We start from the raw sequence: 57,671 nt of genomic DNA on the forward strand, positions 1-57,671 counted from the left end.
GATCCGGCCTCTTTGCCGCACTTTGCCGATCATTACGATATCATCGATCAGCTGACAGACGCACAGCCGTTCAAGCTCGTCACCAGCCCCGCTCGCGGTTTTCTCAATTCCACCTTCAACGAGACGCCGGGCAGCCTGCGCCGTGAGGGGGAGCCATCCGTGTTCATGCATCCCGATGACATGGTGGAGCTTGGCATAGAACAGGAAGACCATGTCGAAATCGGCAATGGCCGGGGGGTGGTCACGCTGCTCGTCCGTCCCATGCGTGGAATGCAGCGCAAGGTTCTGGTCGCGGAGGGGCTACAGCCAAACCGCGCCCATCGCGGCGGGCAGGGCATCAATGTCCTGACCAGCGCCGAACCGGCCCCACCTTTCGGCGGCGTGCCGTTCCACGACACGGCAGTGTGGGTGCGTCCGATCGCGAAGCGTCAGGCTGCCGAATAGGCGGCAATGAAGAAGTAGAAGGTCATGCCGGCGCCGTAGACGATCACGGCGCCCCGGATCAGCTTGGTCGGAATGTGGTGCGCCAGGCGCGCCGCGAGGTAGCCGCCGGCCACGACGCCGATCAGGGCGATCGAGCCGAAATACCAGTCGATCGCTCCACTGATTGCGAACCGAACCACCGCGACCAGCGCCACCAGCGATGAGATTGTCAGCTTCATCCCGTTCATCGCGTGGATGTCCGACATACCGGCGCTCGCCAGATAGGCGAGCAGCAGGATTCCGAGCCCGGCGTTGAAGAACCCGCCATAAACACAAACCAGGGCCAGCATCGCAAACAGCACCACGGCACCCGTCGTGCGTGACGCGCGGCTCGGTTTTATTGTGCGGGCCAGCCAGCGGTTGACGTTCGCCCCGAAGGCGAACAGCACCACTGCAAACAGCATCAGCCAAGGCACGACCATGGCGAATACGGCGTCCGGCACCACCAGCAGCAACTCCGCGCCGAGATAGCCGCCAATGAGGGCGATCGCCCCGAATACCAGCAGGCGATGGCGATGCTCGGCCATGGCTTTCCAATACCCGATGGCCCCGCTTACATAGCCGGGCAGGGCCGCATAGGTATTTGAGGCATTAGCCAGGACCGGCGGCACGCCGGCAAACAGTAGTGCAGGAAACACGATGAACGAGCCGCCACCGGCCAGCGAATTCAAGGCGCCGCCGGCGAAGCCCGCCAGCAGCAGAAGTATTTCGGTCATGATTCGCCTCCCGCCTGGAGACTAGCCTTAAGCGCCGGCAGCGCCAGCAACAATGCAGAGGAGCTCTGCAGACAGCACGGATCTTGCCGGCTTGACACTTCGTGGCCCCGCGCTCATATCTCGCCAAGGCTGCTGGTGCCTGCCGCTCGCCGGGATGTCCCGATGGTGAAACCAGCCGCGCCACGAGCGCGCACAGCATGATCCGTCCTGTTCATAGGCGTTCATGGCAATGCGGGCCCCATGAGTTCAAGCGCCTTGCGAACCATGAGAGGATGGTGTCATGGCCTATGCGCTCGACACACCAAGCATTCATTCCCTGAAATCCGAAGCACGCGCGATGCGTGAAGCCGCGTCCGGCAAGGGGCAGCAGATAAGCCACGCTGCCGCGCTCGAGAGTGTAGCGCGTTCCCACGGCTATCGTGACTGGAACACCGCGCGGGCTCGTCTGCCGGAGCGTGTCGGTGTCCCGTTCGACGTTGGCGGAAGGGTGCGCGGCACCTATCTCGGCCAGAAGTTCGAGGGCCTCGTGATCGGCGTGCAGATGCTGGCCGACATGCAGCACTATCAGGTGACCGTGAAGTTCGACCAGCCGGTGGACGTTGTGACCTCGAAGCTGTTCTCTGCCTTTCGGCATCGGGTGACAGCGACCGTCGACACTAGCGGCGTCTCGCCCGCCCGCACCAGCGACGGGCAACCGCATATGCGCGTCACGCGGGCATGATGATCGGGCCGGCGACAGTCAGAACTGTCGCCGGCTTGCCTTTCATCGGTAAATGCCGATAGGGTCCGGGACATTGCGAGACCAACAACTGGATCGATCATGACCTCCCAGACCCTTCCCATCGAGCTTTATTTCTTCCCGACGCCTAACGGGCACAAGATCTCGATCATGCTCGAGGAGCTCGGGCTGCCGTACAACGTCCACATCATTCACATCGGCAAGGGCGACCAGTTCCAGCCGGAATTCTTGAAGATCTCGCCCAACAACAAGATCCCCGCGATCGTCGATCCGGAAGGCCCGGGCGGCGAGCCGATCTCGGTCTTCGAGTCCGCCGCCATCCTCAAATATCTCGCCCAGAAGTTCGGCAAGTTCTATCCCACCGATACCCGCAAGCAGGTCGAGGTCGATGAGTGGCTGTCGTGGCAGATGGCCAGCTTCGGCCCTATGCTCGGCCAGAACCATCACTTCGCCATCTATGCGCCGGAAAAGATCGAGTACGCCATCAACCGCTATCGCGATGAGACGCATCGGCTCTATGGCGTTCTCAACAAGAAGCTCGAAGGGCGCGATTACATCACCGGCGAATTCAGCATCGCCGATATCGCCTGCATCGGCTGGGCCCGTGGTTGGGAACGTCAGGGCATGGACCTCAACGAATTCCCCAATGTCGGCGCCTGGATCGAGCGGATGAGCAACCGCCCCGGCACCAAGAAGGGCCTTGAGGTTGACCTCGAAAGCGGCAGCCGCATGGACCTCAGCCAGGACAAGGACGCGCAGTCGGTTTTGTTCAATCAGCGCGCGCGCTGATTGAGGGCAGGGGCAACACGATTATTGTTGCCCCTCTGCCTCTTCCACGCGCTCCCACGCCTCACCGCGGCAGATGACATTGAACATCACGCAGCCATTGAGCCGGAGCGCGTCGGGGCCGAGCACTTCTAGGTATCCCGAGTAGGTCTTGCCGTCCTCGGGATTATAAATCTCGCCATCGTAGATATGCGCCTCATCGGTCGGCGCGACAGTGAGGATCTGCAGCCCGAGGATTGGCCGGTTGCGCAGGCCGGGGTCCTCGTTGTTCATATCCGTCATCGCATCGAGCGGAATGTCCTGCGCCGCCTGTCCCTCGGGCGTTGCGAGAATGTGGTCCGGGATCACGATCTTGCTGATTTCGCCGCAATAGCCCTCCGGGCAGGCGGAAATGGTGATGTGTGCATCAAGCTGTGTGCGCCACGTGCCCTCGACCGGCGCTTGCGCTGCCGCCTCGGCGGCAAAGCTCCCCATGGTCAGGGCGGCGACTGTAGAAAAATGGCGGACAGGACTCAAACGCATGCGACAACTCCCGGTGCGTTGATGAAACCCAAATCGGCGACGCGTCCGACTTTGCAAAACTATCCGCAAATCATGACATCGCAAGCAAACTTGAGGAACTTCGAATAAACCGCGCACAAAGCGGCAGAAAAGCCACGACCACTTAGTCGATTTCGATCCACGCTGGCACGTGGTCACTCGCGCCTGGCTCGCCGCGCACCGATCGATCGATACCGCCGCGCCGCAACCGGCCCGCGACAGACTCGCTTAGCAGTAAATGGTCGAGCCTTAGCCCGGCATTGCGCGGCCAGCGGTCGCGCTTGTAGTCCCAGAACGTAAAGATCGTCTCGTCCGGAAACAGCGTCCGCAGCGCGTCGGTCCAGCCCTGCTGCAGCAAGCGCTGGTAGAGCGCGCGGCTTTCGGGCTGCACCAGCGCGTTGTCCTTGAAGGATTTGGTCTCGTAGATGTCGCGCGGTTCCGGCACGATGTTGTAGTCGCCCGCGAGAATGATCGGCAGGTCCTCCTGCCATAGCGCCTCGGCGTGCGCGAGCAGCCGCTCGGTCCAATCCAGCTTGTAGGAAAATTTCGGACCGGGGCAGGGGTTTCCGTTCGGCGCATAAAGGCACCCGATCAACACCCCCTCGACCGCCGCCTCTATGTAGCGCGCCTGCGTGTCGCTCGGGTCTCCCGGCAGGCTCTGGCGTGTCAGTACTGGCTTTGATCCGCGCGAGAGGATCGCAACTCCACTCCACTGTGGTTGCCCCGCCCACACCGCCTCGTAGCCGGCATCGCGCAGAGCTGTTGCCGGAAACTGCCGGTCTGTAGCCTTCAACTCTTGCAGGCACACCACGTCTGGCGCCGCATCTGCCAGCCACGCCATCAGATTGGACAGCCTGCGGTTGATGCCGTTGATGTTGAACGTTGCGATCTTCACGCGCCGAGACGGCGGCTCCAGTCCGCAACAGTCTCGCCGAGGCGGCGCATGTGATCGGCCGCGGTGAAGCCGGAAACCGACTTGCGCGGCTTCAGATCATGATCGCCATCCTCAAACCAAGAGATCTCGATCGAGGAGGACAGCGTGTACCCCACGACTTCCTCGTGCGAGCCGAAGATGTCGCGCGTGCCCTGACAGATCAGCGCCGGCGTCTGCATCTCTTCGAGATGTGCCGTCCGCAACTGCTCCGGCTTGCCCGGCGGATGGAACGGGTAGCCAAGGCATACCAGGCCCGCAATCCGCCCTGCCGACAGCGCTTCGTCGGCGATCATGCTGGCGACGCGCCCACCCATCGACTTGCCGCCAATCAGCAACGGGCCGTTCGTCGGGCCCAGGTTTTCGATTGCCAGCACATACTCAGATTGCAGCTTTTCGGCTTTTGGCGGTGGCTTGCGCTGCCCGTCGGTTCTGCGCGCCGCCATGTAGCCGAACTCGAACCGCGCCACACGAATATCGTGTCCGGCAATCGATTGCGCCGCCGCCGCCATCGATGCCGAGTCCATTCCGGCGCCCGCTCCATGCGCCAGCAGCAGGGTGATGCGCGCGGCCTCCGGCCCGTCGAAGAGAAAGTCGGTGCTCATCCGGTGCGGCTTCGGTTCTGTGCTGCAATGGCAATTCCGGCGCGTGCCTTGCGGGCCCAGTCCGAGCGCGGATCGAGCTCGAGATAGCGCCGCCATCCAGCAGCCGCCTCGTCCATCCGCCCCATCTCGTAGTTCAACGCTGCAATATTATAAACCGCATCTGCATAACCGGCATCTATCTCGACGGCGCGAAGAAGGTGATCATGCGCGGCTGAAAGCCGGCCGAGTTCGCGAAGCACATTGCCGCAGTTGAACCAGGCCTCGACCATCAGGGGATCACGCTTGATCGCGGTGATATAGGCGGTCACGGCGTCCTCATACTGTCCGAGTTCGCGCCGGCAATTGCCTTCATTGAATGGTGCCGTGGCATCTGCGGGGTCGGTTGCCGAACAATGCGCGTAAAGCGTTGCCGCCTCCGCAAACATGCCCTCCGCTTCCGCCGTTTCGGCATGGGCAAAATAGTCTTCGGCGGCATCGTCCTGCTGGGGCAGGGGCAGCAATCGTTGCCCATCGAGTTCTGCGAGTGAATGCGCATCCTGCGCCAGGATGCGCTCCCCATGCGTCTCCAGCGTCAACGCTGTTAAGGAGCCGACCGGACCGATGGAATGCACAGCGCGCGCGATGCTGTACCAGTCGGCGCCATTATGAATCAGCCCGGCATACTTGCGCGCCAGGATGGCGTCACGGAACGAGAACGGCTCTGCGTGATGCTCGAAAGCGTCGAACAGCGCCAACATGTCGAGCGTGCGCTCTGGAAGGCCGGATTGCTCAACAAGCGCGTCGCGCCCGATCGCACCAGGGGCCGAGACATCAAGCGCACCGAGCAGCCGCATCAATCCGCTTTCGCTGATCCGCGTTGCAACAGTGTCGTTCGCGGCATCAACTCGATGCTCTATCTCGTCAGCGGAATGGCGCAGCAATAGGCTGCGGCAAAACACTGCGATGGTCGTGCCGCGCGGCAAGCCGCGGTGAAGCCTGCCTCCGCGATCAGCCGCTCGCCTCGCAGCGGCCCGCAACGGAAAGGCCTTGAGCGCTCCGATCACGCCAATGCTGCTGCCCGCCAGCGCTGCGGTCATCTACGCCTTCTTTCTCGGCGCCGCCCGAGGTTTCTTTGTCTTGCTCGCGTCGAGCGCGGCCTTCAGCGATGTCTTCGCCTCGGACTCCGGCTTTTCTGCAGCAGGCTTTCTTGTAGAGGATTTGCCGCCTGCCGTCTTCGCCTTGCTGCGCGCTGCCGGCTTGGCGTCGCCGAGGCTGGCTTTAAGGGCGTCCATCAGGTTCACCACATTGCCGCGCTCCGGCGCGGCAGCCACGATCGGCTTGTGACCCTTCAGTTTTTCCTTGATCATCTCCATCAGCGCGACCTCATAGCGGTCTTCATACGCCTTCGGGTCAAAGCGCGTGCTCTTCTGCTCGATCAGCTTCTCAGCCAGTTCCAGCATTTCGGGCTCCGGTTTGCCGTCCGGAATGTCGCCGAAGTATTCTGCTGTCCCGCGCACCTCGCTCGGATTGCGCAGCGTGGTGATGAACATGCCATTGTCTTTGGCGCCGATCGTCACCACCCGCTCGCGGCTCGAAAGCACCAGCCGCGCAATCGCCACCTTGCCGCTCTGGCGCATCGCCTCGCGCAGCACGATGAAGGTTTCTTCTGCCATGGCGCCATCTGGCGCGAGGTAATAGGGCGCATCCTGATAGAGTGCGTCGATCTCCTCACCATCGACAAACGCTTCAATGTTCAGCGTGTGATTGGATTCGATCCGCACAGCCTCGAGGTCTTCCTCCTCGATGATCACGTATTGCTTGGGCTCATACTCATAGCCCTTCACCAGATCACTGCGCTCGACAAGCCCCAGCTCGGGATCGACGGGCTTCATGTTGATGCGGTTATGCGTGTCCTTGTGAAGTTGGTTGAATCGGATGCGATCAGTCGAACTGGTCGCCGGATACATCTTCACCGCACACGATACGAGACTCAGACGCAGGTGACCCTTCCAGCTGGCTCTTGCCGCCATGGCCGCCTCCTACTCACAAACGCTACACAAACGAAGTCGATCATGCCGGCAGGTCTCGTTCCGACTGGTTAATGTCGGCCCACGGGTCGCCTGCACTGGTTAATAAACTCGGAAGACTAGAGTAATTGAGGTCCTCGGGAGAGTCGATAGACTCCAGAACCTGCCAATCTACTGGTGTCGATGCCGGCAGGTGAGGACGTGCTCGTAGCGAATACGCAGCCACCGCCGTCGCGCTGCGGGCGTTGCGATGGTAGTCGATGAAAATGCGGCGCTTGCGGTTGCTGGCGCCCATCGTTGTCACGAACGTATCGGGCCCCGTCGCTGCCAGCGCTTCGGCCAGACGCGCGCTTGCGGCATGGGCCTGCTTCCAGCCTATCGTTGTCCTGATCGGCACGACGATGTGAACACCCTTTCCCCCGGATGTCTTGACGAATGGCACGAGCCCGATCGCTTGCAACTCGGCGCGCAGATGCACCGCAGCATCAACGATTTCGCGCCAGGCAATCCCTTCACCCGGATCGAGATCGAATATGATCCGGTCGGGCGTATCGATGTGCTCGAGCCGCGTGCCCCAGCTGTGAAACTCAATGGTGCCGAACTGCGCCAATGCCAAGTAGGCATTGGTGTCGGTCACAGCGATATAGGTCTGCTTTTCGTTGTCAGAGTTCGCCGTCTCGATACTGGTCAGACTGGTCGGCATGCCGGTGAACGGGTGGCGCTGGAAAAAGCAGTCTGCAGTCTTGCCCGTCGGGCATCGGAACAGCGAAACCGGTCGCCCCAGCAGGTGCGGCAGCATGAATTCCCCGACCGCTGCGTAGTAAACGGCGATATCGAGCTTGGTCGGCCCATTCCGCCCGAACAGCCGGCGTGTAGGATTGGTCACCCATATGCCGGCCAGGTCCGCATCGCTGATCAGGCGCTGGCGCGGAGCCGTGTCCGTCACCGGCATGCTGGCCTCCCGGAGCCCCTTGAAAACCGCGTGCCGCAGCAGGCCTTCAGAGGTTATGGCGGTGTACTGCACGCGTGCCGTCAGCGTCGGTCGCACGCCAATGGTGTCTTTCGGTGACCCCTCGATGCGGTCCTCGATCTCGAGTGCTTCAAGCCGGTCCAGCAGATCCTTCATCGTGGAGCTATCGAACCCGGTACCGACTTTCCCGCGATAAATCAGTTCATCCTCATGCCATTCGGCCACCACCAGGGCGCCGATGCCGCCTGCAGCAGCGGAGACGGTGTAGCCCGCAATCACGAAGTCGCCGGTCTGTGGCGCCTTGATTTTCAGCCACGAGGCGCTTCGTCGGGCGGAATATTTGCTGTCTGCCCGCTTCGACACGATACCCTCGAGCCCGAGCGCCGCTGCCCGGTCAAAGAGCTCCTCGCCGTCGCCCTCGACATGATCGCTGTACTGCAGCGGCGAAGTGCTGCTGTTCTTCGTCGCCAGAAGGCGCGAGAGCAGGTCTTTGCGCTTTATCAGCGGCACTGCGCGCAAATCCCACCCGTCGAGGTGAAGAAGGTCGAAGCCGTAGAACACCAGATTTCGCGGGCGGGGCGTCGAGAGCGCCTCCTGCAACAGGCCAAACCGGCTGATCCCCTTACTGTCGAGCACAACGATCTCGCCATCGATCAGTGCGTCGCGGCAATTGAGAGCGGCGAACGCGTCCGGCAGATCGCCATAACGCCGTGTCCAGTCGAGCCCGCCCCGGGTAATCAGTTTGACCGTGTCACTCTCGATCCGGGCCAGCGTCCGATATCCGTCGAGCTTGATTTCGTGCAGCCATGGGGTGGTGGCGCTCGATTGCGGTGGCTCTGCTGCAGCGACCGCCAGTTGCGGCGAGAGCTTGTCGGGTAGCGGCGCCTTCACCGCACCAGCCAGTTTGCCGGGCTGCAGCCTGCGTGGTTTGCGCACTGTCTGTGCTGGCTGCGCCAACAGGTCTTCTATCCGCTTGCCGGATTTGACGCTTTCCGGACGCTCGCTGAGAATATCGCTGCCGGGCCGCATTGCCTGGTCGTGTTCCTTGAACAGCAGCCAGTTATCCTGCCGCTCGTCCTTGGCGCGCTTTTTCAGTCGCGTCAGCATCCAGCCGCCGGACAGCTTGTCTCCCGCCAGCCTGAACTTGAAGGCGCCTTTGTCGATATCCGTCTGCGCGTCACCCATCGGCGCCCACGTGCCGGTATCCCACACGATCATCGGCCCGCCGCCATATTCACCTTCGGGAATAACCCCTTCGAAGTCGATATAGTCTATCGGGTGGTCTTCCGTAGCCACCGCCAGCCGCTTGTCCGCAGGGTCGAGCGATGGCCCTTTGGGGACGGCCCAGCTCTTGAGAACACCGTCCAGCTCAAGCCGCAGATCGTAATGGTCGGCCGTCGCATGGTGCTTGTGAACGACATACCGCGATCCTCCCGACGCGCGCGTGCCGAATGGCTCGCTCGTCCGCGAGAAATCTCTCTTGCCGCGATAGTCCTTCAGCCGCTCCGCTGCCATGACACAACAATAGGCTGAAGGTCATGAAAGCTTGATTGAATTTTCTCGTGATGCGCGGTCGCCGGCTCTAGTTGCGATAAACGGCGCGGGCGGTCGCCGGATCTACAGTATAAAGATGCGCGTGCCGTGCGCTTTCCTCAGGCAAGGTCTTTACCGCCTCGAGGATCTGCGCCACGTCAGCATCGGACATAGTCCAGCTCAGATTGATCCGGGTCCAGCCGGGCTTGTCGATCTCCCTGCCATCGAGGATCGCAGTCAGCATCTGCTCGGATTGCGGCTGATCGATATCGAGCAGACGGTGCCCGTATGGCCCGGCGCAGGAGCAGCCGCCACGCGCCTGGATGCCATATAGATCGCTCAACAGACGCGTCACCAGCTGCGGATGCACCGTCTCGCCCTCGGGCGTCGTTACCGTAAAGGAGAAGATTGGCAATCTGTCGGCGTCCGGGTGCCCGAGAAGCCCCAGCCCCTTGGTGTTCTGCCACGCATCGAACGCCATCTTTGTCAGCTCGGCGTTACGCTCGGCAATCCGTTCGGCGCCCGCATGCGCCTTGACCGCGAAGGCGAGGGCAGCACGAATGTCACCGATGACGTTCGGCGTGCCGCTTTCCTCGCGCGCCACGGGGTCTTCATTATAAAGCTCCCCCCAGGGCGACACGAACCGCACGGTGCCGCCGCCCGGCGTCGTCGGCGTATCGCGGACAATGCAGTCGCGCCGGATTGCCAGCAGCCCGGAAGCACCGGGTCCGCCGACGAACTTGTGCGGAGACACGACGATCGCGTCCTTGGCATCGTCGCCTGCGCCCATATCGATCGGCACATAGGGGCCGGCGCAGGCATAGTCCCACACCGCAAGCGCACCGTGCGCCTTCAACAGGCGTGTGACCGCGACCGTGTCTGTGAGGATTCCGGTAGTATTGGATGCCGCAGAAAATGCGCCGATCACGCGTCTACCGTGAAGCGTTGCCAAGGTTTGTTCGAGGCAATCAAGGTCAGGGCCGCCTTCGGCAGCCTCGGGCACCTCAACGACATGTGCACCCGACTCGCGCCAGGGAAGGATATTGGAGTGGTGCTCGTAGGGGCCGATTAGCACCGTCGTGTCGGCGCCTGCATCGAGCAGCGCGACGATCTTGTTGAGGCCCGCCGTTGCGCCGCTGCCGGCAAAGATAACGGCGTGTTCTGGACCCGCTCCGATCTCATCGGCGATCAATGCCCGGGCCTGCCGGCGCAAATTGCTCATCACCGCGCCGCAATGCGAGCCTTCGGTATGGGTATTGGAATACCAGGGCAGGACACTTTCCGTAACGAACTGCTCGACCTGCTGCAGAGCCCGGCCTGATGCCACGAAATCAGCATAGATCATCGTGTGCGGCCCGAACGGCCCTGGCACAGTTATGCCCTTGCCGATCAATCCGTTCGCAATACTGGAAAAAACATCGCCCTCAAGATCGAAATCCAGAGCATCCCGCAGCTTCGCCATGACACCAGCTCCAAAAAATATGTACTGATCTAGATATCTTTGGCGCAAAGGTATTGCGCATTAATGGCAGCGATGTAAAATCAAAAACCAATAACAAAGAAAAAAATGGAAATCAGGAGAGGTTGAAACGGGCAGGCCGTGGGGTGTCGACTATCGGAACAGACGTTCCAATCACCCGGCACCACAGGAGAAAATTGCTTCACCGCCGGGGCTTCCCCGGGATGACGCCCCGGTGTAGGTGACGGGCACTCTAAAGATGGGCCGTTCGGGCTCAGGGCTGGTAGGCCCGGTGAACTGCAAATTGATCGGCGCGTTCTGCGTCGCTGGAAAAAACCCACTACCCAATCTGCAAGAGGAGAGGAGAAACCAATGCGTTTCCATAAGACTTTCGGGCTGGCACTGCTTGCCACCGCCGCCGTAATCACACCGACACTGGCGCAGGAGGACTTCCCCTCCGGTGACGTAACGGTGATTGTGCCATTCGCGCCAGGCGGTGCCGTCGACACCACGAACCGCATCATCGTCGAGCACGCCAACCGTCTCGGCCTTCTCGGCGACTATCAGTTCGAAGTCGAGAACATCGCCAACTCCATCGTCGGCCAGGCCACGCCGGCCCGCGCCGAGCCGGATGGCCACACCATTCTCGCGATGACCAGCTCGGTCGTGACCAATCCCAAGCTGCGCGACACGCCCTATGAGCTGTCGGATTACACCCCGGTCGCCCTTTACGGCCTCGATCCGGAAGTGATCGCCGTGCCGGCCGATTCCGACATCGAAACCGTCGAGGATTTCATTGCCGCAGCAACCGATGGCACCGTTTCGGTCGTGACCTCGGGCGTCGGCACCTCGCACCACATGAGCGCCATCGCGCTGCAGAATCGTGCTGACCTCGACCTCAACGTCATCAACGTCGATGCGTTTGGCGAGCAGGTTCAGCAGGTTGCCGGTGGGCACGTGCAGGCCGCGCTGTGGCCGTGGGGCGAAGCCTCACAGCAGGTCGAAGCCGGCACGGTGCGTCTGCTTGCTGTCGCATCGCGTGAGCGTCTCGACGAGTTCCCGGATATCCCGACCTGGGAAGAAGCCGGTCTCAACGTTGAAGAGTTCGCGACCTTCCGCGGCTGGGGCGTTGCGGCTGCAACTCCCGAGGATGTTGTCGCCGACCTCGCTGGCGTTCTCGAAACCCTCAGCGAGGACGAAGATTTCGTCAGCGCCATGAACGACGCAGGCTACGTTGTCGATTTCGCCGGTAGCGAGCAGTTCATGCAGACCATCGAGAACTATGACGAGCTGACGACCGAGATCATCGATACGGCCGGGCTCCGTCAGGAGTAACATTGGCGTCCGGGGCCGCTTGCCGGCCCCGGACTCTGTTCCTCGGGGGCTGGCGCCATGTTCATGAGAGATGCTGTCTTCGCGATCTGCGCAATCCTTGCGGGAGCCGCAGGATTGTGGACGACCTTCGATTATCTGCCGAAGGCACGGCATTTCCCGTTCGCCATGTGCCTCATCATCCTCGTCTCAGGCATCATCCTGCTCATTCAGGCGTTTCGGAACCGGCCGCAGCCACAGCCGGCCACAGGCGTGGCTGAAGGTGCTGGCGGTACTGGGCCAAGCACCCCGCTGCCAAATCCCAATCTTTCGCAAGCCGGTTTCTGGCGCGGTTCGCTGCCGTTCGGCGCGGTGCTCATCGTCTGGGCGCTGGCTGTCAGCTACGGCGCGGGCTACCTGGTGCCTGGCTTCATCGCCGGCGCGGTGCTGATGGTGATCGCCGGAGCCCGTGGTCCCTTGAAGATCGTTCTCGGCTCCGCCGCCGTGGTGCTGTTCTGCTTCGTGATGTTCTACATCGTCTTCCACACCCGCATCCCGGAGATGCCGGCGGTCCGCCAGCTGGTCGCTCCACTGCGCAATCTGTTCTAGCCCAGCCGACGGGAAGCCAAAATGGACGCCATTCTTCAAGGGTTCTACGTGCTGAGCGACCCGTTCGTTTTGGGGTTTCTCACCACAGGTGTGGTCCTTGGCCTTCTGATCGGCGCCATTCCGGGCCTCAATGACAACATCACTTTCGCGGTCTTCATTCCGTTCGTTTTCGGCATGGAGGCTTCACACGCCCTGGCGCTGATGGTCGGTGTCTATTGCTCCACATCGGTGGGCGGGGCCATCCCGGCCATCATGCTGAAAGTGCCGGGCACCGCCTCGTCGCTGCTGACCTCGATCGATGGCAACGCCATGACGCGGCAAGGCAAAGCCCCGCAGGCGCTCAGCGTTGCCATAACCTCGTCGGTTGTCGGCGGGCTGACCAGCAGCGTCGTCCTCATCTTCTTCGCCCCCTTGCTTGCCGCGTTCGCGCTGCGCTTCGGCCCCGCAGAAAACGTGGCGCTCGGCATTCTTGGCCTCGCCAGCGTCGTCGGTATGATGAGCGGCAGCATTTTCAAGGGCCTGATCGCCGCCGCTTTTGGTCTGCTGATTTCGAGCGTGGGCTACCATTACGGGCAGGACCGGCTGACCTTCGACAATTTCTATTTCTATGATGGCGTGCCGCTGGTGCCGCTGCTCGTTGGCCTGTTCGGCATTACCGCCGTGCTTGAACTTGTTGAGGAAGATGTCGCCGAGCGTCTTCGCGGCAACGAGCCCGGTCAGCGCCAAAAGGACGTGCGGGCGGTCATCCTCGATTCAAAGATGGTCAAGCGCCTGTGGCCGACATGGCTTCGCAGCTCTGCCATCGGCAACATTATCGGCGTCATCCCTGGCGCCGGCGCGCTGATGGCGATTTATATCTCCTACGATCAGGCGCGCCGTCACCACGAAACCAAGTACCAGAACGACCCGGACGAGCCGAAGTTTGGGGAGGGCGCCGTCGAGGGCGTTGCCGCACCGGAAGCCGCCAACAATGCGGTCGTCGCCAGTTCGATGGTGCCGTTGCTGTCACTTGGCATTCCTGGCAACTCCGTTTCGGCGCTGTTCATCGCGGCAATGCAGATCAAGGGCCTCGCCGCGGGCCCGCTATTGTTCCAGCGCAATATCGATATCGTCTGGATGATCATCCTGGCGTTCTTCGCTGCCAATCTGATGATGGGGCCGATCGCCTATATCACCGTGCGCTGGCTCATCTCGCTGATCTACGCTCTGCCGCGCAGCGTCCTCGCTACCGCCGTTGCGCTACTTTGCCTTACCGGCGCATACGCGGTCGAAAGCACCATGTTCGGTGTTTGGGTGGCGCTGGTCTTCGGCATTGTCGGCTATGGCTTCCGCAAAGCTGGCGTGCCGATTGCGCCAGTCATCCTCGCTGTCATTCTCGGCGAGCGCATCGAGTCCTCGCTCTACAACGCCTTGCAGCTGTCCGGCGGCAATTGGTTCACCTTCATAGACCCTCTCGGTCACCCGATCAGCCTGCTGCTGCTGGTGGTTTCTGCCGGCTTCCTCGCAAGCCCGCTGATCAAGCGCTGGCGCACCAGCCGCGCGCGCTGACTCTGAACACAAGAAAAAGGATCATTCGGTCTCATGGCTCATATCATTGACCACCGCTTCTATAAGAACAGCTGGGGTACGCCCGAGATGCGGGAGGTTTTTGATGAGCGCCAGCGGTTCCAGCGTTGGCTCGATATATGGGCCGGTCTTGCAACTGTTCAGGCTGAACTCGGCATCGTCCCCCAGGAAGCAGCCGATGAGATCGTCGCCAAGGCGAAGGTCGAAAACCTCGACGAAGACTTCATTTTCGAAGACCTCGGCCGCGCCGGCCACACACTGGTGCCGGTCCTGCGCGCCTTCGAGAAAGCCTGCGGCAACGGCGCCGGTGAGTGGATCCACTATGGCGCGACCACGCAGGATATTCAGGATACTGCGCTGTCGATGGAGATGCGTGACGCATGGGCTATCCTGCTTCGCAATCTGCTGACCCTCGAAAAGATCTGCCTCGATAAGGCCAAGGCCTATCGCGACACCACGATGGTTGGCCGCACGCACAATCAGCACGGCCTGCCGATGACCTTGGGCATGAAGATCGCCTCATGGGCCGCAGAAATCCGCCGCGATATCGAACGGCTGAAGGCAATGCCAGAGCGCAGTTTCCTTTTGATGATGCACGGCGGCGTCGGCACCATGGCGGCGCTCGGCCCGCAGGCAAACGAAATCGTCAAGCGCCTCGGCGAACGCTTTGAGCTGACCGTGCCGCCGGTCAGCTGGGCCAGCGCTCGCGATGGCGTTGCAGAGTTCGTGTCGACCCTCGGCATCGTTGCCGGCACCATGGGCCGCATCGCAAACGAAGTGTACCAGCTCTCGCGTACCGAAATCGGCGAGATGCATGAGCCGATGGCCGATACAGTGGTCGGCTCGACCACCATGCCGCATAAGCGCAACGCCGTGCGCTCGGAATTCTCCGGCACCATGGTGCGCGTTGTCATGAACAACGTGGCGCTGGCCCTGCAATCGATGATCGTGACCCATGAGCGCGATGCCAGCGTCTGGCGGCTCGATTGGCACACCATCCCCGAGAGCTCCGTCATGCTTGATCGGGTGATCGGCCACATGAACACCGTCATCGGCGGCCTCGCTGTCAATGAGGCGCGTATTGCTGAAAACCTTGAAATGACACAGGGCGCCATCATGTCTGAAGCGCTGATGTTCCGGCTTAGCGACGCGCTCGGCAAGCAAAGTGCCCACCATGTGCTGCATGGCGTGCTCATGCGCGCTGCGGAAACCGGCACGCCGTATCGCCAGGCCCTTCAGGACGCACCCGAACTTGCCGGCAAGTTTGATGATAGCGAGATCGCAGCGCTGCTGGATTACGCCAGCTATGTCGGAACCGCCGGCGATCAGGTCGATGCGACCATTGCCGAGTCCGAGCGTCTCTCTGCGAGCGACCCGGCACTTTGAAGCGACAGGACGAACGAAAGAGCTGAAACGATGACACATCCGTCAATGGCCTATTTCGAAGCGATGCAGGACGAAATGGTCGCCTGGCGCCAGGAACTGCACCGTCACCCAGAACTCGCTTATGAAGAGAACTGGACCAGCGATTTCGTCGCTGAGAAGCTCGAAAGCTTCGGCTATACACCGCATCGCGGTCTCGGCAAGACTGGTGTCGTCGCGACGCTGTCGCGCGGCGAGGGGCCGGTGATCGGGCTACGGGCCGATATGGACGCGCTGCCGATCAATGAGCGCACCAATCTGCCTTATGCCTCCCAGCAGGAAGGCAAGATGCACGCCTGCGGGCATGACGGTCACATGACCATGCTGCTTGCGGCGGCGAAATACCTTGCTGAGAACGGCGGGTTTGCCGGCACCATCCATTTCATCTTCCAGCCGGCCGAAGAGGGCTTCGCCGGCGCCGAGGCAATGATGAAAGACGGCCTGTTCGACAAGTTCCCGGTCGATGAAGTCTACAGCCTTCACAACTGGCCGGGCCTTGAAGAAGGCACGTTTGCCGCGCGCACCGGTCCGCAAATGGCCGCGTTCGATGTCTTCGAGATCAAGCTTTCGGGGCAGGGTGCACACGCTGCTATGCCGCATCTCGGTCAGGATATCCTCACTGCCGCCTCGACCATCCAGACCCAGATGCAAGCGATCGCTGCGCGCATGATCGATCCGCTGGAAACTGCGGTGGTGTCGATCACCGAGTTTCATGGCGGCGACGCTTGGAACGTCCTGCCGGCGGAGGCGCGTCTTGCCGGTTGTACCCGCCATATGACGGCGGCGGTTCAGGACACGATCGAAGCGCGCATGAGCGATATCTGCGCCGGTGTCGCGCGTGGCTTTGGCATTGAGGTCGAACTCGACTACCAGCGCCGCTACCCGGCAACCGTCAACACCGAACGCGAGACGGGCCTCGCGCTTGAAGCCGCCCGCCGCGTCGTGGGCGATGAGGTCAGCGATACCATCAATCCGTCGATGGCGTCCGAAGACTTCGCCTTCATGCTCAAGGAGCGCCCCGGCTGCTACATCTGGCTCGGCGCCGGCTCGACCGAAGGCGGCTGCACGCTGCACAGCCCGACCTATCGCTTCAATGACTCGATTCTCGCCAAGGGCGCTGCCTGGTGGGTATCCATTGCGACAGGCGCCATAGAGGCCCGCAGCATGGACAAGGCCGCCTGAGCCATGCCGCAGTCTGAGCCGCTACTGCAGCCACTTGCGCGCTGGAGCGTCTCTGAAGATCTGACCGACATCGCCACCGAGCTTTCGGGTGAGGTGGCGATGGCGGCACTCGACTGGTTTGGTGCACTTGCTGCCGGTGATGATGAACCGGCGTCGGACAACTACCGATCCTATCATCGCCTCGCCGATAGCGGCGGGCGTTCGCTCGCAGAGCATGCGTTCACACTTGGCGCACTCTCGCACCTCGCAGAAGTCGATGATGGTCACCGCGATTCGATGATCCATGCCGGTATCGTCACCTTCGCACCGCTTCTTGCGATAGCGCGCCAGCGCTCATTGACCCTAGATACGGTGCGACGGGCAGTTGTTGCCGGCTACGAAGCGGCAGTGCGCGTCGGCACCGCTTTCGGCCCCGAGCATTATCGGCACTTCCACATTACTGCTACCGCCGGCAGTTTCGGCGCCGCTGCTGCGTCGGCGGTTGCACTTGGTCTCGACGCACGCGGGTGCGTTGCAGCATTCGGCCACGCCGGAAGCCAGGCCATGGGGCTTTGGCAATTCATGGACGATGGCGCCGAGGCTGCAAAGGCCGCGAACCCGGGCTTCGCTGCACGCAACGGTATCGCTGGCGCATTGCTGGCACTGGCCGGTGTGCCCGCCGCCACCCGCATCATCGAAGGGCCGCGCGGTCTGGCCTTCGCCCTCAAATCCGAGTTCGATCCCGCTCCGCTGGCCGCCCCGTTCTCAGCCGATGGAACAGCCCTTGCCGGACGCACCGTCAAGGCATGGCCGGTTTGCGGGCAGATGCATCATGTCCTCGATGCCGTGCGCGACCGCCACGCCATTGCGCCCATCGACGTTTCGGCCATTCGCTCGATCACGGTTGAAAGCTTCGAAGCACTCAAGCGCATCGCTGATCTGCGTCACCCCGCGACACCGGCTCAGGCTCGGTTTTCGACGTCATGGTGCCTTGCGCATCAACTGCTCTACGGCGGTCCTGACTTCGGTACGCTGCGCGATCCAAAAGTTCTCGATGATCCTGCAATCGCGGCACTCGCCGAACGCATCGGACTGACGGTCAGTGACGACTTCACCAAGCCCTATCCGCGCACACGCAGTTGCCGGATCCGCATCGATATGGCCGACGGCTCGCGCAGCGAATGGGTGCACACCGGACGCCGTGGCGACCCCGAGCGCCCGTTCACCCCTGACGAGATGCAGGCGCGATTTGCCGATCTTGCGGCGAACAAGCCCGCCCCCTGGCGAGAGACGGCACTCGCCGTTTGCCACCTGATCTCGAACGGTCCCGCCGACACGATCCTGCCTAGCGAATATCTGGAGCGCCTTCTTGATGTCTGACCGATCCACCATGCCCGAAGCTTCCACGATTGATCGCTGGGGGCTCAATGCCATGCCGGCCTTCGTCGAGGTGGACAATGGCAATACGGTGTTCCGTGCAGCGGGCGGATTCAACTACCGCAATTCAAGCGTCACGGTCTTCGACGCCACGAAAGAAGACGCCTCATTGCTGGTTAACGAGGTGTTAGCATTCTCGAGCCAGCACGCTATTGAGCCGGTGCTGCGAGTGCTTGGTTCACCGAGCACTTTCGAAGCCGATCTTGAAGCTCTTGGATGGCGTCCGTTTCGCCGCTGCCTGGTCATGACACGGCCCGGCACACCCACCGGAAACGCTGATGACGTGGCGGATTTGCCGCTCGAAGACTGGCTCGACCTGCAGGTGCGCCACAAGCAGATTTCGGGCAAGGACGAAGAGCTGTTTCGGCAGATTTTCGGCAATCTGTCCTCCGCCGCCCGTCCCATCGTTTTCGCACGTGACAATCGCCCCGCGTCAGCCTTGCTGCACCAGGAAGATGGCTGGCTCGGGCTTATGAACATGCTGGTCGATCCCGAAAAACGCGGCATGGGCCTCGGCAAGAGCTTTCTCAACGCCATCCTCTCGCTGCCATCCAAAGGCTTCTGGCTGCAGGTCTTCATCGAAAATACCCCAGCCATAAAACTCTACGAATCCAACGGCTTCACCACCGCCTATCCCTACTGCTACTGGCGTCAGGCGCGCTGATCCAATGGCCAAGGTCATTCTCCTCAATGGCGTCGGCAGCGCCGGCAAGTCGTCCGTCGCCAAGGCCCTGCAAACGATTGCCGCCGGCCCTGTCCTGCATATCCAGATGGATACATTTCTGGAGATGCTACCGGACCGTTATGCCAATCATCCAGACACTTTTGCCTACGAGCAAATCGAGCGCGACGGACTTTCCGAAGTCGTCATTTCTAGCGGGCCGCGTGGGGCACAGATACTTCGCGGCATGCGTCGGTCCGTGAAAGCGATGGCGGCAGAAGGGTTTGATGTTGTTGTAGATGATGTTCTGTTCGGTCGCGATGATCCTGCATTTGCCGACTATGAAATGCTGCTGGTGGGGCACGATCTTCACTGGGTCGGCGTTCTCGCAGACCTCGAGACTTTGGAAATGCGCGAACGGCTGCGTGGTGACCGGCTTATTGGCCTTGCCCGGTGGCAGTTCGAGCGCGTTCATCATGGTATGAACTATGATCTGGAGCTACGGTCTGATGAGGCTTCGCCCCTCGAGTTGGCTGAACAGATCCGATACCGCTTCAGCCTCTAGAGGCCGCGTTGATTAACCCGCTTTGATACCGCTTCCGCTGTTTCGACGCGCTCTGAGTAACGGTCGACAAGGTACGGCGATCGTTCGCGCACCAGCCAGGTGAACTTTACCAGCTCCTCCATCACATCAACGATGCGGTTGTAGTACGGCGAGGGCTTCATGCGTCCGGCCTCGTCGAACTCATTGAACGCCTTGGGGACTGACGACTGGTTGGGGATCGTAACCATGCGCATCCAGCGTCCGAGAATACGCATCTGGTTGACGGCATTGAAGCTTTGCGAGCCGCCAGATACTTCCATCACCGCAAGCGTCTTGCCCTGTGTCGGGCGAACGCCGCCGAGCGACAGCGGCAGCCAGTCGATTTGCGCCTTCATGATGCTTGTCATCGCGCCGTGCCGCTCGGGCGAAACCCAGACCATGCCTTCGGACCATGTTGCAAGATCCCGCAACTCGCGCACTTTCGGATGATCTGCCGGCGCGCCATCCGGTAGCGGCAGATCGCGCGGTGAGAACATGCGGGTTTCGGCACCGAAAAACCGCAGCAAACGCCCGGCTTCTTCAGCCGCGAGCCGCGAATAGGAGCGCTCCCTCAGAGAGCCGTAGAGCAGCAGAATGCGCGGCGGATGACCGGGATCAGCGTCTCCGGCGAGGGCCCCGTAGTCGATCGGCGCTATCTGAGCGCGGTCGAGGTTCGGCAAATCCTCAGCGTCAAAAGAAGAACTCACGTGCTCGGCCCTTCCGGCGCTTCAATAACTTCTCCATCCTCTTTAACAAATTGCCCAATGTTCGGGTTCTCTAGAATTTCGAGAACAACTTCTGACGGACGGCAGAGGCGCACACCCAGCGGCGTCGTTACGAACGGGCGATTGATCAGGATAGGATGCTCCATCATCGCATCGAGCAACTGCTCCGCACTCAAGGCCGGGTCATCAAGGCCGAGATCGTCATACGGAGTGCCTTTGCGTCGCAAAGCCTCACGGGCGCTTAGTCCCGCATCGGCGATCAACTGCTTTAGCCGGTCGCGGCTCGGCGGATGCTTCACATACTCGATGATTTCCGGCTCAACGCCACTCTGCCGGATCATCGCCAGCGTGTTGCGAGAGGTGCCGCAATCGGGGTTGTGATAGATGGTAACACTCATGATTGGCTTTCCGGATTTATGGGGATGTCACCTGTGTCCGGCTTCCGCAATAGCCAGGACATCAGCGCCAACGCCAGCAGCGCGCCGGCGATTTGCGCGGTGATGAAGCCTGGCACATCAATCGGGCGAATGCCGGAGAATGTATCTGTCAGGGCGCGAGAGATGGCGACAGCGGGATTGGCGAAGGAGGTTGAGGCCGTGAACCAGTAGGCTGCGGTGATGTACAATCCAACAAGCCAGGGCACAGCAGTCCGCTCGAACCGGATACCCGCAAGAATGACCGCAACGAGCCCGAAGGCTGCGACCACCTCCGAAAACCATTGCGCGCCGCCGCTCCGCACATGCGTCGAAGCCTGAATGAGGGGCAGGGCGAACATCAAATGCGCCGCAAGCGTCCCGAGGATGCCGCCGCCGACCTGACACAGGACATAGGCAGCGCCGTCCCTAGCTGAGAGCTCCTTGCGAAGCGCAAAGACCAGCGTCACAGCCGGATTGAAATGCCCGCCCGAGATCGGACCTAGTATTGAGATCAGAACCGCAAGGATCGCTCCGGTGGCAATGGTGTTGGCAAGCAGCGCGAGAGCGACGTCCCCCGTTAACTGCTCCGCCATGATGCCGGAGCCGACCACGCCGGCAACAAGCATGCCGGTGCCGAGGGCCTCGGCGCATAAGCGGCGTCGAAGGTCTGGTTCCGCCATCAGGCCGCCGAGCCCGGACGGCTCGTGGACCCATCCATATTGCCAATGCTCTTCAGCTTCGAATTCAGTGACAGCCTGTCGAGGCTGGAGATCGGTAGATTGATGAAGCTCTCGATCCTGTTGCGCATGAAGCGCAATGCGTCTTCAAATGCGGCCTTCTGGCGGAAGTCCGGCCCTGAAACGGCGGCTGGATCCTCGATGCCCCAATGTGCGGTCATCGGGTGGCCAGGCCATATCGGGCATTCTTCGCCCGCCGCATTGTCGCAGACGGTGAACACAAAATCCAATTTCGGCGCATCATCGGCTGCAAACTCGTCCCACGGCTTGGAGCGCAGCCCTTCAACCGCAATACCCGCCTCTGCCAACACTTCAAGTGCAAGCGGATGCACACGTCCCTTCGGATGACTGCCGGCGGAGTATGCCTGAAAACGCCCCTCGCCGAGGTGATTGAGCAGCGCCTCCCCAAGAATGGACCGCGCCGAGTTTCCAGTGCACAGGAATAGAACGCTATAGGTCTGATGCGTCATGAGATGGCCTCCTTTTCAGCCACACAACACGGGGAGAGATCAGCAATGACAGAGCTGCAAAGCTCCGAGCGGCCGCCACAGCAATCCTTCAGCAGAAACAGTGACAGCGCGCGTATTGCATCGAGCTTTGCGTGGTAGATGATCGAGCGGCTGTGCCGCTCACCGCGGATCAAGCCGGCGCGGCTCAGGATCGCGAGGTGCGTGGACATCGTGTTCTGTGGCACGTCCATAAGCCGTGCCAATTCTCCCGCAGCCACGCCATCCGGTTCACGAACGACTAGCATGCGGAACACGTCGAGCCTTGTTGGCTGCGACAGCGCTGAGAAGACTTCGAGGGCGCGATCTGTTTCCATATATCCAGAATAATGGATATATCATCGCCTGGCAACCGCAATCCCTCTCGCTGGAACTGGTCGCGTTACATCCAAAGAGCGCGACGCGACCCAAATTCAGCGGCGCGGCGGCGCCGGAAGAGCATTGAACAGGGTGGGCATAGGTCGGCCATTCTGCGGAGCGGTCAGCTTTGCCGCTCGTCCTCGATGCTGAATGCTTTTAGCTTGGCCCGTAAAGCGGACAGGACACGCTGCGCGGTCTGAATGTCCTTGGCCGGCACGCCTTCAGCCAATGCCTCGACAAGCGGATTGTAAAGCCCAAGGGCTGCTTCATAGGTCTGCCGGCCCTTCGGAGTCAGCACGACAAGCTGCGCCCGCTTATGGTGCGGGTTCGGCTCGAATGCGACCAATCCCTCGCCCATCAGGTCGTTGACGATCCGCTGCACGTTCTGGCGGCTCGCGCCGAGATCACGCGCCAGCCACGCCACAGGCTGCGACCGGTCAGCCAGGGCGATTGCTCCTAATATCTGCCAACGGGCGCTTGTAAGGCCGAGCGGCGACACAATGCGGTCGCCCCATGCGAGCGTCAGATTGTTCGCCCGAAACATGGTCAGCAGCAGATCGGTTAAGGCCTGAGCTTCCGGTGTCGAAACGGGTGTTGTCATTTGTCACCTCATACCTATATTGACAACATGATGTCAATTGTGATGTTACATGACATTACCGCAACCAGGGACGCTAGACCATGATAAAGCTCATCCATCCCATCGCCGGCATGGTGGCGATTTTGACGATTGCCACCTTCTGGCTGTCCACCATCATCAGTGAAGTGTCCGGCTCCAATGCGTCTATTGTCGCGGTGAAAAGCGCGATCCCCTGGGGCTTTCTGCTGCTTGTGCCCGCGCTTGCCGCTGTTGGCGGATCGGGCTTCGTCTGGTCTAGGGGGCAACAAAAGGGGCTTGTCGGCGCAAAGCTTCGCCGCATGCCAATTATCGCCGCAAATGGCATTCTGGTGTTGATCCCCTCAGCGCTGTTCCTGTCGTCGAAGGCACAGGCGGGTGAGTTCGACGCAGCCTTCTATGGCGTCCAGGCGCTTGAACTGGTTTCGGGCGCGATCAACCTGACGCTGCTCGGCCTCAGTATGCGGGATGGTCTGCGGCTGTCACAATGGCGGCGCAAAAGCTTCCTTAAGCCCTCAACGACCTTTGCCTCAACGCTTGCCGCTCGTGAGGCTGCGGCCAAGGGAACAAGCATGTTCTACATTCGGAAGCCAGCCGGCTTTCAGTTCAAGGCAGGGCAAGCGATCTACCTGACGTTGCCGTCATCCATAGGAGCCGACCACCAAGGCCGGATGCGCACTTTTTCACTGTCGAGCACACCGCACGATGCTGACCTGACGATCACAACGCGCTTGGGTAACAGCGCCTTCAAGAAGGCCCTGGAGATGTTGCCCCTGGGAACCGAAGTCGAGATCGATGGCCCCTATGGTGACATGACGCTTGATGAGGACACCGCGCGGCCGGCCGTGTTCATTGCCGGCGGCGTCGGCGTGACTCCGTTCCGCAGCATGATCCACGACGCGCTTGATACAGGTCTGCCGCAAAAGCTGGTGCTGTTCTACAGCATGCGCTCCATCGAAGAGGCGGCTTTTCTGAATGAACTGGCCGCGCTCGCGGATCGTCATACCCAGTTCAAGCTGGTGACGACTGTAACCGGCAGCGGGCAAGCATCTGGTTCAGTCGAGAGGGGACACATCACGGCCGATATGGTCACGCGTCATACGGCGGACCTGGTTGCCCCGGTATACTACGTCGCTGGCCCTCCGGGCATGGTCGAGTCCATGCAAACCATGCTGACCAAGGCCGGAATTTCAGACGCTGACATTAGGACAGAAGCCTTCAGCGGGTACTAAGTCGAACAACCTAGACGTTCCATAGCGCATATGAAGCGCTACATCTGACCGTCAGCATAGAGGCTGTGGATGGAACTGTTTGTCTTCAGCGCATAGTCGCGGCGATACAGAACAGGCTTCAGGCAGATTTGCTTCTTGCCGCCCCTTGTCCAGGTGTAGTGGGGCTGACGAGAGGCAAGAACAGGGTGTCCACCCATGCCTGTCGCAGTTCGACTGGGGGCGCTGCGAAGGTCATGATGGCTTGGGACCGAAACAGGTCGTAGAGGAGCGTCGTCACAGGGGGAACAAGTTTTCGCTCATCGATCTCGCCGCGAGCGACTGCCCGGTCGAGAACGAGCTTGAGCGCATCGGTTTCCCCCTTGATCAGCGCCTCGCGCAAACCCTGGGGTGACGTGCCCGTCTCGCCAAAATAAGCCGCCGCGAACAGCGTGAACATCGCGGCAGAAGTGCGTGCACGTTCGGATGCGCGTTCGAGAAGTTCCAAAAGTTCCGCCCGGACACTACCCATGTCCTCGATAGTGATCGGATGCCGGCTCATCTGCCTGCGGATGGCGGCGACGGCAAGGTCTGCCCGCGTCTCCCAACGCCGCGCCAGAACGGGCCGGCTGGTGCCGGCGCGAACCGCTACGCCCTCCATCGTGAGCCCAGCATATCCATGAGCATCCAGCTCTGCGTAGGCGGCATCCAGGATGGCCTCTTCGAGCACGGCTCCTCTGCGTCGTTCCTTCATGGGCCTAGGTTATCCATACCAATTTAGATACATCAGTGCATCTTGAATTGCGCAATTCGTCGTGTTAGATGCATTTACGTATCTTAACTCTGAGATCCGCGCATGTCCAGAAATTCCACCTCGCTGCGCCATGCTCGAATCCCACCGGTTGAATGAGAGCGCTTAGCTATGCAGGCCAGCCTGGCACTGAAGGCCGTTACGAAGATATTCCCCTCTGGAGACGGAGTGCGCGAGGTCGATCTCGCTTTGACGCCGGGCGAGATTCACGCGCTGGTCGGTCTAAACGGCGCAGGTAAATCCACCTTGATGCGTCTGATGCTCGGCATGAAGTCGCCTGATAGCGGACTCATTACACTGAACGGCGTCGCGTTCGATAAGATATCGCCCGATCGCTGGGCGCGGGTGGGCCATCTTATCGAGTACCCGCTTGCCTATGCCGAACTCACCGTCCGGCAGAACCTCATACTTTCAGCGCGCCTGCGGGGATCTGCGCCTGACCGGGCCAAATCGGCAAGCGCCACAATCATAGAGAAGCTGAATCTGGGTAAATTCGCCGAGCGGCGGACGGGCGAGCTGTCGCTCGGCAATCGGCAGAGGGTCGGCCTCGCGTCTGCCCTTCAGCACGAGCCCGATCTGATTATTCTAGACGAGCCCACCAATGCACTTGATCCCGCTGGGGTCATTCTCCTTCGCACTGTTCTGCTTGAACGCGCTGCCAATGGCGCAAGTGTTTTGGTTTCCAGCCATCACCTCGACGAAGTCTCGCGCATCGCCGACCGCATAACGGTGATCAACGGCGGTCGCATCATCGGGGCTCTCCAACCCGGCCAGCCTGAAATCGAGCGGGCCTTCTTTTCACTCGTCCAGACCGATTCAGAGGCTGCGTGACCATGAATGCCTTCTCAACAGCTCTGTCCATGGAATGGATGAAGTTCTCCAACGCGCTGTTGCCGCGCCTCGCTACCCTCGGCATCGTCTTGGTACCGTCTCTTGTATCCCCGCTCATGGCATCCAGCCGAGACACCGGGTCGGCGCTCTCGGCGACGAACTGGATCGACTATTTCGACCTGAGCGCGGGCACGGTGGCCACCGGCGGACTTTTCGGTTTCGGTCTCGTGATCGTCTGGCTGTTCGGGCGGGAATTCGCCGATGGGACGATAACGGGCCTTTTCGGCCTGCCGGTGCCGCGCGACAAGCTGGCACTTGCCAAGATCGTCCTGTTCGTTCTTTGGGCCGGTGTCACGACGCTTATGCTTGCCATTGCACTTATCTGCGTCGGCGCATTTCTTGGCCCCGGTCCGTTCGGCGGCGAGGCATGGTCGGCGCTCGGCCGCTTCGTCGCAGTGAGCATGCTGACAGCGTCGTTGACCATCCCCTTTGCGCTGGTCGCCACGCTAAGCCGGGATTATCTGGCGCCGATCGGCGCGATACTGGGTGTCGTCATCATGAGTTCGGTCCTCGCGGACGCAGGCCTTGGGGGTTGGTCTCCCTATGCCGCGCCAGGATACTGGGCGCAAAGTGGCGGGGGAGGGGACCCGGTGACGATAACGATCCAGCTATTCATCGGCGTCATTCTCTCGGTGTTCTTCGCTGGCTTGTCAGTACGCGCGTGGAAGCGGTTGGAAATCTGAGGCGAGGCGCGCGGTACGGGTGCAGAAAAATAGCTTCTCTCAACTAACCCTGCATACGTTGGAGGCTCGGGCTGGTTTCACATCCTCCGCCTCTCGCTGAGAGCGTCTCAACGTTCAATATGCGCAAACACAATGGAAAGAACTGGTTCCACCCTGTCGTGACTGAGATTATGATTGCGGCATGTCCATCGCCCCATCCATCGCATCCCAGTGGCGTGCAGCCCGGCGCCGGGGCTGGGTGCTGGCGATCCTTTGCGGGGTGGCCCTCGCCATGGCCACAGTGGTTTGGGGCAGTTTTTATGCCCACCGCTACTATCTGGACGAAGCGGCCACGAGGGGCGCCAACACCCTGCGATTGTCGGTGGCGGTATTGCGCGGCCACATGGCGCGCTACGAAAGCCTGCCGCGTGTTATTGCCGATTTTGCGGCCATTCGAGATCTTCTGACTGCGCCTGGCGGTTCTACGCGCATCGATGAGATCAATGCTTATCTCAAGCAGATCAACGCCCAGTTCGACTCTTCTGACATCTACGTCATAGATGCGGACGGCACGACTATTGCCGCCAGCAATTATGACAGCGAAACCACGTTTATCGGCGAGAACTTCCGCTACAGGCCCTATTTCTCCGATGCCATCGTCGGTGGCGAGGGCCGGTTTTATGCTCTCGGCACCACGTCTCTCAAGCGTGGCTACTATTTCGGTGCTCCTGTCATGGTGGAGGGCGAGGTCGCCGGGGTCGTCGCTGTCAAAATCGAAGTCGACAGCATCGAGGACACCTGGCGCGATGCCGGCGGATACGAAATCGTGGTCACCGACCCCGAGGGCATCATCTTCATGACCAGCCGCGCACAGTGGCTGTATCATTCCATTTTGCCACTGACCCCCGACCGAGTAGAACGCACGGTCGAGACCCGGCGCTATGCCGATGCTTCGCTGACCGAGCTGTCCCTGACGCAGACGACCGAGTCCGGACACCCGCTCTACTCTATCACCTATAACGGCGAGCCGACGGAGTTTCTCGTTGTCGCCGAAGCCATGCCGGAAGCCGACTGGACCGTCAGCGTCCTGCTGGATACCGCCTCTGCCCGGTCCCAGGCTATAACTGCCATTATCATCGCCGGTCTCGCCATCATAATGACCGCATTGGCGTTGGCGATTTACCTTCAACGTCGTGCCCGTCTCAGCGAACGTCTGCAGATCCAGCGTGAAGCCAAAGAGACCTTGGAACGCCGCGTCATCGAGCGCACATCCGAGCTCGCCAGTCTCAACCGACGGCTCGAGACGGAAGTGGCGGAACGCCGCTCGACAGAAATCATGCTGAGAAAGACGCAGACCGATCTGATTCAGGCCGGCAAACTCGCGGCCCTTGGGCAGATGTCGGCAGCCCTGTCGCATGAGTTCAATCAGCCGCTGTCAGCGGCGCGCAATTATGCGGATAACGCCCAGGTCCTTATCGAGCGTGGGCGGGTAGAGGATGCCGCCACCACCCTCTCGCGCATTTCTGGCCTCATCGATCGGATGTCCGCCATATCACGCCACCTGCGCAACTTTGCCCGCATGCCCAACCAGAAGCTCACCGCAGTGCCTCTCAAAGAGACGATCGACGACACGCTGGAGATCGTCAACTGGCGCCTTGTATCCGGGCAGATCGATCTCGCCATCGATCTGGGAGACATCCCGCTTTTTGTCACCGGGGGCCCCGTTCGCCTGCAGCAGGTCCTCGTCAACATACTCTCCAACGCCATCGACGCTGTCGAGGAAACCGGCGACCGTCATATTGCCATCACCGCCCATGAGCACCGTGACAAGGTCGTTCTGAGCATTCGCGACCACGGCCCCGGGATCACCTCGGGCCTTAACGAGCGTATTTTCGATCCGTTTTTCTCAACCAAGGGCGTCGGCAAGGGCTTGGGGCTCGGCCTATCGATTTCGTACAACATCATCAAGGATTTCGGCGGAGAACTGCGGGCCGAAAACCATCCCGAAGGCGGGGCTGTGTTTACCATTGAGTTGCTTGCAGCAAAGTCCAGCTTGAACGAACCCCTCGCTGAGGCGATCAGCTGATGAACGGTGGAACCATCCTTCTTGTCGACGATGAGGACGAGCTTCGTCATTCCACAGCGCAAAGTCTCGAACTGGCGGGCTTCGATGTCGTTGATTTCGCGAGCGCTGAGAGGGCGACCCACCTCGCCGGCTTTGGCTTTAAAGGCATCGTCATCACCGACATCCGCATGCCAGGTATCGACGGCCTGTCGCTGATGACCCGCCTGCATGAGGTCGATCGGGAAATTCCCGTCATCCTCGTCACTGGCCATGGAGACGTCCAACTTGCCGTTCGCGCCATGCGGCAGGGCGCCTATGACTTTGTAGAAAAGCCGTTCGTCGCCAGCCAATTGAACGAGGTCGCATCCCGCGCCCTGGACTATCGCCGCCTGGTGCTCGAAAACCGGGTGCTGCGTGCAGCAGCGGGCCAGAGCGACGACCTCGAGCAGCGTCTGCTGGGGCGTTCCAACCCGATGATCGAGCTGCGCCGCAAGATTCGCGCCATCGGTCCCACCGACACCGACGTCCTGATCATCGGCCAGACCGGATCGGGCAAGGAAGTGACTGCGCGCGCGCTGCACGATTTGTCCCAGCGCGCCAACCGCCCCTATGTGGCCATCAATTGCGCCGCCCTGCCAGGCAATCTCATCGAGAGCGAGCTGTTTGGCCACGAGATGGGCGCCTTCCCCGGTGCCATGCGCGCCCGGTTCGGCAAGTTCGAACTCGCCCAGGGCGGCACTATCCTGCTCGATGAAATTGGCTCCATGCCCCTCGACGTTCAGGGCAAGTTGCTGCGTGTGGTGCAGGACCGCACCATCACTCGGCTCGGATCCAATGAGCCTGTGCCGCTCGACGTCCGCTTCGTCGCCACCTCCAAGGCCCCGCTCGAAGCCGATGTCGCAGCGGGCCGATTCCGCGCCGATCTTCTTTATCGGCTCAACGTCATCACTCTCGACATCCCGCCGCTATCCGAGCGGCGCGAGGACGTGCCCTTGCTCTTCATGCAATTGCTCTCCGAAGCCGCCTCACGCTATCGCCGCGAGCCCGTTACCGTGCCGCCGCAGGTTCTCGCTGCGCTGGGCGAACAGGAGTGGCCAGGCAATGTGCGCGAACTGCGCAACGCCGCCGACCGCTACATCCTCGATCTGGGGCTACCGTTCCTGCCCGGCGCGACCGACGAAACAGGCACAGCATCAGCCTCTCGCCTGGCCGAACGCGTAGCCGATTTCGAGCGCGGCCTTATCGAAGCTGCTCTGGTTGCCAATAACGGTAGCCTGAAGTCCGTCTATGAGTCTCTGGGGCTGTCGCGCAAAACGCTGTACGAGAAGATGCAGAAATACGGCCTCGACCGCAGTCGCTTCCTTCCCGGAGGCAGCGGACAAGACTGACTTGCTAGCGTGTGTCCCCGTTTCCACCCGCCTCAGCAGCCGTCTGTCACCGAATCCACCCACAGCCTGCCGTGAACGTGGAAAATCTGCGATCTGCGGTTGATCGTGCCGTTGCACTCACGAGCGAGCTTGCTCCCTGATGGGCGAACATTCGGCGCCGAGGAGGACTTTGCGCGCCGAGTGGGTGAACAAACCTAGATGGTAAACCCCACGGGAGGAACGCTATGCGTTTTACCACTCTCGCCGCTTTTGCGGCCGCGAGCCTATTTGTCGCAACTCCGGTACTGGCGCAGGACGATCATGCAGATTGGCCCTCAAGCCTGACGATCGGCACTGCCAGCCAGGGCGGCACCTACTTCATCTACGGCACCGGACTTGGCGGCCTGATCACGCAAGAACTCGGGATCAACGCCTCGGGTGAAGTCACCGGCGGCCCAGTTCAGAACTCGACGCTGGTCGAAACCGGCGATCATCTGATGGGCCTTGTCACCATGGGACCGGCCTACGAAGCCTGGACCGGCGCCTCCGAACTGGCGCCCGGTGTCGAGCACAAGAGCCTGCGCGCGCTGTTCCCGATGTACCAGACCCCTTTCCAGGCTGTGGCACTCACCTCGTCCGGTATTGAATCGGTCGCCGATTTCGATGGCAAACGCGTCTCGGTCGGCCCCGCCGGCGGCACCGCCGCCACCTATTGGCCGCGCTATTTCGAGATCCTCGGTGTCTCCCCCGAAATCAGCTACTCGGGCGCCAATGATGCAGTCGGTCAGGTTAAGGACGGTCTCATCGATGCCTTCGCTTTTGCCGCCGGCGTGCCGATCGCGGCCTTCTCCCAGATTGCCGCCGAAAACGACGTCAACATCTTCGGCTTTACCGAAGAGCAGCGGGACGAGATATTGGCAGAGATGCCCGAAATGGCGGCATTCGATACGCCCGGCGGCCTTTATGACGGCTTTCCAGAAGAAATTCCCACGGTCGCCATGTGGAACTTCGCGATTGCCAGCGAAACCATGCCTGAAAGCCTTGCGTACGAAATCACCAAGCTGGTGATGGAGAACAATGAGCGCATGGTTCAGATCCACTCTGCGGCCGCCGAGTCGATCGTCGAAAACGTGGACAAGAACACCTTCATGCCGTTCCACCCCGGCGCCGTCCGGTACTACGAAGAAATCGGCATCGAAATCCCTGACGCTCTGCGCGAATAGCACCAGCTTCACAACGGGTCTCACGGCGGATGTCGGCATCGCCGCCATCCGCCTGTCCGCAATTAAAAACACTGGGGGCGCACCCCGATGCGCCGTCCGGGCTTCAGCAGCCCAGGGAGGGGAGTTCAATGTCTCAGGACAAGTCCGCGCCGGCAAATGACGCCGGTCCGATGATCGCACAGGGAACCGACGATGAGCCCCTGGCCACCAATCAGCGCAGCCTGGTAGGCAAAATTGGTCTTGCTGTCACGGTCATGGCGATCGCCTATACTGTCTTTCACATCTATGTAATGAACATTTCGCCGCTCGAACCCTGGACATACCGCATGGTCCACGTCACCGGCGGCCTGTTCATCGGCTTTCTGAGCTATTCCGCGCTGACCTTTAATCCCGACGCGCCCGTCTTTGACCACCACCGTTCACCGATCGAGTGGGGCCTCATCGGTGTCGCCGCGATCGGTATTGTTTATGGCGCGGTGATGGTTGGCTACGCCTGGGCCGGCCGCTGGTTTGGCTTTGCGCCCATGCCCGACGCATTTGTCTTCGGCACCTATGGAATCCCGCTGCTCATCGGCACTGTTGCTGCCGTGGCCGCAGGGTGGTTCTTCTCAGATCGCGACCGTGAGCGTGTCCACCCGGCCGACTGGCTTCTGGGCATCGCGGCGCTCGCCATGTTCGGCTACATCATCTTCAACGTGGGCGCGCTGCGTCTGCGGGCGGGCACCGGCCTGGCCCAAGCTGCCGATTTTTACGCCGCGCTGGTTGGCGTGATATTGATCCTGGAACTGACCCGCCGCGTGGCCGGTCTGGCGCTGGTAATCATTGCAGGCATCTTTATCGCCTATTCTTTCGTCGGCCCTTGGCTGCCCGGCTTCCTGACCCATCGCGGATATACGCCCGAACGATTCTTCACCTATATTTTCACCGACCAGGGCATTCTGGGCGATCCGATTGCGGTCTCCTCGACCTACATCATCCTGTTCATCGTGTTCGCCGCCTTTCTGCAGGCTTCTCGTGTCGGCGACTACTTCGTGAACTTTGCGTTCGCTGCTGCCGGCAATATGCGCGGTGGCCCTGCAAAGGTCGCCGTCTTCGCCTCCGGCCTGATGGGTATGATCAACGGCACATCGGCCGGCAACGTCGTCGCTACCGGCTCGCTGACCATCCCCTTGATGAAAAAGGTCGGCTATCCGGCAAAGAGTGCCGCTGCGATTGAAGCAACCGCTTCCTCCGGCGGTCAGATCCTGCCCCCGATCATGGGCGCCGGCGCGTTCATCATGGCCGAGGTGACGGGTATTCCCTACACCGACATCGTGGTCGCCGCGTTCATACCGGCAATGCTCTATTTCGTGTCGGTCTACTTCATGGTCGATCTTCAGGCCACCAAGCTTGGTATGAAGGGGATCCCCAAGGCCGAGCTACCGAAGTTCCGCGTACTCGCCAGGCAGGTCTATCTATTCCTGCCCATCATCATTCTGATCTATACCCTTTTCGCCGGATACTCGGTGATCCGGGCCGGTACTGTCGCCATGGCCTCGGCCGCTGTCGTGTCCTGGCTGACGCCCTACCGTATGGGGCCGAAAGCGGTGCTCAAAGCACTCGAACTCGGGGCCAAGATGAGCATCCAGCTCGTCGCAGTCTGCGCGGCTGCCGGTATTATCGTCGGTGTCATTGCGCTAACCGGCGTCGGTGCGCGCTTCTCTTCGCTGCTGCTGGGCATTGCCGAACAGAACCAGCTGATCGCGCTGTTCTTTGCAATGTGCATCTCGATCATCCTGGGTATGGGGATGCCGACAACGGCTGCGTACGCGGTCGCCGCCGCAGTTGTTGCACCAGGGCTTATCCAGCTTGGTATCCCCGTGCTGGTAGCGCACTTCTTCGTATTCTATTACGCCGTGATGTCCGCCATCACACCGCCGGTTGCGCTCGCCGCTTATGCGGGTGCCGGACTATCGGGGTCCGACCCAATGAAAACCTCGGTGGAAGCGTTCAAGATCGGTCTCGCGGCCTTTATCGTCCCGTTCATGTTCTTTTACAGCCATGAGCTGCTCATGCAGGGCGAATGGATGGAAATCGCCCGCGTCGTCGCAACCGCGCTGTTGGGCATGTACCTGCTGTCAGCGGCAGTCCAGGGCTACTATTTCGGCCATCTTGGACCGATCCTGCGGATCGTGCTGTTGATCGCCGCACTGTCCATGATCGAAGGCACTTGGTACACCGACCTCTTCGGTCTCGGCGTGGCCGTCGCGATGTTCGTCTTCCAAAAGCGCATTGTCGGTCCGCGGGCCGTTGCTCGCGGCGCCGACTGATCGGGTCGCTGTCTCCGCGACCTACACCTCTCCTCTCGCAGAAAAGGCCGCCTCCCTCAGCGGGGCGGCCTTTTTCTTGTACTATCCATCGACTTCGGAGGCACCAAGAGACGGGCGTTTCGATTCCGGCCGCGTCCGCACGCGCTGACATCGATAGCCTATGTCGCTTCTTCGGGGATGACGATGCGCGGGCTCGGCGCAAGCGCTCGGGCGATAGAGATGACAAGTCGCTGGTGCGCCGCTTTCGCGACCGGGTGCTGCTAGTGAAAGACGGTCACATGGTCGGGCAGGGGCCATGGGCGATCTGCTCGATCGTCCGGGCGACGATTATGGCAGACGTATGCTGGCTGCCATATCGACCACCGAAGCACTGCGGGCCCAGCGGCCGCAAACCTGATGCGGCTCAGCTCGTCATTCGGCGGCGCGGACGAATTGAGGACCAAGCGCGGCATCGGCGCCCGTACCGAACTTTTCAAAGTTCTTGCGGAACAGATCCGCCAGGTGCTTTGCCTGCTGATCATAGGCCGCCGCATCGGCCCAGCTCTCGCGCGGGGTGAGCAGGAGTGGGTCGACTCCCGGGACTTCAAGCGGCACGGCAAAGCCGAAATAGTCGTCGATCCGCGTTGAAGCGTCTTTAAGGTCTCCATCGAGTACTGCTGCGAGCAAGCGGCGCGTGGACGCGATGTCAATGCGCTTTCCGACGCCATAGCCGCCCCCGGTCCATCCCGTGTTAATCAGCCAGGCTGCCGCGCCGCTTTGACGTAGCTTGTCCTCAAGCATGCGGCCATAGACCGTGGGGTGGAGCGGCATGAAGGGTGCGCCGAAGCAGGAGGAGAACGTCGCCTGTGGCTCGGTGACCCCCCGCTCGGTTCCGGCAAGCTTGGCGGTATAGCCGGACAAGAAATGGTAAACCGCCTGGTCGGGAGTCAGGCGGGCGATTGGTGGCAGAACGCCGAAGGCGTCCGCGGTGAGAAAGACGACGGTATCGGGCGTGCCACCCACACCGCCTTTGGCAATGGCTGGCAATACATCAAGGGAATAGGCAGCGCGCGCGTTCTCCGTCAGCGACACATCGTCGAACTGCGGCCGCTTGGCCGCGTCGAGCACCACATTCTCGAGAACGGTGCCGAAGTGCTTGGTCGCTGCAAAGATCTCCGGTTCTGCTTGAGGGCTGAGGTACGCCGTCTTGGCGTAGCATCCGCCTTCGAGATTGAAGATGCCGTTTTCGCCCCAGCCATGTTCGTCATCGCCGATGAGCGGGCGGGCAGGGTCATTGGAAAGCGTGGTCTTGCCTGTGCCAGACAGGCCAAAGAACAAGGCGGTACGACCATCCGCGCCGATATTGGCGGAACAATGCATGGGCAAGACACCCTCGCGTGGCGCATGGAAGCTGAAGAGCGAGAAGACACTCTTCTTAATTTCGCCCGCATAGAGCGTACCCGCAATGACGATGATGTTACGGCTCAGGTCGAGCGCGATCACCGTATCGCCACGGGTGCCATGCCGCTTCGGGTCCGCCTTGAAGTGCGGCGCGTGAACAATGGTGACCTCGCGGGGTGTTTCGCTTTGAAAAGCGCTGTCACCCGGGCTTATGAGAAGGTTTCGAATGAATAGCGCGTGCCAGGCGCTGGGGGTCAACACTGTAATTTTGTACTGTTGAGCTGGATCCGCACCGGCGAGCAGATCCTGTCGGAGCAACTGCCCGCCGGCCATGGCCGCCTCGACATCGGCAAGCAGACGATCGAAATGCTCGGGAGACATGGCAGCCGAATTTTCCCACCAGACCGTGTCAGATGTCAGAGCGTCGCGGACGATGAACTTGTCCTTGGGCGAGCGGCCGGTAAACGCGCCCGTCCGTACTGAAACAGCACCGTCAGCGGTGAGTTCGATCTGCCCTGAGGCAGCAGCGCGAGCAACCAGGACCGGTTCGATGTCGTTGGCAAAGACTTGATCGGCGCTCTTGCCGATCCGACGTCGCAAGGTACCGTGGTCAACCTGCTTCACTCGAGCTTACTCCGCTGGTGTTGGCACTATGGGTGCCAGTCAATGCGCGGACGTTAAGCAAAGTGCCGGGCACGCGGCCATACGGACAATGGTCGTAAGACGGAAGTTGCACTAGCTCGAGCGCATCGTCTGATCAGCAAAAGACCAAGGCGAGCAACTTCGGGTAGTGCCAACTCAGGCAAGCTCTGTCGCAGCCGGAACGCTCTTCCTGCCTGGGATCGCTGCAATGAGTTCACGAGTATAATCGTGCTGGGGCCTGCGGAATATCTCATCTGGCGTCCCTGACTCGACAATCTGACCGGCGCGCATGACGTGCACTTCGTGTGCGATCATCCTGACCACCGCGAGGTTGTGGCTTATGAACAGGTAGGACAACCCAAGTTCGAGCTGGAGTCGCGCCAGCAATTGCAGGATCTGTTGTTGCACCAGCACGTCAAGGGCAGAGACCGCCTCGTCGAGAACCACGAGTTCCGGTTTCAACGCGAGGGCCCTCGCGATGCCGACGCGTTGGCTCTGACCACCGGAAATCTCGGCCGGGCGTCGTTCGGCAAGCTCCGGAGGCAACGCGACCTGCTCAAGCAGTTCATTCACCCGCGCCCGTCGTTCGGCAGCGTTGCCGAGACCATGCAGGATCAGTGGCTCTTCAATCGATTGGCGCACGGTATAGCGGCCATCGAGCGAGCCAAACGGGTTTTGGAATACCGGCTGCACCCGGCGCCGGAAACTGAATAGGTCCTTGCCGTGCAAATGGGTGATGGCGCCGCCATCGAAAACGATATCGCCTGAACTCGGCTCCTCGATCTTGAGAAGCATCTTGGCGGTCGTCGATTTTCCAGAACCGGATTCGCCGACCACCGCGACGGTCTGTCCGCGCTGGATGGAGAAGGTCGAGTTATCGACGGCAACGAAGTCCTTTGGCTTGCCGAAAAAGCCCTGGCGTCCCGGGTAGACCTTGCGCACTGCGACCAGCTCAACCAGCGGCCGGCGCGGGGAGTCGTTGGTACGTGAGGTAGCGGGCACAGGCGGAACCAGCGGCCTGCTCTGCATTGTCGGCACCGCAGCAACCAGACGTCTGGTATATTCATGCCGTGGGTTGGCCATAACCTCGGCAGCCGAGCCCGTTTCAACAGCTTCGCCACGGAACATCACCACCACATCGTCGGCGCGCTCGGCGGCGAGCGCGAGATCATGGGTAATAAGGATCAGCGCCGTGCCGAGCTGGCGGGTCAACGTGTCGAGCTCTTCGAGGATGACGCGTTGCACGGTGACATCGAGGGCGCTGGTCGGCTCGTCGGCGATAAGCAATTGCGGCCGGCAGGCCAGGCCCATGGCAATCAGCACGCGCTGGCGCATGCCACCCGATAGCTCATGCGGATACTGGCGCGCCCGTCGGTCGGGTTCGGGAATGCCAACCATGTCCAGCAGTTCGACCGCACGCTTGAAGGCATCGCTGGCGCGAACCTTGTCGTGCACTTCGATGGCTTCGGCGATCTGGTTGCCGACCCGCTGCAGCGGGTTGAGATTGGTCATCGGGTCCTGCGGCACCAGCCCGACACGCTTTCCGCGCAGCGCACGAAGGCCCTTGTCATCGAGTTTGACGACGTCCTGCCCATCAAACAGAATTCTCCCGCTGCTCACCACACCGTTGTCCGCCAACAGTCCGTTGATGGCTGCGGCGATGGTCGATTTGCCCGATCCGGATTCACCGACGATGGCGACCTTGCGCCCCACCGGCAACGTCATGTTGAAATTGCGCACGGCGCTGATCGAGCCGCGGGCCGTTTCAAATTCGATCGAGACATCGTCGAGAACAAGGAGGGGTGCTGTGGTGTCAGTCATTTGGCATGGCCCCGGATCATCGAAGGGGAGGTCGTGAGCGTTTTGGTGCAAAGCGCCAGCAGCAGCGCCGTAAATGACGATGCGGCACCGAGGCTGAACAGCCAGTAGAAGGCTTGAGGCCCAGCCGGGTTGATGAAGTCGATGCTGGTGGCGACGACGGCCGCGCCGGTCACACTTGCGATTGCGGCGCCCATCTGGCGGCTGAGCATGTTGAAGCCATTGCTGGCACCGAGGCGATCTGCGGGCGTTGCCCCCATCAGCGCGACTGGCAATGCCGCAAAGGCGAACGAGATTCCGCCAGATACCAGCATCGCTGAGGCGGCGATCGGCACGGGATGGCCGAGATCGACTGCCCGCAGCCCGAAGGCCACAAGGCTCACAGCAATGCCGGTGATGATCGCTGCTCGGGCCCCGAAGCGGACAACCATCAAGCCGGCAAGCGGTGGGGCGAAGATGGCGCTGAGACTGGCCGGCGTCTGGACCAGTCCCGTGAGCAGCACCGAGCCGCCGAGCCCAACAGCGCCGGCGGGCATCTGCACCACGGTGATTGTGCCGGTAAAGCTGAGAAAAAATGCAAAGCCGAGAAGCAGAGCAATCAAATGGCTGCTGGATATCGCCGGGCGGGCGAACAGCCTAAGATCAACGAACGCGTCGGGTGCGCGCCATTGATGCCGCAGCCAGATGGCTGTGAGTCCTACAGCAAGCAGCAACCACATAGTTGCGCTGCCCATCGAAAGCTGGCCATCGGCGAGCACGCTGATTGGCAAGAGGAGCAGGGTCAGAATGACCCCAAGACCCAGAGCTCCAGCGAGGTCAAAGCGACGTCGCGCGACCGGTTGGACATTTGGCACAACCGCGAGAATGAGTATTGCTGCAAGCGCTGCACAGACCGCCATGATCCAGAAGATTGTCCGCCACGAGCCGAACTCGACAATCAGGCCTGCGAGCGGAACACCAAGGCTGGTCCCGATGCCGATAGTGCCGCTGATGATGCCGACCGCCATCGGTAGGCCCTCGAAATCCCAGAGCCGACGCAACATCGCCATCGATAGCCCGACAATGCCGACGGAGAAACCCTGAAGGACGCGTCCGACGATCATCATTCCAAGTTCGCCCGCCAGGCCCGAGATCAGCGAGCCCACGCCGAGTAGCGCAAGTGCCAGAATGATCACCGGTTTCAGCCCGAAGCGATCACCCAGCCATCCCAGCAACGGGGCGCCGATTGCACCGACAAGCATGGTGGAGGTCGCAATCCAGCTCGCCGCCGTCACGGAGACCCCGAACAGGGCCGGAAACTGCGGCAGCAATGGCAGCACCATGGTCTGCATCAGCGCTCCGATGACGCTGGCGAATCCCAGAACGACCAGAATGGCCGGTCGGGCCGCGTAGCGGTCCGACCCTGTGGTGAGCGTGGCGAACAAGGTCTGACCTAGCCTGCCTTGGCCTGCGGTACCGAAGCCCAGGAGGCTTCAATATCGGCGACAGTCACGACATTGGCGAACGACCATCCCATGCCGAACAGCGCATAGTGGTTGCGCTCCGGCAGGAATTCGCCGACTGCATCGGAAACGACGAAGGTGCCGTAGTCGCGCTGGCCAGCATCACGAACAGTCGTCTCGACGCAGATATTGGTGGTGACGCCGCACACGATGAGGTTGCGAACCCCCATTCCGGTGAGCACCGGCTCAAGGCGAGTGCCGTAGAACGAACTGGGACGCGACTTGTCGATCACCACCTCGTCCGGCTGAACGTCGAGTTCCGATATGATCTCGATCTCTTCGGTGCCGAAGCCAAGGGAGTTGGAGGTTTTGCGCGCTTCGGCGCTGGCGCCGTACTTGTGACCGAAATCGACCATGCCGGGCATGTAGACGTAGCGGGTGAAGATCACCGGCACGCCACTGGCGCGGGCGAGATTGACCAGCTTTACCGATCCCGGAATGGCGGTTCTGAGCGGCGTGACGTCGAGCCCTGCCTGTCCGAGGCTGTCATTGTTGTCGAAAAAGGCGCGTTGCATGTCGACAACCAGAACGGCGGTGTCGTTCTTCGGGATATCGCCCTCATACATGCTGATCGGATGAAGTTCTGCCATGAGCGGCTCCTGTTTGGCTTGGATTAGTTGAAGACGATCATGCCGTCGGGACGGGGCGTCCAATCGAGGCCCGGCGTCACGGCATAGGAGTAGGTGTCGATGAACAGCGGCGAATAGTAGGTCTCGGCAGTGACGATGCTGGAGATCTCGGCCAGCGTCGCGGCACGCGCGTCAGCGTCGGCCTCGCCAATTTCCTTATCGAGAAGCGCATCGATGTCTGCATTGTTGGCGTAGCCCTGACCTCCCGTGCGTAACAGCATGTTGAAGGGCAGATCGGCATCCATCACCGAGGGGGCAAATGCGAAAATGTAGAGCCCGGAGAGCCCGCCAGAGAACCAGGTGTTCGAGAAGGTCGAGGCTTCCTGCGGATCAAGCGTGACGTTGACGCCGACCTCGGACAGAAAGAACGCCACGGCTTGAGCAACCTGATCGACCTGTGGCAGACCAGAATTCGGGTAGGTCAGGGGAATGGACGCACCATCATAGCCGGACGCTTCAACGAGGCTCTTGGCCGCGTCCGGATCGTAGCTGGTCGGCGCAATGTCCGGCGTATAACCGAACGAAACCTTGGCCACGAGCTGCGATGCCGGCTCGACCGCGCTATTGAGCAGACGGTCACTGAGCAGCTGGCGGTCGAGCGCCATGTCGATGGCCTTGCGGAACTCTGGATCGTCGAGCCATGCGCTGGTGGCATTGTAGCCGAGATAAACGACCCGGTTCGACTGCTGGTCGATCACCTCGGCGCTGCCGGAGCCCTCGACGGCCGGAACGCTCGACGGGCCGAGTAGTGCAATGTCCAGATCCCCGGACTGCACCGAGTTGGCGCGGGTCGTTTCATCGGGCACAGGTTGGAAGACCACGGTTTCGTATTCGCCGGCGTCGCCCCAATACGCGTCGTAGCGCTTGAGGGTGATGGTGTCGCCGTTGACCCAGCTCTCGACCATATAAGGGCCCGAGCCGACCGGTTTGCGCGCATAGTCTTCTGCGCCCATCTGTTCGTAGGCACTCTTCGAGACGATCGGCACTAGGGTGGCCTGTCGGTCGAACGGCGCATAGGGAATGTTGAGTGTGAACACGATATCGCTGCCGTCGGCGGTGATGTCGTCGACTGTCGACAAATAGCCGCCAAGTCGCGACGTCGGATCGTTCATCGCTGTTTCATACGTGAACAGCACATCATCGACGGTCACTGGCGAGCCATCATGAAATGTCGCGCCGTCGCGCAGCGTGAACGTCCAGGTCTTTAGGTCGTCGGAATGGCTCCAATCCGACGCCAACCGCGGCACCACGGCACCGGTTTCATCGATGCCGGTCAGCTGATCGAAGACGTTGTAGAAGACGTTCAGTGCCGGCAGCCCGGTGTCATAGATCGGGTTGAGGCTGGTCGGCTCGGCCACCAGCGCAGCCGTCACGGTTGAGTCCGGCTGAGCAAAGGTCGGCGACACAGCAAAAGTCGCGAGGATCGCGGCGGTGGATGCCAGTAAGGCTCGGCGAGTCAGGGGAAATCTGGTCATGGATGCTCCTGTTGCAAGGACGGCTGGGGAGGATCAGCCGCGTCGTGGATTCTTGGTGAGGGTTTGGGAGGCGAACTGGATTCCGCCGATCAGAAAGAAGATGACCAACGCCGGCAGCAGGGTGAGCCCGATATTGGTCTGCAAATAGCGCTGGCCCTCGCTGATCATCAGGCCGAGGCTGGGCGTGGGCGGCTGAATGCCGAGACCGATAAAGCTGAGTGAGGATTCAACGGTGATGATGACGCCGACATCGAATGCGGCGAGCACAAACACGGCGGGGAGGACGTTTGGCAGCAAGTGCTTGCGCATGATCCACCAGCCGGAGCCGCCTGCAGTTGTGACAGCGGTGATGAATTCGCGCTCACGCAGCGACACCACCTGGGCACGCACGACGCGGCCATAACCGACCCAGTTGACCAGCCCTAACAATACGACCAGCAGAAGTGGGCTGGAGCCGAGCGCAGCGACGAGAACGATGAGAAGCAGCACCACGGGGACCGCCAGCTGGATGTTGCCGATGGCCATCAGCGCGCTGTCCACAGGCCCGCGCAGCCAGCCTGCCACCAGCCCGATGAGAATGCCGACGGCGGCGCTGATGCTCACAGCGCCAAGCGCCACCAGCACCGAGACCCGCGCCGCAACGGACACACGGCTCAACAAGTCGCGGCCAAGCGCATCTGTGCCAAGCGGATATTGCGGGTTCTGAAAAGCCGGTTCGAGCGAGAAAAACAGCGATTGTTTGTCTGGTTCGAATCCCGGCCAGAGCGGCACCACAACGATTAGCAGCAGCACCGTCAGCAACATTGTCAGCGAGACAATCAGCGACAGATTCATGCGCAGGCGCTGTCTGCGCGGGGCGGTTGATACAGCGTCGGTCATGCGAGCCTCACGCGCGGGTCGAGCAGGGCGTAGAGCAGGTCGACCACGATGTTGATCAGGATGAAGACGGTGGCGGTAACGACGACGCCGGCCTGGACGATGGGATAATCGCGCTGGGTGACGCCCTGAACGATCAGCCGACCGATGCCGGGCCAGTTGAAGACCATTTCGAGCACGACGGTGCCGCCTACCAGAATGCCCAGGTTGAGACCGGCGACTGTGATGACCGGCAACAGCGCATTGGGCAGCATGTGGCGCACCACAAGGCGCGGGCGGCTGACGCCCTTGGCGATTGCGGTGCGCACCCAGTCATTGGCGCGCATCTCGTCAAAGAACGTGTTGAACAGGCGCAGATAAAGCGCGACCTCAAACGTTGCCATGGTGAGCACCGGGATGACGTAGGAGGCGAGGGAACTGCGCCCGATTGCCGGCAACAGCCCCATGTTCACCGACAGGATGAGGATCAGCAGAATGCCGAACAGATAAGGTGGCACCGACTGTCGGAACGTGGCGGCCCACAGCAGCGCACTGCGCAGTTTGCGGTTGCCGCTGATTTCACCTGCAACAGCCAGACCGAGCGCTGCGATAAAGCCCAAAAGGAAAGAGCTGATAGCGAGTTCCAGGGTCGCCGGGAGGCGTTCGAGCACCAGTTCGAGCGCCGGTCGCTGCTGGCGGATGGAGTCTCCAACATCGCCTGTCAGCGCGCCGGTGATGAATGTCCAGTATTGCTCGATCAGGGGGCCGTTCAGACCGAGCGCGTTGCGCATCGCCTCAACATCGGCCTGCGTTGCCTGATCCGGCAGCAGAAGGCGCACCGGATCGCCGGTCAAGCGCGCCAGGAAAAATAAGGTTAGGATCGCCAAAAGTGTAACGATGCCCCAGCCGATCCGCGTGAGAATGTAACGCCCCATGGTCACGCCTCTAAATGTCCAACATTTAAAAGCTAGGATCAGTTTCGCTGGTCTCGCAACCTGAATCTCGCTAAAATCAGCAAGAAATGCTAAGAAGATCAGCAGGTGTGCAGGCTGTGCAATTTTTAAACGGCAAATTGCACATACTGAAGGCAGAGGAGGATGCAAACGTTGGACATTAAAGCGGCGAAGCCAAAAAGGATCGCGTCCTTGCCTGTGCGCAAGGTGCGCCCCGCCTATCATCAGATCGCAGACCAGATTCGTGACTTGATCATGGGCGGTGGCCTTCAGCCAGGCCAACAACTGCCGTCTGAGGCGCAACTGTCCGCAAATTTCGGCGTCAGCAGAAACACTGCGCGCGAGGCGCTGCGGATGCTCAGTTCACAAGGGCTGATCCAGACAACCCGCGGTACCAGCGGTGGGACATTCGTTGCCATTCCAGATCCGATTTTCGTTCAGAACAACATCGAAAACGGTCTTGGCCTGATGAACGGCGGCGACCGGCTCACCGCAGCCGAGATCTATGAAACGCGGCTGGTGCTTGAGGTGCCGGCAGCGCGCTGGGCTGCAGAGCGCCGCACGGACGAGGATCTGGAGCGTATCCGTATCGCTGCAGCGAGTGTCGAAGGTGGGCGGGAAACAGATGAGCGGACCGACCACAGCGTCGATTTTCATCACGCTGTTCTGGAGGCTGCGGGCAATCGGTTAATGTCGCTGATTGCACCGCCGGTTTGGCGGGTGTTTGCGCGCTGCGCCAAGGACTCTCCCGGCAAACCGCATTTGTGGCACGACATCGATTGCGATCACGCGGAAATACTCGAGCATATACAATGCGGAGATGGCGAGGCCGCTGCAATGGCGATGAAAGTTCACCTGGAGCGGCTGCGCGATAGCGAGAGTTAGGTGTAACTGGTCCACGCGAACCAGTCGCTAGGTCACACCACTAGATTCCTGTCCTCGCCTGAGCGTTCTGTACTGCGCTGGGGTCAGTCCGACGACCTTCTTGAATGTTGTGGAGAAATACTGGCTGGATGAGAAGCCCAGATCCATCGCTATCTCGGTGACGGTGCCGTCTTGTTTAATGAGCGACTGTTTGGCCCGCCCCATACGCTGCTGAAGATGATAGCGCGATGGTGTCATCCCAGTCTCTCTCAAGAACAGGTCGTGAAAATAGCCTGTGCTCAGGCCGGCGCATCGAGCAGCATCTTCCACACGGATTTCCTGGCAGGAGTGCTCATCGAGATATGCCAAAGCATGGGCTGTGGCATCAGAAATCTGCCGCCTTTTGAGCCAGTCGTGATCTCTTAAGACAGCGATCAAGACCTGATGAAACAGTGATCTGGCGAGATCCTCCGAGTACTGCGTAGGCTGGCGTTGTTCTGAGAGCAGGCCCTGAAACAATTCACGAATCTTTCCAGACCCGGGAAAGTGACGACGGTCGATCTTTCGAAAGGCCTTGCTCAGGGCTTCGGTGGTCGACAACGGCAAGCCTTCAAGTGCTCCGGTTTCCGGGAAATTGAAACGCAGCCAATAGCGAGTACAAGGATGGACAATAGCATTGGTACCGCCCTGCCAGTCCCCTGGCTTGTCGACCAAGATGCTGCCCGGACGTGCTTCATCAAGCGTGCTGCCATCCCACCATTCTACGCTGCCGCTCTCAAGATAACCCAACTCCAGTCCGTCCGGCCCATCGCGCCGCTCTCCACCGATCCGTGACTCTGACGTGACGAACATGCCGAGGCTGCCAAGCTCCGGCAGCACCACGAAATTTGGCCGTCGATACATCTCGAAGACCTCGGTGTTCAAAATTCTCATCCTCCTATCTCGAAAGACGATCCATCGAGACTGAGATAGTCCGTTGCGACAAACAGCTTGTCAAACACATCGGCAAAGCGCTGCCCATCGGGAGGAAATCATGGCCAGTACCAGCCCTAAAGTAACCGTTATCGGCGCCGGAAGTCTGTTCTTCGGCCGTCAGGCAATATGGCAGATGGTGCACTCGCCACACCTCAATGGCGGTACTCTGACGCTAGTCGACACGGATAAAGAGCGCCTCGACAAGCTCGAGAAGCTGGCTCGCATGGTCGCGGATCATGAAGGTGTTGCTTTGACCATTGAAGCCAGTACGGACAGGCGCGAGGTGTTGGCAGGCTCGGATTTCGTGGTCCTCAGCTTCGCCAAGGACACGGTTCGCTATCGGGGCCTCGATACACAGATCTCCGAGAAATATGGCATCCGCATGTGCTCGGGCGATACCATCGGCCCAGGCGGGGTATTCCGTGCGATGCGTGAACTACCACACATCCTCGATTGCGCTCGCGACGTCGAGGAACTTTGCCCGGACGCATGGGTCATCAACTACATCAACCCCTCGGCGGTGAACGGCATGGCGCTGAAGCGCTTTGCTCCGAACCTTAAGAGCTTCGGCCTCTGCGACAGTCTGCACATGCCGCATATCAAGCGCCGCTATGCCGAACGAGCCGGTCTCGTCGCCAAAAACGAGGCACTGAGCGCCGAAATCGACAGCAAGTTCGATCTGCGCATTGCCGGTGTGAACCATTTCACATGGGTGCTTAAAGCCGAATACGAAGGGCGCGATGTTATTCCAGATATCGGCGCTGCAATTGGACGCAGAGCGGCCACCGAAACCGATGGTGGCGACACCGGCGCAAAGGCGATCAACAACGACGCCATCGGCTATCAGCTGTTTCAGATGTTCGACAAGGTTCCTGCCTGCGTCGCCCACACCAAGGAATATGTTCGCTATTGGCAAGGGCACGGCGTGACAAAAGAAGAGATTCCGCCGCTCTCGCTTTGGGAAACCGAAGCTCGCTACGCGCGTCACCGTGAGATGTGGGAGCAGATCGATGGTTTCGTCACGGGCCAGACACCGATCAGCGAGTTCATGACGACCTTTGGGCCGGACCACGCAACCGATATCATCGAGAACATGGTCGGTAATCTCGGCAAGCCGTTCTATATCAATACCTACAATGACGGTGCTGTCAGCAACATGGCAGACGATGCCTATCTCGAACTTCTCTGCGATATCGATATGGACGGACCGCGTCCCCGTCCGGTGGGCGACATGCCGCGTGGTCTGCGTTCGATGCAGGAAATTGTTCTCGACACACATGAACTTACGGCCGAAGCGGTAGCCAAGGGTGACAGATCTCTGCTGCGCAGGGCGCTGTTGGTGGATCCGTTGACCAATTCTATCGCGGATACCGAAGCCTTGATCGACGAGTTGCTGGATGCTGAGCGGGATAACATTCCTCAGCATTGGTATGGAGGCGAGGGCTCCTTGCGGGCTGTCGCGTCGTAGAGGCCGCGCGGTCGCTGCCTGAAGCTCTTGTATGAGTTTCTCCGGCCAGAATGTCGAACGACATGGCTTGGCCAAGAACATAGATTTCTGGGAGTGCCGAAAAATAACAACTGGCACACCAGAGGAGGGTCGCGCTTTGCGCGACAAGAAATAATGGGAGTGAGGAAGAATGCATAAGCACAAGGCGTCACGTCGCCAGTTCCTGAAGCTGAGTGGCGCAGCTGTTGGCGCAGCCGCTTTTTCAGGATCGGCCAGCGTTGTTTTCGGACAAGATGGCTCGATGTACTCGGAGGCACCGGAACTCGCCGAGCTGGTGGCTCAGGGAAACCTTCCGCCCGTAGAGCAGCGCCTGCCGGGTTCGCCGGTTGTCGTAGAGCCGCTGAATTCAGCCGGCGAATATGGCGGGCAGATCCGCACCGGTATCATTCAGAACCGTGGCTTTCAGGCGCGTTCGACTTGGGGGCCAGAGCCCATTCTTCGGCTAGCGCGTGACGGCAGCACCATCGAACCGAACCTGGCTGAGAGTTGGGAATATACCAATGACGGCAGAACGTTCGTGCTGCACCTTCGCCAGGGGTTGAAATGGTCAGATGGTGAGCCATTCGATGCGCGTGGTGTCGATTTCTGGTGGAACCATATCAACCTAAACTCCACCATCAGCCCGGCACCAATGTCAGAGTTCATGGTCGAGGGCGAAGTGCCTGAGTTCGAGATGGTGGACGATTACACCGTCCAGTGGACCTTCGCGAATGTCCACGCCAATCTGCCACGGCTTCTGGCCCATGCTCCAGGTGTCAATATCGTTCGCTGGATGCCGAGGCACTACCTTGAGCAGTTCCATGAAGACTTTGCGGACCCCGATGAGCTTCAGGCCAAAATCAGCGCAGCCGGCTTCCAGACCTGGGACGAACTTCTGAACAACCGTTCAAACGTTCAGTACGGCATGCCATTCGACAATCCGGATATGCCGACGCTACTGCCATACCGGCTTGCTCAGGCGATGAACCTCAATATTCTGGTGGCCGAGCGTAACCCGTACTACTGGAAGGTTGATCCGGATGGGCGGCAACTGCCCTATATCAACGGGATTATCCTCACCAATTTCGAGAGCAGTGAAGTGCGCGATGCGGCGATCGCCGCAGGTGAACTGAATTGGGTGAACACCGACACCACGTTTACGAACCTTCCGCTCTACAGGGACGGACAGGAGCGCGGAAACTATGTTGCCCGGCTGTGGCTGACCGACCGTGGGGCAGAACATACGATCATGTTCAACCATACGGTTAAAGACCCGGCCCTTCGCGAAATCTACAATGACATCCGCTTTAAGCGCGGCTTTTCTCTGGCACTAGACCGTCAGCAGATCGGCAATGTGGTTTATCTCGGTTTCGCGGTGCCCTCGCAGCTTCAGATGATCCCCGGATCGATGTGGCGCAACGATGAGTGGGTCACCAAAGACACAGAGTTCGACCCGGATGCAGCCAACAGCCTGTTTGACGAGGCCGGGCTTGATCAACGGGATGGGCAGGGCATGCGCTTGCGGCCGGATGGGCAGCCCTTGATCCTGAACATCGATATCCCGGTAGATGATCCGGGCAGTCTCTCAGTTGCCGAACTCATCATCGAATTCATGCGCGAAGTCGGCATCACCTTCAACGTGCGCACAGTTTCTCGCGAGCAGGTGCGGGCGCTGATCGACAACAACGACATGGAAGTTGGAATCTGGATTGGCGACAAGTGCTCGGATTCCATGTTCCCGCACTCGCCGGAATGGCACGTCCCGTACCAGCCAACTGGCTGGAACGTATGGGGCATGGCCTGGGCTCAGTGGTACGCGACCGATGGCGAACGTGGTGAGGAGCCGACCGGAGACGTCAAGCGCGTTCAGGACCTGTTCGACGAAATGAAGGTGACGATCGATGAGGCGCGCCGCCTCGAGATCGGAGAGGAAATCCTCGGTCTTAATGCCGAACACCTCTGGAATATTGGCGATGTTGGCGAGGTGCCAATCCCGGTCATTCTCGGCGATAATTTCATGAACTACCCGGAAGAGGGCTTCACCGGCTTCTCCTGGCTCGGCAACTATCACTACCACATCGAGCAAACCTACTTTGAAGGCGGCGCCTGGTCAGGCGAACGCACTTAAGTTCTCCCAAGGAGAGGCGGTGGCTCCCACGCTGCCTCTCCATCTTCGCCAGACGTTCCGGCCATGGTGAATGCTCGATGTTACCTTACGTTGCCAAGCGATCGGTGCAGATGCTCGTCACGGTGTTCGTGATCAGTATCATCGCCTTTATCGTCATCCAGTTGCCGCCAGGCGACTTCGTCAATTCCTACCTTGCGACGCTGTCCGGCGGACAGATCGTCACTCAGGACGCTGTCGCCGCGTTGCGGGCCCAATTCGGGCTCGATGACAATCTGGCGGTGCAGTATTTCAAGTGGATAACCAATTTGCTGCAAGGCAATATGGGGATCTCGTTCCAATACCAGCGGACCGTGATCGATCTGTTGTCGGAGCGTTTGCCGCTTACCCTGGCGATCACCATACCGACGGCATTCTTCGTCTATGCCGTCTCCATCCCGATCGGCATCTACTCCGCCGTACGTCAGTACTCGCCGCTGGATTACGTGTTCTCGCTGGTCGGGTTTATCGGGCTTGCCGTCCCGAACTTCCTGTTCGCGATCATCATGATCTACGTTACCTCGCGCTATTTCGGCGGCAATGTCGGCGGCTTGTTCTCGCCGCAGTACGAGCTGGCGCCGTGGTCGATCGGCAAGGTGCTGGACATGATGCAGAATATGTCCATCGCCATTCTGATTATCGGCACGTCGGGCACCGCAGCCACCATCCGCGTAATGCGCGGCATGCTGCTTGATGAGCTCAGCCAGGCCTATGTCGAGACCGCGCGCGCCAAGGGTTTGTCCGAATGGCGGCTGATCATGAAATACCCTGTACGCGTTGCCATTTCGCCGGTGCTTTCGACAATCGGCTTCACCTTGCCGGCACTGATATCCGGCACTGAGATCACCGCAACGGTGTTGAATCTGCCAACGACCGGGCCATTGCTGCTGAATGCGGTGCGCTCCCAGGACATGTTCCTTGCCGCCTCGATCATATTCGTCCTCAGCATACTGACCGTGATCGGCACATTCATATCGGATCTGCTTCTCGTGTGGGCCGACCCGAGGATCAAGCTATGACCCAGATGGTGGATGAACGCGTCGCAAACATGCCGCCCCCGGCGGATGCCGCCGAAGGTGTGTCGAACCGCATTATCTCGCCAACGCGATTGATGTGGTGGAAATTCAAGAAGCACAAGCTTGCAGTTGCCTCGGGGATTTTCCTGATCCTCGCATACCTCGCGACAATCTTTGCCGGATTCGTGTCGCCATATGATCCTGCAAGTCGTTCCAACAATCTCTACGCGCCACCTCAAGGCATTCACTTCAAAGACGCGGAAGGAAATTTTCACCTGCAGCCGTTCGTTTACGGCTACGAAATGACGCGCGATCTCGACACTCTGCGGCCAGTATATACGACAGATACGGACGAGATTTACCCGCTACGGCTGTTCGTTCAGGGTGAGAGCTACCGCTTGTTCGGCCTGTTTGACGCCGACATTCACCTGTTCGGCGTCGAAGACGGCTACGTACACCTTGCCGGTACCGACGACTTCGGGCGCGACATGCTCAGCCGGCTGGTTTACGGGGCGCAGATTTCGCTGTCCGTCGGCATTATCTCCGTGCTGCTCAGTCTTGTTCTGGGGCTGGTCATTGGCGGCATTTCCGGTCTCTACGGCGGCATGATCGACAGCTTCATTCAAAGAGTCATCGAAGCCATCATTGCCATCCCCACCATACCGCTATGGCTGGGACTGGCCGCGGCCGTGCCTCGCGACTGGCCGCCGGTTTATCAGTACTTCGCCATTCTTGCGGTCCTCTCGCTGATCTCATGGACCAGTACCGCACGTGTCGCTCGCGGTCGGTTTCTGGCGCTGCGTGAACAGGATTTCGTCACAGCTGCCAAAGTCTACGGTGCCAGCCAGCCGCGCATCATCCGCAAGCATCTTGTACCCAATCTGATGAGCTACGTGATCGTTACGCTGACGCTGGCGGTGCCAAACATCATCATTGGCGAGACCGCCTTGAGCTTCCTCGGTGTCGGGCTCAAGCCCCCAACCGTGAGCTGGGGCGTACTGCTACAGGAAGCGCAGAGCGTGCAGATCGTCCAGTTCTATCCGTGGATCTGGATTGGGCCGGCCCTGTGCGTGATCCTTGTCGTGCTTGCCTTCAACTTTGTCGGTGACGGCGCGCGTGACGCAGCCGATCCGTTTTCCCGCTAGGAGGTCGCGCGTTGTCTGAACATACCACGCAAACCGCCACGCCTATTCTCAGTGTTCGCCAGCTCAAGAAGCATTATGGCGGCAAGAAGCCGTTATTCGGTCCGGCCCCCAACCCGCTTCGAGCAGTTGATGGCATCAGTTTCGATGTTATCGAAGGTGAGACTTTCGGCATTGTCGGCGAGAGCGGTTGCGGCAAGACCACTCTCGGACGGTGTATCGCACGAGCACTGGAGCCCACCGATGGGCAAATGCTCTACCGCCCTAAAGACGAGAAAGAACCAGTCGATCTCGCCAGGCTCAAGGGAAAGGCGTTGCGGCCCTATCGGCTCGACGTTCAGATGATCTTTCAGGATCCCATCTCCTCGCTCAACCCGCGCATGACGCTACTCGATATTATCGGCGAGCCGATGATCGTAAACGGGCTTGCAAAGGGGGCAGAGGTGAAGCGGCGTGTTGGAGAGTTGCTGGAGCGCGTCGGTCTTCGTGCCGATCATATGTCGCGCTACCCCCATGCTTTCTCCGGCGGCCAGCGTCAGCGGATCGGTATAGCGCGCGCACTTGCCCTCAACCCTCGGGTTATCGTGTGCGATGAACCGGTCTCTGCGCTCGATGTCTCGGTGCAGGCGCAGATTCTCAACCTGCTTCAGGATTTGCAGACCGAACAGAACCTCACTTACCTGTTCATCGCTCATGATTTGGGTGTCGTTGAGTATCTCTGCGATCGGGTCGCGGTGATGTATGTCGGCGAGATTGTGGAGTTGTCGGACACCGAGCGGCTGTTCGACAAGCCGCTGCACCCCTACACCGAAGCTTTGATGTCGGCAGTGCCGGAGGCCAATCCGTATTCCGTCCGGCAGCCCAAGATCCTAGAGGGCGATTTGGCAAACGCCGTCAATCGGCCTGACGGTTGCCATTTTCATCCCCGGTGTAGCTACTGTGTCAATCGCTGTCGAACTGAAGAGCCGCAGTTACGCGAACTGGAACCGGGGCGCTGGGTGCGTTGCCATCGCGCGGAAGAACTATCGCTCAGCGGCGCCAGTGACACGCTGGTCGAGGGGGTGGAGGCATGAGCGACAGCAATACCATCCTGAAAATCGACGACCTGCATACACACTACGATACACCCCAAGGAACTGTGCGTGCTGTCGCGGGTACCAGCCTTGAGGTTCATCGAGGAGAGACGGTGGGAATTGTCGGCGAGAGCGGCTGCGGCAAGTCGGTCATGCTGCGCTCGATCCTCCGGATCGTGCCGCATCCCGGCCGGATTATCGGCGGCAGCATCGAGTTCACCCGACGCGATGGCGAGACGGTGGACATGGTGAAACTGGACCCCAACAGCCGAAAGATCCGATCAATCCGCGGTGACGAGATCGCTATGATTTTCCAGGAGCCGATGAGTTCTCTGTCGCCGGTCCATACCATCGGTGACCAGATCATCGAGGCGATCGTGCTTCACAAGTCGGTTTCCAACACCGAAGCGCGGTCTATCGCCATCGAAATGCTCGGCAAGGTTGCGATGCCGCGCCCTGAGCAGATCGTCGATCAATACCCGCACGAGATTTCTGGTGGCATGCGCCAGCGCGCCATGATCGCCATGGCGCTCTCATGCGAACCACGGCTTCTGATCGCCGACGAGCCGACGACCGCGCTCGACGTGACCACCCAGGCGCAGATCCTTGACTTGATGCGGCGCCTCCAGAGCGAATTCAACATGGCGATCATGTTCGTCACGCACGACCTCGGAGTCGTCGCGCAAATGACTGAACATGTCGTGGTCATGTATATGGGGCAGGTGGTGGAGGCCGGCTCGGTCAAAGAGCTGTTTACTGCGCCGCGCCATCCTTATACGCACGGACTGCTGCATTCCATCCCGCGCCTTGGCCAGAGAAAGCTCGGGCGTCGTCTGGTCTCGATCAAGGGCAGCGTGCCCGATCCTTTCGCGCGCCCTTCCGGTTGTCCCTTCCACACCCGCTGCCAGTACAATGATGGTGATCGCTGCGTCCGCGAGGAGCCTGCATTGCGCGAAGTGATGCCGGGTCACAGTGCGCGTTGCCACTATGCCGAGACGCTGGGCCTGCAGGGTGTCGACAAGCCAGCTGAAGCGATCAACGCATGAGCGAGACCGAAACCCGGCGCCAGATGTATGAGTGCGCCCTTCAGCACTTTGACATCGAAGAGCCAAAACAGGGAAAGCCCATTGTCGTGACGGTGGCGCCGTGGACTGGAGAGTCTTGCACGCTCCTACTCAGCCTCACTGATGAAGATGGCCGCACTTATGCGCAGCGCGACGTCCAGATGAGCGCCGCCCCCCAGCGCTTGGCTTTGTCTGCAACTGTCAACTTGGCATCCGGCAACTACGATGTCGTCATCACACCGCCCCTAACGGAGTATTTTTCAATGATCCGCATCGATCGTCACATCGCGTTGTCCGTCGCCGACGCTCAAAGCGGCTCAGGCCCAGGCGCCATTTCCGCGTCGGACAAGATCGAGGATCATGAAGCCCCCATGCGGCGCATCACCAGCGGCAATCAGCACTATTTCGGTTACTACGACAAATTTCCGTGGAATGCTTCGGGTCGCTACCATCTGGCGCTTGAGACCAGCTTTCTTGATCGTCAACCGACCCGTGACGACGTTGCCATCATCGGGATGATCGACACTCATAACTCCGACCGCTGGATTCCATTGGCGGAAACCACCGCCTGGAGCTGGCAGCAGGGCACTATGCTGCAGTGGCTGCCCTCGGAACCAGAGCACACAATCATTTACAACGTCCGGGAAGATGATCGTTTCTTCGCGGTAATCCATAATATCGAGACCGGCGAGAAACGGCGGCTCTCACACTCTTTCTATGCAGTCTGCAGAGATTATGCGGTCGGTCTCAATTACGCCCGTCTGCATTACACCCGGCCTGGCTATGGCTATGCCGATGGCGTCGAGAATACCCTGCCAGATCCGCATCCGGCCGACGATGGCGTCTATCGAATTGACCTCGAGAGCGGCGACAGCGAGCTACTGATTTCGCTGCAGCAGCTGTTCGAGTTCGAAACCATCCCCCGGATGCATGAAGGGCCACATTGGGTCAATCACCTGACAGTATCACCTGATGGCAGTAACTTCGTTTTTCTCAATCGCTGCCAATTCGACCCGCGCAAGCGCTTCAACGATCGTTTCTTTTGTGCTGCAGCCGACGGTTCGAACCTCAGGCTGGTGCATGACAACACCTACTTCTCGCATTTCGGCTACCTCGATGAGCGCCGCATCGTTGCCTATGCACGCACACCCGGCACCGAAAACGACCAGTACGCGCTGTACGACCTCGACACGGACAAGTTCACGGTCATCGGCGAAGACGTCTTTTCGTCGGATGGTCACTGCTCGATCTCGCCCGATGGCAAATGGATGCTTACGGACACGTATCCTGACGCAGAGCACAAGAGAACGCTCATACTGTTCGAACTCAGCACGGGTCGGCGTGTGAATATCGGCAAGTTCTACTCGCCTCCGGAGCTAAAGAACGAGATCAGATGCGATCTTCACCCGCGCTGGAGCCGGGATGGCAAGCAAGTCAGCATAGATTCCGCCCACGAAGGCTCGCGTCAGCTCTATGTCGTCGATGTCAGCGGTGTGGTGGGATAAATGCTTGATGTGGTAGGCAAAGAGCTCACATGGGGATGCGTGGCGGAGATTTCCGCACCGATGTCTACGGAGCTGAACGACCTCGATGCACTTTCCTATGAGTTGGAGACCACTCTGGTAAAGTTGGGCTGTAATGCCCAGACCTGCCTGACTATCAGCGCCGTGATATTCTCAGATCCGCTGCGGCCAACACTGCGGGAGGCCCTTGAGCGCTTGGCTCCGTTAGGACAAACGCCACAAATAGTGAACCGGCCTCAAGCCGCGTCCCGAACGCAATTCGTTATCGAAGCAGTGTACGAGCGAGTGCCTGGTTCAGCTGGCAGCATCAAGCCTCGAGAACGCGAACTAGCCAAGATGTAGCCGGCGAGCCAGCTGACATCGACCACCACCATTTCCATCGCCAACTGCCCGACAAAGGCCGAGGCAGGCGACCTATAGGCGCCTTGAGGTCCTCGCTTACCCCAGGTGCACTGCTGCCGATATAGCAATGTCGTTGAAACAAGAGTCAGCTTCTGGGTCAGCAAGAGTCACCGCTTCATTCGAGATGGGGACAATTGCCGCCCGTCTGAAACGCGCCCCAACCTGTTTGAATTCCTGACCTGCTATCCGGAGTTGAGAGCTATCCGAGCCGTCCTGCGGTGAAATCTCGCGCGAGGGCAATGAACGCCTGAAAGGCCGCGGAGGAATTGCGTCGGTTGTAGTAATAGAGGCAGAGCGGAGCGAGGGGCGGTGTCCAGTCTTCAAGAATGCGCATGAGGCGTCCGGCAGCAAGGTCCTCGCGGACATCACTTTCCATGAAATAGCCGACGCCAACGCCGTTGGTCACCGCAATCCGGGACAGAGACGCTTCGTCAAGCGTTATTGGCCCCTCGACATCGAGCTGCAGTTCTTCGCCATCCCTTGCGAACCGCCATCGGAGCGGCCTCCCGTCGGGAAGTCGCCCACACACGCAGGGGAGTGAGAGCAGATCCTGCGGAACCTGCGGCATTGGCCGGGTCTCAAAAAACGTGGGCGACGCTGCAACGACCATGCGGCGAGTTTGGCTTAGCGGAATGGCGATCGCGTCGTTCGGCACCAGGTCGGCACTACGCAGCCCAAGGTCGAACCCCGCGGCCACGACATCGATTAGCCGGCCCTCTGTGACGATATCGATTTGCACCTGCGGATAGCGCTGGAGGTAAGTCACGATCAAAGGCGACATGATCTCGCGCGCCCCCGTCGCAAAGGCGTTGATGCGCAGAGTGCCGGACGGGGTCTCCTGTTGAGAACGCGCCGTGTTCATCGCCTTCTGGATGCCCTCCAGAGCCGGCTTAATCTGGGCGACGAAGATCCGCCCGGCATGAGTGAGCGAGACGCTGCGCGTTGTGCGATTGAAAAGGCGCACATTAAGCTCACGCTCGAGCTTGATGACCGCGTTGCTGATGGCGGTGGTGGACATGCCCAGCTCAAGCGCCGCCGCGCGAAACGAGCCGCAGCGGACAATGGCCAAAACAGCATCGAGCTCGATCAGAGAGTGGCGCGCCATTGTCCCGTTTTCCGCAATACCCCATACAGATTAATCGCGATTATCAGGGGCAAAGTCCAAGCTTAAGTTCAGGTCATCACCAACAAGGAGATGATTAATGACATTGAAGTTAGCCAAGCCGATCGCGGATTACATCGAAGCCAACGCGTGTCTGGACATCAACGGCATGATGAAGCCTTTTGCTTCCGATGCCCTATTCATCGACAACGGCAAGCACTTTGACGGACAGCAAGCAATTCGCCGTTTGTTTGAAGAAGAGGTGATCCCAGTAAAGGCAGTCTTCACGCCTGAAACGGTTCGCGAAGAAGGTGGTGCTGTCGTGCTGGAAGGTCCGGCGCATGGCGACTTTCCAGGCAGCCCGATCCGCTTCACCTATCGCTTCACGTTGGCCAACGACGCCATCAAGAGTCTGGAGATCACGGCAAGCGTGTGCTTGTTACCGGCGGCACCAAGGCCCGGGCCGCGCTACGGTTGAGCGCTTGCTCGCCGGCGGTGCTCGAGGAAGCAAAGTTGCTGTGAGCGATTGATCGCGGGCAACTTAAACAGTCAAGGTCGCGAAGCTTATGCCCTCGGACATGAGGGGAAAGCTATCTCGGACTCCCGGCGAAGCCCGGCTGATTGGGTAAAACAGTGGCGGAGAGGAAGGGATTCGAACCCTCGAGACAGCTCTAAACCATCTGCGCCCTTAGCAGGGGCGTGCCTTCGACCACTCGGCCACCTCTCCAAGGCCGGACCTAGCCGGTTTCGAGGCCGATGCGCAAGAGGGGAAGTGGATTTTCCTTGCGTAAACCGGTCGTAGGCACGCAAACCCTTGAAAAACACGGTGCTGGACGCTCGGTTGACCGCTTGACCGAGGACGACCGTTACGGTCTGGTGCCTGTGCTCACGGGGAGGGTGTATGACGTCTATTGCAATTATCGGCCCGGGCGCGCTCGGCGGAACCGTGGCCTGCTGGCTTGCGCAGGATCGGGAGCATCGTATCACCATATGTGCCCGAACGCCCTTCGAACGTCTTGAGGTCGAAACGCCGAAAGGGACCTTGCGCGCCACACCGGAAGTGGCGACCGACCCAGCTTCAGTGCAGGCTCCGGTGGATTGGGTGGTTGTCGCAACCAAGGCCTACGATGCTTCGTCTGCCGCGCTCTGGCTGAAGCCACTCCTCGGGCCGGCAACGCGCGTTATCGTGTTGCAGAACGGGGTGGAACGTGTCGCGCATTTTGCTGGACATGTGCCAGAGGACCGTATCGTCCCCGCGGTTGCCGACATACCGGCGGCACGATCGGCCCCCGGGCATATGGTTCAGCACCGGCTCGGATGGATCGTGGTTCCGCACGGTGCCAATGGCGATGCTGCGGTGCAGCTCTTTGCCGGCACTGAGATAGATGTCTCTGCCGTACCGGACTGGCAATCGCGCGCCTGGGCGAAGCTGTGCCTCAACTGCGCCGGCGCATTCACGACTTTGACCATGCGGGCCACCGGCCCCGTGTGGTCGCGCGAGGTTGAAACACTGGTGCGCGGGCTGGTGGCAGAGTGCGTAGACGTGGGACGCGCCGAAGGCGCCATGCTCGAAGACAGTCTGATCGATCAGGTGGTCGAAGGCGCACGTAACGCGCCCGAAGGTGCCGGCAATTCAATGTATGCTGACCGGCTGGCCGGACGCCCCATGGAGCTCGATGCCCGCAACGGGGTGATCGTTAGGTTGGGACAAAAGCACAACATTGAGACGCCGATCAACGCGCTCTTCGTCACGCTGTTGTCAGCCTCTGGATCGCCGTGGATCGATCGCCAGCAGGACTAACTGGCATCCACCTGCGCAGCGGCCTCGTCAGCCAGTATGCGCCCGTTGCGAACGAGATGTATCACGGTTGCCGGCCACTCCGAACGGTAATCACTCACGCCGGTGATCTGGCGGAACGCCTCGGCCTTTTGCGCGCCGAACAGGAGCATGGCGGCGCTACGTGCTTCAGCAATGGTCGCGATACCGACCGAAATGCCGTGCGTTGGAACTTCGTCGAGGGAAGCGAAGCCCGGGAACGTGCCCATGTTGTCGATGCGTGTCTGTTCGGCCAGCGGCACAATCCGCGTACGGCTTTCAGCGGCTGTGCCGGGCGGATTGAAGGCTACGTGGCCATCACTGGCGCCCGACGCCAGGATGAAGAACCCGAGGCCCCCGGCATGGCTTATTCGCT

The 57,671-nt window shown here is 60.4% G+C and carries 53 protein-coding genes and 1 tRNA gene (2 of these 54 only partly in view); 28 read left to right on the forward strand and 26 right to left on the reverse strand.

Annotated elements, in window-relative coordinates; all coding sequences use genetic code 11:
• A protein-coding gene (locus IE127_RS17160; RefSeq protein ID WP_189427011.1) for a molybdopterin-containing oxidoreductase family protein crosses the window boundary here: on the forward strand, positions 1-444 show its end. It extends 1,662 nt beyond the left edge of the window; 444 of the gene's 2,106 nt are visible here — the last part of the coding sequence; its start codon lies beyond the left edge, outside the window; it ends in the stop codon at positions 442-444.
• Here the strand turns inward: IE127_RS17160 and IE127_RS17165 are convergent.
• Positions 429-1,199 (reverse strand): sulfite exporter TauE/SafE family protein, encoded by a 771-nt coding sequence (locus IE127_RS17165; RefSeq protein WP_189427012.1) that lies wholly within the window; start codon positions 1,197-1,199, stop codon positions 429-431. The genes IE127_RS17160 and IE127_RS17165 overlap by 16 nt on opposite strands.
• 280 nt (positions 1,200-1,479) lie before the next feature.
• Between IE127_RS17165 and IE127_RS17170 the strand changes: the two genes are divergently transcribed.
• Both IE127_RS17170 and IE127_RS17175 read left to right on the forward strand, forming a co-directional pair.
• Positions 1,480-1,920: a glyoxalase superfamily protein gene (locus IE127_RS17170; RefSeq protein ID WP_189427013.1), complete on the forward strand. Its 441-nt coding sequence runs from the start codon at positions 1,480-1,482 to the stop codon at positions 1,918-1,920.
• A gap of 96 nt (positions 1,921-2,016) precedes the next feature.
• Entirely contained in the window at positions 2,017-2,727 is a 711-nt protein-coding gene (locus IE127_RS17175) for a glutathione S-transferase N-terminal domain-containing protein (RefSeq protein WP_189427250.1), read from the forward strand.
• Between the two features lie 21 nt (positions 2,728-2,748).
• Here IE127_RS17175 and IE127_RS17180 read toward each other — a convergent pair whose 3' ends face one another.
• From IE127_RS17180 to IE127_RS17210, 7 genes are all read right to left on the reverse strand, one after another.
• Positions 2,749-3,246 (reverse strand): DUF2147 domain-containing protein, encoded by a 498-nt coding sequence (locus tag IE127_RS17180; RefSeq protein ID WP_189427014.1) that lies wholly within the window; start codon positions 3,244-3,246, stop codon positions 2,749-2,751.
• A gap of 142 nt (positions 3,247-3,388) precedes the next feature.
• Complete coding sequence (locus IE127_RS17185; protein ID WP_189427015.1) at positions 3,389-4,159, reverse strand: exodeoxyribonuclease III; 771 nt, start codon at positions 4,157-4,159, stop codon at positions 3,389-3,391.
• Positions 4,156-4,800 (reverse strand): alpha/beta hydrolase family protein, encoded by a 645-nt coding sequence (locus tag IE127_RS17190; protein WP_189427016.1) that lies wholly within the window; start codon positions 4,798-4,800, stop codon positions 4,156-4,158. Before IE127_RS17190 ends, IE127_RS17185 begins: the two co-directional genes overlap by 4 nt.
• The gene (locus IE127_RS17195) at positions 4,797-5,876 is read right to left on the reverse strand and encodes a tetratricopeptide repeat protein (protein ID WP_189427017.1); all 1,080 of its coding nucleotides are present in this window, start codon (positions 5,874-5,876) and stop codon (positions 4,797-4,799) included. The genes IE127_RS17190 and IE127_RS17195 overlap by 4 nt, the downstream gene beginning before the upstream one ends.
• Positions 5,877-6,809 carry a non-homologous end joining protein Ku gene (ku, locus tag IE127_RS17200; protein ID WP_189427018.1) on the reverse strand — a complete coding sequence of 311 codons (933 nt, stop codon included), beginning with the start codon at positions 6,807-6,809 and terminating at the stop codon, positions 5,877-5,879. It abuts the gene before it with no gap.
• Positions 6,810-6,849: 40 nt separating this feature from the next.
• Positions 6,850-9,291 (reverse strand): DNA ligase D, encoded by a 2,442-nt coding sequence (gene ligD, locus IE127_RS17205; RefSeq protein WP_189427019.1) that lies wholly within the window; start codon positions 9,289-9,291, stop codon positions 6,850-6,852.
• Positions 9,292-9,358: 67 nt separating this feature from the next.
• Positions 9,359-10,771: an aminotransferase class V-fold PLP-dependent enzyme gene (locus IE127_RS17210; protein ID WP_189427020.1), complete on the reverse strand. Its 1,413-nt coding sequence runs from the start codon at positions 10,769-10,771 to the stop codon at positions 9,359-9,361.
• Positions 10,772-11,140: 369 nt separating this feature from the next.
• On the opposite strand from IE127_RS17210, the gene IE127_RS17215 reads away from it, so the two are divergent.
• Genes IE127_RS17215 through IE127_RS17250 form a run of 8 tightly spaced genes read left to right on the forward strand, consistent with a single transcriptional unit; the run spans position 11,141 to position 19,500 of the window.
• A complete protein-coding gene (locus IE127_RS17215; RefSeq protein ID WP_189427021.1) occupies positions 11,141-12,103 on the forward strand; it encodes a Bug family tripartite tricarboxylate transporter substrate binding protein in 963 nt (320 codons plus the stop codon).
• 57 nt (positions 12,104-12,160) lie between these two features.
• Entirely contained in the window at positions 12,161-12,688 is a 528-nt protein-coding gene (locus IE127_RS17220; protein WP_189427022.1) for a tripartite tricarboxylate transporter TctB family protein, read from the forward strand.
• Positions 12,689-12,709: 21 nt separating this feature from the next.
• Entirely contained in the window at positions 12,710-14,236 is a 1,527-nt protein-coding gene (locus IE127_RS17225; protein ID WP_189427023.1) for a tripartite tricarboxylate transporter permease, read from the forward strand.
• A 33-nt stretch (positions 14,237-14,269) separates the two neighbouring features.
• Positions 14,270-15,640, forward strand: coding sequence for a class-II fumarase/aspartase family protein (locus IE127_RS17230; protein ID WP_189427024.1), 1,371 nt, complete (start codon positions 14,270-14,272; stop codon positions 15,638-15,640).
• A gap of 30 nt (positions 15,641-15,670) precedes the next feature.
• Positions 15,671-16,858 carry a M20 aminoacylase family protein gene (locus tag IE127_RS17235; RefSeq protein WP_189427025.1) on the forward strand — a complete coding sequence of 396 codons (1,188 nt, stop codon included), beginning with the start codon at positions 15,671-15,673 and terminating at the stop codon, positions 16,856-16,858.
• A 3-nt stretch (positions 16,859-16,861) separates the two neighbouring features.
• Positions 16,862-18,217 carry an MmgE/PrpD family protein gene (locus IE127_RS17240; RefSeq protein ID WP_189427026.1) on the forward strand — a complete coding sequence of 452 codons (1,356 nt, stop codon included), beginning with the start codon at positions 16,862-16,864 and terminating at the stop codon, positions 18,215-18,217.
• Positions 18,210-18,938 carry a GNAT family N-acetyltransferase gene (locus tag IE127_RS17245; RefSeq protein WP_189427027.1) on the forward strand — a complete coding sequence of 243 codons (729 nt, stop codon included), beginning with the start codon at positions 18,210-18,212 and terminating at the stop codon, positions 18,936-18,938. Before IE127_RS17240 ends, IE127_RS17245 begins: the two co-directional genes overlap by 8 nt.
• A gap of 4 nt (positions 18,939-18,942) precedes the next feature.
• On the forward strand, positions 18,943-19,500 hold the full coding sequence (locus IE127_RS17250) for a chloramphenicol phosphotransferase CPT family protein (RefSeq protein ID WP_189427028.1): 558 nt from the start codon (positions 18,943-18,945) through the stop codon (positions 19,498-19,500).
• On the opposite strand, the gene arsH is transcribed toward IE127_RS17250, so the two are convergent.
• From arsH to IE127_RS17280, 6 genes are all read right to left on the reverse strand, one after another.
• Complete coding sequence (gene arsH, locus IE127_RS17255; protein WP_280516663.1) at positions 19,497-20,225, reverse strand: arsenical resistance protein ArsH; 729 nt, start codon at positions 20,223-20,225, stop codon at positions 19,497-19,499. The genes IE127_RS17250 and arsH overlap by 4 nt on opposite strands.
• On the reverse strand, positions 20,222-20,641 hold the full coding sequence (gene arsC, locus IE127_RS17260) for an arsenate reductase (glutaredoxin) (RefSeq protein WP_189427029.1): 420 nt from the start codon (positions 20,639-20,641) through the stop codon (positions 20,222-20,224). The genes arsH and arsC overlap by 4 nt, the downstream gene beginning before the upstream one ends.
• On the reverse strand, positions 20,638-21,339 hold the full coding sequence (locus tag IE127_RS17265; RefSeq protein WP_189427030.1) for an aquaporin: 702 nt from the start codon (positions 21,337-21,339) through the stop codon (positions 20,638-20,640). Before IE127_RS17265 ends, arsC begins: the two co-directional genes overlap by 4 nt.
• Positions 21,339-21,866 carry an arsenate reductase ArsC gene (locus IE127_RS17270; RefSeq protein ID WP_189427031.1) on the reverse strand — a complete coding sequence of 176 codons (528 nt, stop codon included), beginning with the start codon at positions 21,864-21,866 and terminating at the stop codon, positions 21,339-21,341. Before IE127_RS17270 ends, IE127_RS17265 begins: the two co-directional genes overlap by 1 nt.
• A complete protein-coding gene (locus tag IE127_RS17275; protein ID WP_189427032.1) occupies positions 21,863-22,219 on the reverse strand; it encodes an ArsR/SmtB family transcription factor in 357 nt (118 codons plus the stop codon). Before IE127_RS17275 ends, IE127_RS17270 begins: the two co-directional genes overlap by 4 nt.
• 164 nt (positions 22,220-22,383) lie before the next feature.
• Positions 22,384-22,863, reverse strand: coding sequence for a MarR family winged helix-turn-helix transcriptional regulator (locus IE127_RS17280; protein WP_189427033.1), 480 nt, complete (start codon positions 22,861-22,863; stop codon positions 22,384-22,386).
• A gap of 80 nt (positions 22,864-22,943) precedes the next feature.
• Between IE127_RS17280 and IE127_RS19870 the strand changes: the two genes are divergently transcribed.
• Positions 22,944-24,110, forward strand: a complete 1,167-nt coding sequence (locus IE127_RS19870) for a ferredoxin--NADP reductase (RefSeq protein ID WP_189427034.1) — start codon at positions 22,944-22,946, stop codon at positions 24,108-24,110.
• 118 nt (positions 24,111-24,228) lie between these two features.
• On the opposite strand, the gene IE127_RS17290 is transcribed toward IE127_RS19870, so the two are convergent.
• Positions 24,229-24,840, reverse strand: a complete 612-nt coding sequence (locus tag IE127_RS17290) for a TetR/AcrR family transcriptional regulator (RefSeq protein ID WP_189427035.1) — start codon at positions 24,838-24,840, stop codon at positions 24,229-24,231.
• 168 nt (positions 24,841-25,008) lie between these two features.
• Between IE127_RS17290 and IE127_RS17295 the strand changes: the two genes are divergently transcribed.
• The 6 genes from IE127_RS17295 to IE127_RS17320 all read left to right on the forward strand — a co-directional run bounded on the left by IE127_RS17295 (position 25,009) and on the right by IE127_RS17320 (position 33,414).
• Positions 25,009-25,728 (forward strand): ABC transporter ATP-binding protein, encoded by a 720-nt coding sequence (locus IE127_RS17295; RefSeq protein WP_189427036.1) that lies wholly within the window; start codon positions 25,009-25,011, stop codon positions 25,726-25,728.
• A gap of 2 nt (positions 25,729-25,730) precedes the next feature.
• On the forward strand, positions 25,731-26,471 hold the full coding sequence (locus IE127_RS17300) for an ABC transporter permease (protein ID WP_194599202.1): 741 nt from the start codon (positions 25,731-25,733) through the stop codon (positions 26,469-26,471).
• A gap of 181 nt (positions 26,472-26,652) precedes the next feature.
• Positions 26,653-28,536, forward strand: a complete 1,884-nt coding sequence (locus tag IE127_RS17305) for a sensor histidine kinase (protein ID WP_244640302.1) — start codon at positions 26,653-26,655, stop codon at positions 28,534-28,536.
• Positions 28,536-29,903, forward strand: coding sequence for a sigma-54-dependent transcriptional regulator (locus tag IE127_RS17310; protein ID WP_189427038.1), 1,368 nt, complete (start codon positions 28,536-28,538; stop codon positions 29,901-29,903). The genes IE127_RS17305 and IE127_RS17310 overlap by 1 nt, the downstream gene beginning before the upstream one ends.
• A gap of 224 nt (positions 29,904-30,127) precedes the next feature.
• Complete coding sequence (locus tag IE127_RS17315; RefSeq protein ID WP_189427039.1) at positions 30,128-31,105, forward strand: TAXI family TRAP transporter solute-binding subunit; 978 nt, start codon at positions 30,128-30,130, stop codon at positions 31,103-31,105.
• Between the two features lie 128 nt (positions 31,106-31,233).
• The gene (locus IE127_RS17320; RefSeq protein WP_189427040.1) at positions 31,234-33,414 is read left to right on the forward strand and encodes a TRAP transporter permease; all 2,181 of its coding nucleotides are present in this window, start codon (positions 31,234-31,236) and stop codon (positions 33,412-33,414) included.
• A 411-nt stretch (positions 33,415-33,825) separates the two neighbouring features.
• Here the strand turns inward: IE127_RS17320 and pckA are convergent, their stop codons facing one another.
• The 7 genes from pckA to IE127_RS17355 all read right to left on the reverse strand — a co-directional run bounded on the left by pckA (position 33,826) and on the right by IE127_RS17355 (position 42,650).
• The gene (pckA, locus tag IE127_RS17325; protein WP_189427041.1) at positions 33,826-35,418 is read right to left on the reverse strand and encodes a phosphoenolpyruvate carboxykinase (ATP); all 1,593 of its coding nucleotides are present in this window, start codon (positions 35,416-35,418) and stop codon (positions 33,826-33,828) included.
• 174 nt (positions 35,419-35,592) lie between these two features.
• The gene (locus tag IE127_RS17330; RefSeq protein ID WP_189427042.1) at positions 35,593-37,257 is read right to left on the reverse strand and encodes a dipeptide ABC transporter ATP-binding protein; all 1,665 of its coding nucleotides are present in this window, start codon (positions 37,255-37,257) and stop codon (positions 35,593-35,595) included.
• Positions 37,254-38,678, reverse strand: a complete 1,425-nt coding sequence (locus IE127_RS17335; RefSeq protein WP_210310542.1) for an MFS transporter — start codon at positions 38,676-38,678, stop codon at positions 37,254-37,256. The genes IE127_RS17330 and IE127_RS17335 overlap by 4 nt, the downstream gene beginning before the upstream one ends.
• An 8-nt stretch (positions 38,679-38,686) precedes the next feature.
• On the reverse strand, positions 38,687-39,346 hold the full coding sequence (locus tag IE127_RS17340; protein WP_189427043.1) for a cysteine hydrolase family protein: 660 nt from the start codon (positions 39,344-39,346) through the stop codon (positions 38,687-38,689).
• Positions 39,347-39,369: 23 nt separating this feature from the next.
• Positions 39,370-40,860 carry an ABC transporter substrate-binding protein gene (locus IE127_RS17345; RefSeq protein WP_189427044.1) on the reverse strand — a complete coding sequence of 497 codons (1,491 nt, stop codon included), beginning with the start codon at positions 40,858-40,860 and terminating at the stop codon, positions 39,370-39,372.
• A gap of 33 nt (positions 40,861-40,893) precedes the next feature.
• Positions 40,894-41,739 carry an ABC transporter permease gene (locus tag IE127_RS17350; protein ID WP_189427045.1) on the reverse strand — a complete coding sequence of 282 codons (846 nt, stop codon included), beginning with the start codon at positions 41,737-41,739 and terminating at the stop codon, positions 40,894-40,896.
• A complete protein-coding gene (locus IE127_RS17355) occupies positions 41,736-42,650 on the reverse strand; it encodes an ABC transporter permease (RefSeq protein WP_189427046.1) in 915 nt (304 codons plus the stop codon). The genes IE127_RS17350 and IE127_RS17355 overlap by 4 nt, the downstream gene beginning before the upstream one ends.
• Before the next feature lie 216 nt (positions 42,651-42,866).
• On the opposite strand from IE127_RS17355, the gene IE127_RS17360 reads away from it, so the two are divergent.
• Positions 42,867-43,553 carry a FadR/GntR family transcriptional regulator gene (locus IE127_RS17360; RefSeq protein ID WP_244640338.1) on the forward strand — a complete coding sequence of 229 codons (687 nt, stop codon included), beginning with the start codon at positions 42,867-42,869 and terminating at the stop codon, positions 43,551-43,553.
• Between the two features lie 27 nt (positions 43,554-43,580).
• On the opposite strand, the gene IE127_RS17365 is transcribed toward IE127_RS17360, so the two are convergent.
• Positions 43,581-44,456, reverse strand: a complete 876-nt coding sequence (locus tag IE127_RS17365; protein WP_189427048.1) for a helix-turn-helix transcriptional regulator — start codon at positions 44,454-44,456, stop codon at positions 43,581-43,583.
• A 109-nt stretch (positions 44,457-44,565) separates the two neighbouring features.
• Between IE127_RS17365 and IE127_RS17370 the strand changes: the two genes are divergently transcribed.
• The 7 genes from IE127_RS17370 (at position 44,566) to IE127_RS17400 (ending at position 53,957) form a co-directional block, all read left to right on the forward strand.
• Positions 44,566-45,975: a family 4 glycosyl hydrolase gene (locus IE127_RS17370; protein WP_189427049.1), complete on the forward strand. Its 1,410-nt coding sequence runs from the start codon at positions 44,566-44,568 to the stop codon at positions 45,973-45,975.
• A 169-nt stretch (positions 45,976-46,144) separates the two neighbouring features.
• Positions 46,145-48,121: an ABC transporter substrate-binding protein gene (locus IE127_RS17375; protein WP_189427050.1), complete on the forward strand. Its 1,977-nt coding sequence runs from the start codon at positions 46,145-46,147 to the stop codon at positions 48,119-48,121.
• Positions 48,122-48,198: 77 nt separating this feature from the next.
• Complete coding sequence (locus IE127_RS17380; protein ID WP_189427051.1) at positions 48,199-49,176, forward strand: ABC transporter permease; 978 nt, start codon at positions 48,199-48,201, stop codon at positions 49,174-49,176.
• 5 nt (positions 49,177-49,181) lie between these two features.
• Positions 49,182-50,318, forward strand: coding sequence for an ABC transporter permease (locus IE127_RS17385; protein WP_373297339.1), 1,137 nt, complete (start codon positions 49,182-49,184; stop codon positions 50,316-50,318).
• An 11-nt stretch (positions 50,319-50,329) separates the two neighbouring features.
• Positions 50,330-51,388, forward strand: a complete 1,059-nt coding sequence (locus IE127_RS17390) for an ABC transporter ATP-binding protein (protein ID WP_189427052.1) — start codon at positions 50,330-50,332, stop codon at positions 51,386-51,388.
• On the forward strand, positions 51,385-52,434 hold the full coding sequence (locus IE127_RS17395) for an ABC transporter ATP-binding protein (RefSeq protein ID WP_189427053.1): 1,050 nt from the start codon (positions 51,385-51,387) through the stop codon (positions 52,432-52,434). The genes IE127_RS17390 and IE127_RS17395 overlap by 4 nt, the downstream gene beginning before the upstream one ends.
• Positions 52,431-53,957, forward strand: a complete 1,527-nt coding sequence (locus tag IE127_RS17400; RefSeq protein ID WP_189427054.1) for a TolB-like translocation protein — start codon at positions 52,431-52,433, stop codon at positions 53,955-53,957. The genes IE127_RS17395 and IE127_RS17400 overlap by 4 nt, the downstream gene beginning before the upstream one ends.
• A 619-nt stretch (positions 53,958-54,576) precedes the next feature.
• On the opposite strand, the gene IE127_RS17405 is transcribed toward IE127_RS17400, so the two are convergent.
• A complete protein-coding gene (locus IE127_RS17405) occupies positions 54,577-55,482 on the reverse strand; it encodes a LysR family transcriptional regulator (protein WP_189427055.1) in 906 nt (301 codons plus the stop codon).
• A gap of 97 nt (positions 55,483-55,579) precedes the next feature.
• On the opposite strand from IE127_RS17405, the gene IE127_RS17410 reads away from it, so the two are divergent.
• The gene (locus IE127_RS17410) at positions 55,580-55,957 is read left to right on the forward strand and encodes a nuclear transport factor 2 family protein (RefSeq protein ID WP_189427056.1); all 378 of its coding nucleotides are present in this window, start codon (positions 55,580-55,582) and stop codon (positions 55,955-55,957) included.
• A gap of 156 nt (positions 55,958-56,113) precedes the next feature.
• Here the strand turns inward: IE127_RS17410 and IE127_RS17415 are convergent.
• A tRNA-Ser gene (locus tag IE127_RS17415) sits at positions 56,114-56,206 on the reverse strand.
• Positions 56,207-56,380: 174 nt separating this feature from the next.
• On the opposite strand from IE127_RS17415, the gene IE127_RS17420 reads away from it, so the two are divergent.
• Positions 56,381-57,280, forward strand: a complete 900-nt coding sequence (locus tag IE127_RS17420) for a 2-dehydropantoate 2-reductase (RefSeq protein ID WP_189427057.1) — start codon at positions 56,381-56,383, stop codon at positions 57,278-57,280.
• On the opposite strand, the gene IE127_RS17425 is transcribed toward IE127_RS17420, so the two are convergent.
• Positions 57,277-57,671 carry the end of a 6-phosphogluconolactonase gene (locus IE127_RS17425; RefSeq protein ID WP_189427058.1) on the reverse strand. Its footprint extends 397 nt past the window's final position, so the window shows 395 of its 792 coding nt (coding positions 398-792); its start codon lies off the right edge, out of view; the stop codon is at positions 57,277-57,279. The genes IE127_RS17420 and IE127_RS17425 overlap by 4 nt on opposite strands.

It is taken from the genome of Devosia pacifica (assembly GCF_014652635.1).
GTDB classification, from domain to species: Bacteria; Pseudomonadota; Alphaproteobacteria; order Rhizobiales; family Devosiaceae; genus Devosia; species Devosia pacifica.

Bases quoted from the DNA above. Each gene is read 5' to 3' on its own strand.
- IE127_RS17165 (WP_189427012.1), bottom strand. From the start codon at position 1,199: ATGACCGAAATACTTCTGCTGCTGGCGGGCTTCGCCGGCGGCGCCTTG.
- IE127_RS17170 (WP_189427013.1), top strand. From the start codon at position 1,480: ATGGCCTATGCGCTCGACACACCAAGCATTCATTCCCTGAAATCCGAA.
- IE127_RS17180 (WP_189427014.1), bottom strand. From the start codon at position 3,246: ATGCGTTTGAGTCCTGTCCGCCATTTTTCTACAGTCGCCGCCCTGACC.
- IE127_RS17190 (WP_189427016.1), bottom strand. From the start codon at position 4,800: ATGAGCACCGACTTTCTCTTCGACGGGCCGGAGGCCGCGCGCATCACC.
- IE127_RS17195 (WP_189427017.1), bottom strand. From the start codon at position 5,876: ATGACCGCAGCGCTGGCGGGCAGCAGCATTGGCGTGATCGGAGCGCTC.
- ku (WP_189427018.1), bottom strand. From the start codon at position 6,809: ATGGCGGCAAGAGCCAGCTGGAAGGGTCACCTGCGTCTGAGTCTCGTA.
- ligD (WP_189427019.1), bottom strand. From the start codon at position 9,291: ATGGCAGCGGAGCGGCTGAAGGACTATCGCGGCAAGAGAGATTTCTCG.
- IE127_RS17210 (WP_189427020.1), bottom strand. From the start codon at position 10,771: ATGGCGAAGCTGCGGGATGCTCTGGATTTCGATCTTGAGGGCGATGTT.
- IE127_RS17215 (WP_189427021.1), top strand. From the start codon at position 11,141: ATGCGTTTCCATAAGACTTTCGGGCTGGCACTGCTTGCCACCGCCGCC.
- IE127_RS17220 (WP_189427022.1), top strand. From the start codon at position 12,161: ATGTTCATGAGAGATGCTGTCTTCGCGATCTGCGCAATCCTTGCGGGA.
- IE127_RS17225 (WP_189427023.1), top strand. From the start codon at position 12,710: ATGGACGCCATTCTTCAAGGGTTCTACGTGCTGAGCGACCCGTTCGTT.
- IE127_RS17230 (WP_189427024.1), top strand. From the start codon at position 14,270: ATGGCTCATATCATTGACCACCGCTTCTATAAGAACAGCTGGGGTACG.
- IE127_RS17235 (WP_189427025.1), top strand. From the start codon at position 15,671: ATGACACATCCGTCAATGGCCTATTTCGAAGCGATGCAGGACGAAATG.
- IE127_RS17240 (WP_189427026.1), top strand. From the start codon at position 16,862: ATGCCGCAGTCTGAGCCGCTACTGCAGCCACTTGCGCGCTGGAGCGTC.
- IE127_RS17245 (WP_189427027.1), top strand. From the start codon at position 18,210: ATGTCTGACCGATCCACCATGCCCGAAGCTTCCACGATTGATCGCTGG.
- IE127_RS17250 (WP_189427028.1), top strand. From the start codon at position 18,943: ATGGCCAAGGTCATTCTCCTCAATGGCGTCGGCAGCGCCGGCAAGTCG.
- arsC (WP_189427029.1), bottom strand. From the start codon at position 20,641: ATGAGTGTTACCATCTATCACAACCCCGATTGCGGCACCTCTCGCAAC.
- IE127_RS17265 (WP_189427030.1), bottom strand. From the start codon at position 21,339: ATGGCGGAACCAGACCTTCGACGCCGCTTATGCGCCGAGGCCCTCGGC.
- IE127_RS17270 (WP_189427031.1), bottom strand. From the start codon at position 21,866: ATGACGCATCAGACCTATAGCGTTCTATTCCTGTGCACTGGAAACTCG.
- IE127_RS17275 (WP_189427032.1), bottom strand. From the start codon at position 22,219: ATGGAAACAGATCGCGCCCTCGAAGTCTTCTCAGCGCTGTCGCAGCCA.
- IE127_RS17280 (WP_189427033.1), bottom strand. From the start codon at position 22,863: ATGACAACACCCGTTTCGACACCGGAAGCTCAGGCCTTAACCGATCTG.
- IE127_RS19870 (WP_189427034.1), top strand. From the start codon at position 22,944: ATGATAAAGCTCATCCATCCCATCGCCGGCATGGTGGCGATTTTGACG.
- IE127_RS17290 (WP_189427035.1), bottom strand. From the start codon at position 24,840: ATGAAGGAACGACGCAGAGGAGCCGTGCTCGAAGAGGCCATCCTGGAT.
- IE127_RS17295 (WP_189427036.1), top strand. From the start codon at position 25,009: ATGCAGGCCAGCCTGGCACTGAAGGCCGTTACGAAGATATTCCCCTCT.
- IE127_RS17300 (WP_194599202.1), top strand. From the start codon at position 25,731: ATGAATGCCTTCTCAACAGCTCTGTCCATGGAATGGATGAAGTTCTCC.
- IE127_RS17305 (WP_244640302.1), top strand. From the start codon at position 26,653: ATGTCCATCGCCCCATCCATCGCATCCCAGTGGCGTGCAGCCCGGCGC.
- IE127_RS17310 (WP_189427038.1), top strand. From the start codon at position 28,536: ATGAACGGTGGAACCATCCTTCTTGTCGACGATGAGGACGAGCTTCGT.
- IE127_RS17315 (WP_189427039.1), top strand. From the start codon at position 30,128: ATGCGTTTTACCACTCTCGCCGCTTTTGCGGCCGCGAGCCTATTTGTC.
- IE127_RS17320 (WP_189427040.1), top strand. From the start codon at position 31,234: ATGTCTCAGGACAAGTCCGCGCCGGCAAATGACGCCGGTCCGATGATC.
- IE127_RS17330 (WP_189427042.1), bottom strand. From the start codon at position 37,257: ATGACTGACACCACAGCACCCCTCCTTGTTCTCGACGATGTCTCGATC.
- IE127_RS17340 (WP_189427043.1), bottom strand. From the start codon at position 39,346: ATGGCAGAACTTCATCCGATCAGCATGTATGAGGGCGATATCCCGAAG.
- IE127_RS17345 (WP_189427044.1), bottom strand. From the start codon at position 40,860: ATGACCAGATTTCCCCTGACTCGCCGAGCCTTACTGGCATCCACCGCC.
- IE127_RS17350 (WP_189427045.1), bottom strand. From the start codon at position 41,739: ATGACCGACGCTGTATCAACCGCCCCGCGCAGACAGCGCCTGCGCATG.
- IE127_RS17355 (WP_189427046.1), bottom strand. From the start codon at position 42,650: ATGGGGCGTTACATTCTCACGCGGATCGGCTGGGGCATCGTTACACTT.
- IE127_RS17370 (WP_189427049.1), top strand. From the start codon at position 44,566: ATGGCCAGTACCAGCCCTAAAGTAACCGTTATCGGCGCCGGAAGTCTG.
- IE127_RS17375 (WP_189427050.1), top strand. From the start codon at position 46,145: ATGCATAAGCACAAGGCGTCACGTCGCCAGTTCCTGAAGCTGAGTGGC.
- IE127_RS17380 (WP_189427051.1), top strand. From the start codon at position 48,199: ATGTTACCTTACGTTGCCAAGCGATCGGTGCAGATGCTCGTCACGGTG.
- IE127_RS17385 (WP_373297339.1), top strand. From the start codon at position 49,182: ATGGTGGATGAACGCGTCGCAAACATGCCGCCCCCGGCGGATGCCGCC.
- IE127_RS17395 (WP_189427053.1), top strand. From the start codon at position 51,385: ATGAGCGACAGCAATACCATCCTGAAAATCGACGACCTGCATACACAC.
- IE127_RS17400 (WP_189427054.1), top strand. From the start codon at position 52,431: ATGAGCGAGACCGAAACCCGGCGCCAGATGTATGAGTGCGCCCTTCAG.
- IE127_RS17405 (WP_189427055.1), bottom strand. From the start codon at position 55,482: ATGGCGCGCCACTCTCTGATCGAGCTCGATGCTGTTTTGGCCATTGTC.
- IE127_RS17410 (WP_189427056.1), top strand. From the start codon at position 55,580: ATGACATTGAAGTTAGCCAAGCCGATCGCGGATTACATCGAAGCCAAC.
- IE127_RS17420 (WP_189427057.1), top strand. From the start codon at position 56,381: ATGACGTCTATTGCAATTATCGGCCCGGGCGCGCTCGGCGGAACCGTG.